Here is a 51415-nt window from a genome sequence, read left to right on the forward strand (position 1 = left end):
TAGAAGGAGGTTATAACTCACTACTGACACCGCTCGTCTTCCTCATCCTGCCGCTGTCCATCCTCATCGCCGTGTTCCCCGGCGTCTTCGTGCTCCAAACCGGCTTCTGACGAAAGGAATCACCATGCCCATTGCTGTGCTGCTGCTCCGAGGACTCTCCCGCCACGCCTCTCAGATGCGTATGCGGGCCGTCGAACGACTTCGAGACGAGCGGGGCGATGTGCCCGGCTGGGTCCTCATCACCTTGATGACGGCCGCCCTCGTCCTCGTCATCTGGGGACTCGCCGGTCCGGCGCTCACGAACGTCTTCGAGCAGGCGATCAACAAGGTCAGCGGTATCTGAAATGACGTCATCGGTTCCGCTCGAGCCCGTCGCTCAGCCGCCCTCGACCGCCCGTGCGACGTCGACGCGGCGTCGTCTGGCAGACGACACGGGTTCCGCCGTCGCGGAGTTCGTCTTCGTGGGCGTCCTGCTGACGGGGTTGACGCTCGCGGTACTGCAACTGGCGCTCGCGTTGCACATCCGGAACACCCTCATCGATGCTGCCGCAGAAGGAGCGCGGTTCGCGGCGCTCGCCGACAACGGCCTGTCGGACGGAGAGGAACGAACCCGTCAGCTCGTCACATCGGCAATCGGCGATTCCTTCGCCGGGGGAGTGCGGGCCGTGGAAACGGAGGTGTCCGGCCATCCGACGATCACCGTGACGGTCGTCGCACCATTGCCGCTCGTCGGGCTGCTCGGCGCGCCGAGGGCGCTGGAGGTGAGCGGTCGTGCGGCCGTGGAACGCGTGGGGTGAGCCGTCGTCCGAGATGCGGGACGGGATGCTGAGAGGGGTGTCGCGGTCGTGCTGCCACCTCTGGTCTCCACGTCCGCGCGTGTGGCGAGAGGAGAAAGGGTCCGCGTCGCTCGAATTCGTGAGCGTCGGCATGCTCCTGCTGGTGCCGCTCGTCTACCTCATCCTCGTGGCGTCGTCGTTGCAGGGCGCCTCGCTCGCGGCGGAGGGCGCTGCGAGACAGGGTGCTCGTTTGTTCGCGCAGGCGCCGGACGAGGCGACCGGTCAGGCACGACTCCACCGCGCGGTCGTCCTCGGCCTGGACGACTTCGGCTTCACCGAGGACGACGGACGGGTCGAGGTCCGGTGCGCACCGCAGCCCACGAGCTGTCTGCATCGGGGCGGCACCGTCACTGTGGAGATCCGCATCGCGGTGTCGCTGCCGTTCGTGCCGCGCGTGATCCGGTCGGTCGGCGTCGGAATGATCCCCGTCGTCGCGTCGGCGACCTCTCCGGTCTCGCGACTGTGGGTGGGCGAATGAGACTCCGGCGGCAGAGTGAGCGGGAGGGCCGTTGTCCGCCCTGCGGGCGACGACGCCCGCGGTCGTGGTGCGCGGACGACAGCGGATCGACACTCGTCCTCACGATCGGCTACGCGGCGCTCGCGTTGGCCGTTGTCCTCATCGTCGCGGCGGCGACGTCCCTCTATCTGGAACGTAAACGGCTGTTGTCGCTCGCCGACACGCTGTCCCTCGTCGCCGCCGAATCGTTCACGCTCGATGAGGTCGTCCACGACGAGGAGGGCACACGTCCTGTCCTGACCGATGCCGGCGTCGAACGGGCCGTGAGGGATCATCTCCGCGAATTCGGCGCGGCCCCGCTTCGCGCAGTCCGGCTCGACGAGGCGGCGTCGATCGACGGTCGGAGCGCGAGGGTCACGCTGTCCGCTGATTGGCATCCGCCGCTGCTCGCGGTCTTCGTGCCGGCCGGTTTACGGATCGACGCGACGAGCACTGCCCGCAGCGTCTTCTGGTGAGGCCGGGCCGGCCCCAGTCCTGGTCCCGATCACGGGAACGGGCGTGTGCCCTTGTCGACGAAGCGGGGGATGTAGCGGAAGAGGAGCCAGGCGCCGATGAGTCCGACGCCGCCGATCGTGCCTGCCGCGATCGAGATCGAGGCGACGGCCGTCAGGCCCGACATCGCGAGCGGCGCCGCCGCCGTTCCCGCATCACCGAGGAATCGGTACGCGCCGAGGAATGCTGCCGGGCTCTGCTGGGGAGCGAGGTCCGCACCGAGGGTCATGAGGATGCCGCTCCCGACGCCGTTCGCGAGCGAGAGGAACATCGTGACCGCGATGAACCAGGCGACGGAGCCGCCGACATCGTGTGTGAAGGCGAGCACGATGAACCCGAGGCCGAGCCCGATCATCGACGGGACCGCGCTCCAGATGCGTCCGAAGCGATCCATGATCTGGCCGCTCGCGTAGAACAGGGCGAAGTCCACGGCCCCGCCGATGCCGATGATGAGGGCCGTGTTCGCCTCCGAGACGCCGATGCTCACCGCCCACAACGGCAGGAGGACGGAACGACAGGAACGGAGCGCGCCGACGAGGGCGCCGCTCGTGCCCATGCGGGCGAGGACCGCCCGGTAGTTCCAGATCGTGCGGAAGAGCCCCTCCGACTCGTCGGCCGCGAGTTCTTCGCCCTCGCTGCGGTTCTTCCCGTCGCGGCCGCGGACGGACGGCGCCTCGCCGAACATCGCCGCGGGATCGGGGAGCACGAGGAGCGTCACGGCCGATGCCGCGCAGCACAGGACCATCACCCAGAGCGCGGACTGCGAGGTCCCTGTCAGATGGATGATCCCGGCCGCGAGGAATGGGCCGATGAACCACCCGCAGCGGAACACGCCACCGAGCGTCGAGAGCGCGCGTGCGCGATAGTGGCGCGGCACGTAGGTGGTCATGAACGCGTGCCTGGCGAGCCCGAACACGGCCGTCGCGAGGCCGATACAGAAGATGCCGAGACCCAGCATGAATGGATTTGGGGCGACGGCAGAGGTCACGACGCCGAGGACCGCGAGCAACGACGCCCACATCATCGCGAACCGTTCACCGATGCGACTGACCACCCACCCCGCCGGGATGTCGCCGACGAGCTCGCCGAGCATGATCATCGAGGAGATGACACCAGCGACGGCGAGTGTCGCGCCGAGGTTGCCGGCGACCGCGGGGATGATCGGGATGATCGCACCCTCGCCCACGGAGAAGAGGAGTGTGGGGAGGAAGACCGCCACCGCGACCGCTCGGACATTGAAGGGGCGGTCTGGCGAGGTCATCCCCTCGATCGTACGCCCGCGCCCGCCCCAGCCGAGTCACGCACGGTCACGGTAGGCTGGGACCAAATGTTTGACTTGGACCTCTCCTCACAGATCTCGCACCTCCGCTCGACGTTCGACGACATCCGAAGCGTGGTCGGCGTCGACCGCCTCGAAGCCGAGATCGCCGACCTGAGCGAACAGGCTGGCGTGCCGGACCTCTGGGACGACACCGCTCGCGCTCAGAAGGTGACGAGTGCGCTCAGCCACCGGCAGTCGGAGCTCGCCCGCATCACGAGCATCGCGAACCGCCTCGACGACCTCGAGGTGCTCATCGAGCTCGCCGTGGGCGAGGAGGACGAGGAGTCCGCAGAGGAAGCCCGCGCAGAGCTCGTGAGCCTGCAGAAGACGCTCGGTGAACTCGAGGTCCAGACGCTCCTGAGCGGTGAGTACGACCCGCGTCCAGCCGTCGTCACCATCCGCGCCGGTGCCGGGGGAGTGGACGCCGCAGACTTCGCCGACATGCTCTTCCGCATGTACCTGCGTTGGGCGGAACAGCACAAGTACCCCGTCACCGTCATGGACGTGAGCTACGCGGAAGAGGCAGGCATCAAGTCGGCCACCTTCGAAGTCGACGCACCGTACGCGTTCGGCACGCTCAGCGTCGAAGCAGGGACGCACCGACTCGTCCGCATGAGCCCCTTCGGCGCGGCGGGCAAGCGTCAGACGAGCTTTGCCGCAGTCGAGGTCATCCCGCTCATGGAGGAGACCGAGATCGTGGAGATCCCGGAATCCGACATCCGCGTGGACGTCTTCCGATCGAGCGGCCCCGGCGGGCAGTCCGTCAACACGACCGACTCCGCCGTCCGCATCACCCACCTGCCGACGGGCACGGTCGTCTCGATGCAGAACGAGAAGAGCCAGATTCAGAACCGTGCAGCCGCCATGCGCGTGCTGCAGTCGCGCCTCCTCCTCATCCAGAAGGAGCAGGAAGCGGCCACCAAGAAGGAACTCGCCGGAACGATCACGGCCAGTTGGGGCGACCAGATGCGCTCCTACGTCCTCGCGCCGTACCAGATGGTCAAGGACCTCCGCACGGAGCACGAGCAGGGAAACCCGTCCGCCGTGTTCGACGGCGACCTCGACGGATTCATCGCCGCCGGCATCCGGTGGCGTTCGATGTCGAAGGCCGAGGCCGGGAGCTAGGCTCTCGGTTCGCGTTGCCTCGGCGTCGCTTCGGCGCACCGAACCCGGTCGAACACCCCGGTTTCGTGGGCGTCGTAGGATTCGTACAGCCCCCGTACAGGGTGCGAAACGTTGGCGTGTCCTGCCCGTATTCGGGTGTCGGCTGCCTAGGCTCAAGGAGCCATGATTCGGTTTGATCACATCTCCAAGAAGTACCCGGGAACCAGTCGTCCCGCGTTGAACGACGTCGACTTCGAGATCTTGCGCGGAGAGTTCATCTTCCTCGTCGGTGCCTCGGGGTCCGGCAAGTCGAGTTGCCTCCGCCTGATGCTCAAGGAGGACAAGCCGAGCAAGGGCAAGATCCACGTGCTCGGCCACGACCTCGGCTCCATCTCCAACCGCAAGGTCCCCTACTTCCGCCGCAGTCTCGGCGTGGTGTTCCAGGACTTCCGGCTCCTGCCGGGTAAAACGGTCTACCAGAACGTCGCGTTCACCCTGCAGGTGATCGGGAAGTCGCGCGGATTCGTCCAGGAAGCGGTTCCCGACGTCCTCGAGATGGTCGGTTTGGGCAGCAAGGCCCAGCGCCTGCCGCACGAGCTGTCCGGTGGTGAGCAGCAGCGTGTCGCCATCGCCCGCGCGATCGTGAACAAGCCGCAGATTCTCCTGGCCGACGAACCGACGGGTAACCTCGACCCCGCCACGAGCGCCGGCATCATGCAGCTCCTCGAGCGCATCAACGCCGGTGGCACCACCGTCGTGATGGCGACGCACGAGGCCGGCTTCGTCGACCAGATGCAGCGCCGCGTGATCGAGCTCCAGGACGGCCAGATCGTCCGTGACGAACGCCACGGCGGATACGGCACGACCGCTGCGATCCCGGGCCTCATCCGTGGTTCGAGCACCACGTCGACGGCGACCGCTTCTGCGGCCGCCGCCGGCGCCGTCGCCGCGGGAATCGATGCCGCTCCGGCGCCCACCACTGGCGACCTCCGAGTCACGAAGCGCCCCGCCACCGGGACCGCCCCCGTGCAGACGACCGCCACGGCCACGCCGTCCGTCCCGACCCCCGTCGTGCCCGCAGCAGCGGCGCCCGTCGAGACATCGGTCACGCGGACGCCCTCTGCGCCGATCGACCTCCCGGTCGAACCGCCCGTGACGACGCCCGTCGTTCCTGCAGCACAGGCGCCCGCTGCGCCAGCCACATCGGCCACGCCGACTCAGTCCAGCGCATCGACTCCCGCTTCCCAGTCGTCTACGCCGCAGCCGACCGTGCCAGCTGCTCCCGCAGCCGCGGAGGTCCCCGCGCCCGCCCCGAACGGCCAGTCGGCCACGGATGCCGCAGAGGCTCCCGAGGCGGAGCAGGCCGCTGAGGCCGTCACGCCTCCGGAACCGACGCCCCCGCAACGACTGACCAACGCCACCGGGCCGATCGGCCTGCCGGCACGCAACGAGATCGACCCGGCGGAAGCCGAGAACCTGTCGCTCGCGGAACGCCTCGGCCTCCGCGCGGCGGGTCGCACGCACGATGATGGAGAGCAGAACGTGGGGCCCACGAAGTGAGACTCGCATTGATCTGGTCCGAAGTCTGGAACGGACTCCGTCGCAACGTCTCGATGGTCGTCTCCGTCGTGCTCGTCACCTTCATCTCGCTCACCTTCGTGGGCGCGGCCGTCCTCATGCAGATGCAGATCGGCCAGATGAAGAACTTCTGGTACGACCGCGCTCAGGTCGCGATCTACCTCTGCACCGCCGACAGCGGCGGGGAGACGTGCGCCACGGGTGCTGCAACCGACGAGCAGCGCGCCGCCGTCGAAGAAGCGCTCAAGTCGCCCACCCTCGCCCCGTTCGTCGACAAGTACTACTTCGAGAACCAGGATCAGGCGTACAAGACGTTCCAGGAGCAATTCAAGGGCAACGACATCGCCCAGTTCGTGACTCCGGACCAGCTGCCGGAGACCTTCTGGGTGAACATGAAGGACGCCTCGCAGTCCGACGTGCTCGTCGAAGCGTTCTCCGGTGTCGCCGGCGTCGAGCAGGTGACCGACCAACGCCAATACCTGGACCAGATCTTCTCGGTCCTGAACATCGCCAGCTACACGGCCATCGGCATCGCCGCGCTCATGCTCGTGGCCGCAGCGCTCCTGATCGCGACGACGATTCGATTGTCGGCGTACTCGAGACGAAGGGAGCTCGGGATCATGCGCCTGGTGGGCGCATCCAACCGGTTCATCCAGACACCGTTCATCCTGGAGGGCGTGTTCGCAGCCCTCATCGGCTCGCTCCTCGCAGGCGGCGCCGTCGTGACGATCGTGCAGGTCTTCGTGCAGGGCTACCTCGCCGACAAGATGAAGTACATCAACTTCGTCGACCTCGGTGATGCGCTCGTGGTGCTCCCGGTGCTGCTCGTCGTCGGCGTGCTCCTGGCCGCCGTCTCGGCGAACTTCGCGATCTCGCGCTATCTGAAGGTCTGATCCAGAGCTCTGTCGTCTCGCCCACGTGATCGGATGCCGATCACGTGGGCTAGACTGATGGGCTGCCCCGATCGTGGGCACGCTGTTCACACCGAACAGATCGAGTTTCGAACATCAGGAGTACGACGTGCCCAGGGAACGTGGCGAGAAGGTCGTGGCCACCAATCGCAAGGCCCGCCACGACTACCTCATCGAAGACACCTATGAGGCCGGCATGGTCTTGTCTGGAACCGAAGTGAAGTCGTTGCGGGCAGGCCGCGCGTCACTCGTCGACGGCTACGCGTTCATCGACGGGCGCGAAGCGTGGCTGGATTCGGTCCACATCCCCGAGTACAACCAGGGGACGTGGACCAATCACCCGCCGCGTCGGAAGCGCAAGCTCCTGCTGCACCGTGAGCAGATCGACAAGATCGCCCACAAGATCGCGCCGGGCGGATTCACGCTCGTGCCCCTCAAGATCTACTTCAAGGACGGCCGGGCCAAGGTGGAGATCGCCGTGGCGAAGGGCAAGAAGGAGTACGACAAGCGTCACGCCCTGCGGGAGAAGCAGGACACCCGTGAGGCGGCTCGTGCGATGGCGACGCGGAATCGGCTGAACGAGTAGCGTTCGCTCCCGCTACCCTCGGGCGCGCCGGTCTCGCCGCTCAGCTCGCGGTGAACCTGGCCTGCACCTGCACCTCGAACACGAGGTCCTCCGGCTGCAGGCTCACGCCGCCGCCCGAGGTGGACATCGCGGCCTTCATCATGCGCGGGGATCCGCCGATGCCGTCGCTCGCGAACGCCAGCGGTCCCTGCTCACTCGGGAGGAGCCCGGGATCGCTGATCGCCACGGCGGTGACGGAGAGCAGCCCGAGCGATTCCGCGTAGACCTCGGCTTTGCGAACGGCATCGGCGATGGCCGACCGCAGCGACTCGGTCTCCGCATCGCGGGTGTGGTCGTCGCTGAGCGTCCATGTGACGCCCAGCACGGTGACCCCGTCCCAGGTGGACACGTCGTCGACCCACGCAGAGAGCCGTGCGAAGTCCGTGAAGGTCGCGGACACGCTCGCAGCGGAGTGGTAGACGATGTCGAGCTGCTCGCCTTGCGCGTTCCAGGGCCGCTGACCCCAGACCTGCACCTGACCGGCGGACCAGGACGTGATCCCCTCCGCGGGATCAGTTCGCCGTTCGTCGAGGACGGTGCTGATCGCGGCGTGGAGTGCGCCGGTGCGTTCGAGGACCTCGGTGCGTTCGACTCCTTCGAAGCCGAGGGAGAGGCTGACGGCGCCGAGTTCGGGCGCCCGATGGATCGACGCCGATCCTTGCACGGTGATCGTGAGAGCAGTCATAGGGCGAGGCTACCGCAGGCGCTTCCGAGCACGCTGGCCTGCTCGCCGGATCCGCGCTATACTAGAGGGCTGCACCGCAAGGTGTGGTCCGAGGATCTCGATCCTCGGTTGGCAACTCAACAGCGTGTGACAATGACCCTCTTCAGGCGGTGCTCCGGCATCGTTCCGTCGAGTCGCATGGGGATGATCGGTTTCGACATTGCCTGTGAAACTGCGAGAAGCGGGTCGAGGATGCAGGGTTATCTCGTTAACGATCTCTGCAAAACAATAAGTGCCAATTCAAAACGCACTGACTTCGCTCTCGCTGCGTAAGCGAGCCCGATAGTCCGTCAGACCGAGCGAGCTCCCGTCTCGGATCCTGGCGTCATTTAGGGAGCTAGCTGGATGATGGTGTCGAGACGTCATTCGGGACTTTTCCTCGGCTGGGCCCGTTGATCGAGCTGTTCGTGGCAACGATCAGGGCCGAGTAGAACGATTCACGAAATACACCCGTAGAAGGCGCAGAATCTCAGCAGTGGACGGGGGTTCAATTCCCCCCATCTCCACCACCGGTCGTTGTCACACGCTGTTGTCCCGCCACGCGAGCGAGGCCGCCCGAGAGGGTGGCCTCGTTTCGTTTCTGCGGTGTGCGATGCGGGAACAGCGGATTCTCGGATTCTGGAAGGGGGACAGCGGTGGCATAGCATCGAAGTCTCGACCCAGGAGTTCCATGCGCACCGAATCCACCCTGCCCGCCCAGCTGCCCCGCCCGGGATTCCTTCCCGGACTGCTCGGCGCGATCGTCCTCATGGCCGCGCTCGCGCTCATCGGGACGAGCTGGTTCACCGTTGTGCTCTACGTCGTCTGCATCCTCGCGCTCATCATGATCGTGCTCGCCGTCCAGGGGAAGCGCATCGCCTGGGCCGCTCCGCTCGCCGTGATCGCCGTCATCTGGAACCCCGTCGTGCCGATCTCGCTTCCGGGAACGGCTTGGATCTGGCTGCACCTCGTCGGTGCCGTCGTGTTCATCGCCGTCGGAGTCCTCATGCGCGTGCCAGTGCGCCAGGCTGAAGCGCGCAACGCCGACAAGCGGTGAGCCGAGGAGTCACGGCGCCTGGTTCGGTGAGCGTCTCCCAACCGGCAGGTAGGGCGGCGGAGGCGTCGACGAGTGGAGCAACAGCTCGAACCGGAACGGCCGTCAACGAGACCCGGACCCGCCTCATCGAGGAAGCCACGCGCCTCGTGCGACGTCGGGGATACGCCGACGTCAGCTACGCGGACCTCGAACGGATCGTCGGGATCCGCAAGGCGAGCATCCACCACCACTTCCCTGCGAAGGTCGACCTCGGCGTCGCGATCATCCAGGTGTACAGCGCAGGATTCCTCTCCCGACTGCGCTCGGTCGGCGTTCGCCGCGCCGGCATCGTTGGCCAACTGCGGTTCTACACGGAGCTGTACCGCGAGGGACTCGTCGACGGCGAAGCCTGCCTCTGTGGGACGCTCGCAGCGGAGGTCGTCCCCTCGGCGATGGCGACACGTGTAGCGGAGTTCTTCGCCGCGAACCTCGATTGGCTGACCCAGCGGATCACGGACGGCATCGCCTCCGGGGAACTGCTCGACGCGCTGGACGCACGCGCCGCCGCACAAGCCGTCCTCGGAGCTGTGCAGGGCGCACTCGTCGTGAGCCGGTCGCTCGACGACCCCGCGGTCTACGACGGAGCGGTCGATGCCGTCATCACCCGGCTGGTCCGCGAAGCCGTGGACGTCTGATCCGCCGACGTCAACCATCGATGCCGGCGCACCGATCCAGGTGTGAGACGGTTGAACCCGGAAACGACCGGGGGATGCAGTGGGCAAGCGAAGCAGGACGTGGTGGCGGGTCGGCATCGGCGGAGGTGCCGTCGTGGTCGCTCTGGGGACGGTCGCGATCCTCATCGCGACCGGAGTGATCTGGCCCAACCAACTCTGGGCACGCGGCTACGAGGTCCGCGGTGTCGACGTCTCGTCCTATCAGGGGACGATCGATTGGAACGAACTCGCGAGTCAGGACATCGACTTCGCCTACATCAAGTCGACGGAGGGCTCCGGCGACCAGGACGAGTACTTCGCCGAGAACTGGAAGGCGGCGCAACGAACCGGTCTCCTCGTCGGTGCGTACCACTTCTTCAGCTTCGAGAGCCCTGGTGAGACACAAGCCGAGAACATCATCAGCACGGTCCCGAAGGCCGCCGGGGCGTTGCCGATCGTGGTCGACGTCGAGTTCTACAAGAACTTCGCCAAGAACCCACCGAAACGTGAGCTCGTCCGCAGCATCCTCGACCCCCTCCTCCAGAAGCTCGAGGCCTACTACGGTGTGCCGCCCATCCTGTACGCGACGGAGACTCCATACGAGCTCTACCTGAGCGATGCGTATCCGGACAACCCGATCTGGATCCGGAACGTCGCGACGCCTCCGACGCTCTCCGACGGCCGCGCCTGGACGATCTGGCAGTTCTCGAACCGGGACAGGCTCACGGGCTACAGCGGGAAGGAGGAGTACATCGACATGAACGTCTTCGACGGCTCCCTCGACGAGCTGAAGCGCCTGACGACGCGCTGATCGGGCCCGGCAGCCACTCGTGCGGGTGCTGGACGGAGTCGGGCGCGAGCCCTGCGATCGTCAGTAGTCCGTGCGCTCGTCCGAGGCGAGCCACGTGGCGAAGGGACGGAACTGCGTGGCGGCGTCCCGCTGTTCGACCCGGACGTCCCACTCGCCCCGGGGCGTGGAGAACAATTCGTAGAACGCGAGATCGTCGAATCCGCCGGCCGCGGCATCGTGCCGGTCCGCGGCGTAGACGATGCGGTCCACGCGCGCCCAGAGGGCGGTCGCCATGCACATGGGACACGGCTCGCACGAGCTGTAGAGCGTCGCGCCGGTGAGCGAGAAGTCGGCGATGGCGCGGCCGGCCTCGCGGATGGCGACGACCTCTGCATGAGCGCTCGGATCGAAGTCGCGGGTCACCCGGTTCTGTCCGCGGGCGATGATCTCGCCGTCCTTCACGATCACGGCTCCGAACGGGCCTCCGCCCTCCGTGATGTTGACCGTGGCGAGATCGATGGCGAGCGCGAGGTACACGGCATCGTCGGCATCGTGTTCGAGTGGGGTGCGGGCGTCGGTGAACGATGGTTCGAGCGAACTGATGGTGGATCCTTCCGGCTGCGGGCAAAGGGTGTTTCGAGCCTATGGAAGCGGCCGCGCCGAGTCGTCGGTCGGAAGGATGATTGTCCTCGTCCCGCGGTCCGACGGCGATAGGCTCGAACGAGGGCACACGATGGACGGGTGCGGGCGGGGATCGAGTGACGGACAGCGGCATCGGGGCAGGCAACGACGGTTTCAGCGCCGAGCGACGACGCGTCGAGGCGGTCGCCAGTCTCGAACTCTTCGACACGCCCGCCGAAGAGCGATTCGACCGCATCACGCGCGTCGCCCGCGAACTCTTCAACGTGCCGATCGCCGAGATCAACCTGATCGACGACGAGGAGCAGTACACCAAGTCGCCGCAGCCGGGTGGAACCCCGTCGAAGCGACCGCGTGAGACGTCATTCTGCGACATCACCATCCAACGCCCCGGCCTGTTGGTCGTTCCGGACGCGACCCAGGACGACCGCTTCTCCTGGCGTGATGTGGTGACGAGCGATCAGCACATCAGGTTCTACGCGGGACGACCGCTCTCGCTCGGGGACGATCTCCGGGTCGGAACCCTCTGCATCGTCGACACCGAACCCCACCAGCTCGACGAAGCCGGACTGCAACTCTTCGAGGAGATGGGGCAGTGGGCTGAGAGAGAGCTCCGGGCGAACGTCGACATCGACCGAGCCGCGGACGTCCAGCGAGGCTTCCTGCCGGGAGGACAGCCCTGCCCGCCCGAGTTCGCGGTCGCCGGCGTGAGCCTGCCGCACGGCGGCGTGGGCGGGGACTTCCACGCGTGGACCGCGACCGACGACGGCTTCGAATTCACCGTCGCCGACGTCATGGGCAAAGGGACCGCCGGCGCCCTCCTCGCGACCGATGTGCGCGCGGCGTTCCTCGCGCGGGTCGGCGGAGACGTCGGGGAGACGGTGACCGAAGTGAATGCGCAGGTCGTGCACGACCTCGCCGCCACAGGGAGCTTCGCGACACTCGTCCACGCGAGGATCGATCGCGCCGGTCGGCTGGACTACGCGGACGCCGGGCACGGCCTCACGATCGTGGTGCGGGCCGATGGCCGCGTCGACCGCTTGGACTCGACCGGTCTCCCGATCGGCATCCTCGAGGACGGCGTCTGGGGGACCCAACGCGCCGAGATCGCGCCGGGGGAGACGCTCGTCGTCTGCACCGACGGCGTGCTCGACCTGTACGACGGCACCCTCGAGTCGCTCGACCGTCTGGCCGAGCTCGTGCGCGCCGGTGGCGGCCCGACCGAGATCGTCGAGCGCATCGTGGTGCTCTCCCGTGCCGAAGCGCGCTCGGACGATCTCACGGCGGTCGTGATCACCCGCTCCGCCTGATCGGCAGCGCAGCGAGACGGGGCAGCGAGACGGGGCGGCGAGCCCCAGTTGCCGAGGTTCAGTTGCCGCGGTTCAGCTGCTGAAATTCAGCTGCTGCGTGTCAGCCTGCGATGCTCCGCCCGCGACTGATCGTCCAACGGTTGACGCCGTCGACCCGGTCGTACGCGAGATCGTCCACGAGCGCCTGGATGAGGGCGATGCCGCGACCCTCCTCGGCGAGCGCATCGGGCATCTCGAACGTGCGCAGGGAGAATCCGCCCGCTTCCGCCGTGTCCTTGAGGGTCGCGCGCAGGCCGCCGTCGTCGATGTCGACCGTGAGCACGCAGGTGACGCCGGATCCGGAGTCTGCGTGCTGGATCACGTTGGCGGCGAGTTCGGCGATGGCCGTCTCGAAGGCCATCCGGTCGAGCGGAGCGACGTCGTCGTGATCGGCCCACAGCGCTTCGAGGAAGTCTTGGACGGTGTCGACGTCGTCTGCCGGAGTGTTGAAGCGGAGGACGCGCTCAGTCACGATACGCGGCTTCCGCCGACTCGAAGGGGGTGAGGATCTGGTCGACGTTGGAGAGACTGAGGACCATGGCGACCTGCTCCGAGGGTGCCGAGATGCGGACGTCGCCGCCGGCCTGGCGCGCGGTCTTCAGGCAGGCGATGAGGACGCCCAGCCCCGCAGAGTCCATGAAGGTGACGGCCGAGAGGTCGATGACGATCTTCGGACGGTCGCCTGCCAGCGCGCGGTTCACTGCGCTCCGGAGGTCCGGGGCGGAAACCATGTTGAGACGTCCGTCGATGCGGAACGCGACGACGTCGTCGCCGATCGGTTCGGTGGTGACTGCCATTGCCTGTTCGGCCCCTTCTCCCGGACGGTCCCCGATGTCTGGGACCAGTGACGATGCTAGTCGGGCGGCGGGCACTCCGCGTGCTCCACGCCGCCCGAAGAGGGGCCAACAGATGCCGGTTTCGCCCTAAACTTGTGGAGGACGGCTCACAGGGCGCCGTCGGAGCGGAGATCGACATGGCGGACGCGAATCCTGCGATCGTCGGCATCGTGAACCGATGGCCGAGCGTCAATGTCGTCCTGAGCGACGCGATCCAGAACGACTCCTACTTCCATCTGGAGGGACCGGACGGCGGGACGCTGTACCTGAACGCCGAGACGATCGCCTTCGTCGCCTCGCTCGACACCTGGAAGGGTCGTGTCGTGACGAGCGAAGGGCTCCCCGAGCTCTAGGCGTCCTCGAAGTTGCAGCTTGTGCAGCTATCTCGCGCGTGTGAGAGTTGTCGCGTGTCAACGACCCGGCCCCACAGCATCGGTTCCGCCGCCTGGAACCCGTCCCCTCGCATCGCATGAGCGAGACCACGACCACAGGATCATTCGCCACAGCGACCGTGGCCCCGCGCCGAGCATGGCAAGCACTCGTCGTGCTGCTCATCGGCATGTTCATGGCGCTGCTCGACACGACGATCGTCAACGTCGCGCTGCCGACCATCCGGACGACCCTCGACGCGTCCGAGTCGACGCTGTCGTGGATCATCTCCGGTTACGCGCTCGCCTACGGCCTCGCACTCATCCCGTCGGGTCGGCTCGGTGACAGGTTCGGCCACAAGTGGATCTTCTTCACCGGTCTCGCGCTCTTCACCGTCGCCAGCCTCGCCTGCGGACTCGCGCAGGACAGCACGCAGCTGATCGTCGCCCGCGTGGTGCAGGGACTCGCCGGCGGCATCTTCTTCCCGGCCGTGACCGCATTCATCCAGTTGTTGTTCCCGCCACGCGTCCGGGGCAAGGCATTCGCGATCATGGGCGCCGTCATCGGCGTCTCCACAGCCCTCGGCCCGATCGTGGGCGGCCTCCTCATCCAGGCGTTCGGTGAGGAGAACGGCTGGCGCCTCGTCTTCTGGGTGAACCTGCCGTTCGGCGTCATCGCCCTCGTCGCCGCGATCTTCCTGCTTCCGCGCGGAGCCGAGGGGCGCGTCGCATCGGGCGGGGTCGACTGGTTGGGCCTCCTCCTCATCTCCGCCGGCCTCGTCGCGATCCTCGTGCCGCTCATCGAAGGCCAGGACCAGGGCTGGCCGCTCTGGACGTACCTCACGCTCGCTGCCGGTGTGCTGTTCATCGTGCTGTTCGCGTTCTGGGAGATCGCGGTCACGAAGCGCGGCTCGAGTCCGCTCGTGCCGCCGCACCTGTTCTCGCACCCGGCGTTCACCGGCGGGACGATCCTCGCCCTCGTGTACTTCGCCGCATTCACGAGCATCTTCTTCACGATCTCGATCTTCTGGCAGTCCGGCCTCGGCCACACCGCGCTCGAATCAGGCCTCGTCTCGATCCCGTTCGCGCTCGGCAGCATCGTCGGCGCCTCGCAGAGCGACCGGCTCGCGTCGAGGCTCGGCCGCACGGTGCTCGTCGCCGGTGTCGGCATGGTCACGATCGGCCTCGTCGCCCTCTGGATCGTGCTCAGCACCGTTCCGGTCGCCGACCTCACCAACTGGGCGCTCCTCGGCCCCCTGCTCGTCGCCGGTATCGGCAGCGGGCTCTTCATCGCCCCGAACGCCCAGTTCATCGTCGCGACCGTTGATCGCCAGGAAGCGGGCGCGGCGAGCGGCGTCATCGGTACGATGCAGCGACTCGGCAGCGCGATCGGCATCGCGGTCATCGGCAGCGTGTTCTTCGGGACGCTCGACATCGCGAAACCGACGGCGGCGCAGATCGCGAAAGCGGCACAGGAGCATGGCGCAGCCGGGCAGCAGGCGGTCAAGGACGCGATCCAGCAGATCGCGGAGCACAACGTCGCCCTCGGGTTCGGACACAGCGCGGCGGCGGCCCTCGCCGTCAGCGCCGCGTTCGCCCTCGTCGCGTTCTTCCTCGTCTTCGCGCTCCCGAAACAGGTCAATCGGGGCTGGTAGGGCGGCGTCGTCCAGGCGGCGGTGTCAGGATGGCAGCATGGTCGAGATATCGGACGAGGACTTCGAGCGGATGGTCACCGAGGAGTACGACGCCATCCCCGATTCGATGGTGGGCGAGCTGCAGAACGTCGCGATCCTCGTTGCGAACCAGCCCGCGGGGGAGCGGCCGAGGCTCTACGGGCTCTACAGCGGACATCCGCTGACCTCACGCGGCGTCTACGGATTCGGTGAGCTGCCGGACCGCATCACCCTGTTCAAGAACAACCTGCAGGAGCACAGCGCCGATCTCACCGAATTGCGGGCTCGGGTACGTGTGACGCTCGTCCACGAGATCGGCCACTACTTCGGGCTCGACGACGCGAAGCTTCACGAACTCGGTTGGGCCTGAGCTCGATCGCCCCCGGCCCGACGCATCGTCACGCAGACGCAGGATCGTTCGGCGCCGACCAGCCCTCCGCCTGCAGGGATTCCAGTTCCTGACGGAGCGCGTCACGGCCCGAGACGCCGAGCTTGCGATAGATGTTCGCGAGGTGGTTGTCGACGGTGCGCGCGGACACCCCGAGCCTCGCCGCGATCTCCTTGCTGCGCTCGCGCCCGGCGGCAGCGGTGGCGACCGTCCACTCGCGTGCCGAGAGGGTGAATGCGCTGTCGTCGTGGCGGGCAGGATCGCGGCCGCTCAGGTTGCGTGACCACTCCGACGTCAAGAGCGAGGCTCGTCTGGCGAGGCGATGCCTGCCCGCGGCTCGCGCGAGTCCGGCGGCTTGGCGCGCCGCAGCGGCCGCCCCGGCTGGAAGACCGGCGGTCGCGAGCCGTTCCGCGGCTTCGATGAGCGCGTCGGCGTCCTCGGCGACTGCGGCCTCCGCGTGGGCGAGGAGGATGCCCATGAGCGCGCTGCTCGTCGACGCGGTGATCGTCCGCAGCTGTTCGACGACCGCTTCCGGGTGGCCGAAGAGCACGGCGACGGCCGCCGTGAGCCCGGAGAAGGAGAAGTACTTCGCCTCGATGCCGCGGTCCACGGCGAGGCGGATGTGGTCGACGGCGCCAGCTTCGTCGCCCTCGTGAAGAAGCCTCCACGCCTGCACTTCCGCGATCTGCAGTCGAGTGGCCGCGAAATCACGGGCTTCGGGGTTGAGCCTCGCGAGGATCGCATCCGCTTCGTCGTTGCGTCCCAGCCGGGCCGCCGCCGTCGCGTGCACGGCCACCGCCGCACCGGCCGCGCCGAGGAAGTCCCGCCAGGTGAGCTGCTCGACGGCCTGTCCCGCGAGTTCGAACGCTTCCTGGGTCCGTCCGGCGTGCAGCGTCACGAGCGAGATCCCGTAGTTCCACATGCCGACCGCTTCCGCGAAGCCGTCGCCGCGTTGCCGCTGCGCGAACGCAATGCTCTCGCGGATGTGGCCATCGAGTGATTCGACGAGGAACGTGCCGAAATCGAGGATCGGCCCGCTGTTCCGCTTCATGATGCCGACCGTGGCGGTCTTCGTCCGCGCCGCGGCGATCGCACTCCGCGCCGAAATGAGGTCGCCCGCGAAGATCGCCGCCGTCAGCCGGTACAGCTCGGCGTCCAGGACCGCTGCTGCATCGGCGTCATCGACGATGTGCTGGCGGCTGTGCACGGCGGGGTCGCCGGCCATGAGCCGCCAGTTGGTGATGTTCGAGGCGAGCAGCACCTGCCCGCGTGACGGCGGCAGCGTGTCGAGGACGCGCATGCCGAGCGCGACGGCTTCGACCGGACGTTGCCGGCGCATCGCGATGTGATAGCAGCGGCGGACGGTGACCGCCGCAAGGACGTCCTCGGATTCGGCGGCGTCTGCGGCATCGGCGAAGGCCTCGTCCGCCTCATCCAGCCGCCCGACGGCCGAGAGGGCATCCGCCCGCACGAGGAGGGCGTCGGACGGCACCACCTCGTCATCGTGGGCGGCCCGTTCGACGGCGGCGGTGGAGAGGCGGATGGCGAGGAGATGATCCGCGAGTCCGTGCGCGTACCTGGCCGCCCATGCGAGTTCTGCGGCACTCGGCGGCGTCGGGGTCTCCGCCAGGAGGCAGATGGACGTGAAGCGATGGTCCGTGCGGGTGCCGTTCCGCAACAGCTCGGCGCCTTCGATTCGTCTGGCGTCCCGTTCGACCTCGGACAGCACGCTCAGCAGCGTCTCGGCGAAGAGCGGGTGGGCGAGATAGACCTCCCCGTCGGCGGCACGCGCGATCAGTCCCGCAGCGTCGAGCGTTCCGAGGAGGTCCGGGCGTGGGAGAAGCGCTTCCGGCCACGGCTCGGCGACGGCGATGAGTTCCGCGAGGGCGCGGGCGTCTGGATCGAGTGCTCGGAATCGTCCGGCGATCGAATCCCGGAGGCGTTCGGGCAGGGAGGCTGAGTCGATGACGATGCCGCCGCGCCCTTCGTGGATCACCCCGCTCCGTTTCGCGGCGAGTAGGAGCTCTCGGAGGAAGAGCGGATTCCCGCCAGCGCGTTCGACGAGCGTTCGGAGACTCGAGGGTTCGATGCGCGCTCCGAGGGCGCGCCGGACGAGCGCGCCGGCGGCCTTCGCGGAGAGCCCGGCCTGATCGACGACGTCGATCAGGCCCTCGTCCTGCAAGCGCAGGAGCGGCCCACTGAGCTCGTGCTCTGTCCGGACCGTCATGATGCACGGGATGCGGTACACGCGGATGAGCTGGTACACGGTCGACGCGGAGATGTCGTCGAGCATCGGACCGTCGTCGACCACGAGGACATGCTTGCCCCTCGTCGCGGAGACGAGCGAGAAGAGTCGTTGCAGTCGCTTGTCGGTCGGCTCGTCGACGGGTGCGCCGGTTGCGGCGAGGAGCGGGGCCATGGCACCGAGGGGCACGTCGCGGAGCTCTGGCATCGCAACGATCGAGAGGATCGTGTGGCCGGCCCGCTCCATGCGTGCGGCCACCGCGGCAGCCTGCGTCGACTTGCCGATGCCGCTCGGTCCGCGCAGCAGTTGCACACGCCCACGGCGGGATCCGAGGTGGGCGACGAGCGCGCCGATGCTCGCGTCGTCGAGGACGATCGGCCAGTCCATCCGGGTCTCCATCGCGAGCTGCGGGGCATGGACCACGGAGGGGCCGATGCAGCGGCAGCCGCTCTCACTGCACGCTGGAAAAGTGTACAGGCGGCCCGGAGACCCTCCTCCCCGGCCGATGCGGGATGTTCGGAACGGGGCCGATGGGACGGGCCTCCGACGGACGGATTGAGCCGCCGCTCCGATCGCGGAAGCGGATCGTCCGGGCGCCCTGAACCGTCGTCACCGATGCGCTAACGTCGGCGAAATGAGTTCAGTACTGCCGGCAGATCGCCCCTCCGTCTCCTCCGAGGCCTCTGCCTCGGAACCCCTGCACGCGGAGGTCCTGGCGCTCTTCGATCGGATGTACGGCGGCTATCTCGAAGGCGACTCCGGCCGCATCGATTCGCTGCTCGCCCCCGAGTTCACGATGTTCGACTCTGCAGCTCGTGAGCTCGTCGTCGGCTTCGAGGAACTCGCTTCCCTGCGTGCGGCGCGCGGCCCCCGGAACCCGGACATCGTCGAATCGGCGCTCATCGTCGACGAGCTGCGCGTGTTCGAGCGCGACCAAGACGTCCTCGCGTGCTTCATGCTCGAAGTCCGCATGAGTGATGCCATCGGCACTCCCCTGGAGTCGGAGCGTTCGCGGACGACGGCCTGGTTGGCCAGACGAGGCGGCGCCCTCGTGATCCGCCACCTGCACGAGGACGTCTACCAGGTGGGCGGCGCCCCGATCAGCTGATCGCGGTGATGAACGTGTCGATGTCGGTCACCTGCGCTTGACGTGGGAAGACCTTCTCGGTGAGGACGCGGTGCACTTCGGCGTCGCCGTCGGCGACGCCGTCGTGGAGGACGACGACACGGAAGTCGCGGTCCGCGGCATCGCGCACCGTCGAGAGGACGACGCCGCTCGTCGAGATGCCCGTGAGGATGAGCGTGTCGATTCCCTTCGCCTGGAGCTGTTCGCGGAGGTCGGTGGTGCTGAACGCGCCGACTCGCGACTTGCGCACCACGATCTCACCGTCCGCGGGACTGATGCCCGAGTGGATCGCCGTCCCAGGGTCGCCGTCGGCCAACTGACCCGAAGCGGCGGCGACGCTGAACGCGGGGTTCCTCGACGGGACCCCCGCAACGTCGTCCTCGCTCAGGGCGACGCGGACGTAGGCGACGGTGAGGCCCGCGGACCGTGCGGCGTCGCGCGCTCTGCGGACTTCGGCGACGAAGGCGTCTCCGTCGGGGAGGCGACCCGTGATGGACGGCTGGAGGTCCATGACGAGGAGGGCGGAGGTGGACGGAGTGATGGGGGAGAGCTCGGTCACGGTAGCGGCTTTCTGTCGGGGATCCTGCCCGGCCGGCACACGCTAGCACCCCTCGCTGTCACCGCTTGTCAGGAAATTCCGCACGTCGAGCGCGCTGCGCGGCCGACGGCCAGTATTTCCTGAAAACGGATGATCGATGCCTCACGGGGCATGTGTTTCCGCACCAGGGCGCTCCAGGAGCGGCGGCAGGACGTCCCGAACGGGGGTCGCTGCCGACATCGGGGGAGTTATCCGCCACTCGTCCCTGATAGTCTGGAACTCCAAAGGCCACCGTCCTCCCGGGAGACCTGCATGGCGACAATCCTCATCGTTTTCGCTGCGATCTCCGTCGTCACGCCCTTGCTCACGCGCTGGCTGTCAACGCGAGTTTTCGTCCTCGTAGCACTCATTCCCGCAGCGGCATTCATCTGGACGCTGCTCCAGACCGGCGCCGTGCAGAACGGCGGTGTCGTCGCGGAGACCTTCGAATGGATCCCGCAACTCGGCATCTCGCTGTCGTTCCGCATGGACTCCCTCGCATGGCTCCTGTCACTCGTCGTGACGGGCGTCGGCGCTCTCGTCCTGCTCTACTGCGCACGGTACTTCTCGAAGGACGAGCCGGGGCTCGGCAGATTCGCCTCCTTGCTCCTCGCTTTCGCAGGGACGATGTTCGGTCTCGTGACGGCAGACGACCTCGTCGTCATGTTCATGTTCTGGGAGATCACGAGCGTCCTCTCCTACCTCCTCATCGGTCACTACACGGGCCGCAAGGAGAGCCGAGGCGCCGCGCTCCAAGCGCTCCTGGTCACGACCTTCGGCGGTCTCGTGATGCTCGTGGGCGTCGTGATGATCTCCGTGCAGGCCGGAACGACGTCGATCGCGTCCATCGTCGACCAGGGGTTGACCGGCCCGATGGCGACCACCGCGATCCTCCTCATCCTCGTCGGCGCGATCTCGAAGTCCGCGCTCGTCCCGTTCCACTTCTGGCTGCCGGCCGCGATGGCGGCGCCCACTCCGGTGAGCGCGTACCTCCACGCTGCGGCGATGGTGAAGGCCGGCATCTACCTCGTCGCCCGGTTCGCGCCCGGCTACGCTGACACGCCCGGCTGGACGCCCATGCTCGTGGGACTCGGCGTGCTCACGATGCTCGTGGGCGCGTGGCGATCGCTTCGGCAATACGACCTGAAGCTCATCCTCGCCTACGGCACGGTGAGTCAACTCGGCTTCCTCATGATCATCTCCGGCTACGGGACGCGCGACTCCGCGTTGGCGGCGGTCGCGTTGCTCCTGGCCCACGCCGTCTACAAGGCGACGCTGTTCCTCGTGGTCGGCATCATCGACCACAACGCGGGAACGCGCGACTGGCGGCACCTCTCCGGTGTCGGCAAGCAAGCGCCGTTCCTGGCCGTCGTCGCGGGGATCGCCGTCGCCTCGATGGCAGGACTGCCTCCGCTCTTCGGCTTCGTCGCGAAGGAAGCGGTCTTCACGTCCCTCCTCCAAGATGCGATGCACGGAGCCGTGTGGGGCTGGGTCGCTCTCATCGGCACAGCCGTCGGATCGGTGCTCACGGTCGCGTACAGCGCACGCTTCTTCTGGGGCGCCTTCGCGTCGCGCCGCGGCGCAGAGCCGACGAAGCTCCACAACGATCACCCCGACATCATCGTCGCCCCGGCGATCCTCTCCGCCGTCACGGTCGTCCTCGGCTTCACCGCCGGTCCCGTCGACGCACTGCTCAGCCCCTACGCGGACACACTGGGGGAGGGCCACTACCATCTGGCGCTCTGGCACGGCTTCGAGCCGGCGCTCGGCATCTCCGCGGTCGTCGTCGCCCTCGGCCTCGTGCTGTTCTGGCGGCGCATCCCGGTCGCGCGGTTCCAGGACAGAGTTCCACCGCTCATCGACGCTTCGCGCGGCTACTGGTCGACGATGCAGTTCGTCGACAAGCTCTCGGCGAAGGTCACGCTCTTCGCCCAGCGCGGTGGTCTCGTGCAGTACCTCTCGACGATCCTCGTCGTCTTCGTGCTCACGCTCGGCGCCATCGCCCTCATCGGCCGCGCCTGGCCGACCGAGATCCGCCTGTGGGACTACCCGGCGCAGGTCGCGATCGCGTTCACCATGGCCGCCGCTTCCATCGCCGCGGCCCGCGCGAAGCAGCGGATGACCGCCGTGCTGCTCGTCGGCGTGACGGGCTTCGGCCTCGTGGCGCTCTTCGCCCTGCACGGCGCACCGGACCTCGCGCTGACCCAGGCGCTCGTGGAGACCATCACGGTCGTCGTCTTCGTCCTCGTGCTCCGTCGCCTCCCCACACGCATCGCGCAGCACAACAAGCCCGTCAGGCGCATGCGACGCGCGATCATCGGCGGATTGACCGGTGTCGTCATGGGCGCGATCGGCCTCATCGCATTCGGCGCCCGTCAGGCGGAGAGCATCGCGACCGAACTACCGCGTTTGGCCGTCGAAGAGGGCCACGGAAAGAACATCGTCAACGTCATGCTCGTCGACATCCGCGCCTGGGACACGATGGGGGAGGTCTCGGTACTCGTCGTCGTGGCGACCGGCATCGCGAGCCTCCTGTTCGTCTCGCAGCGCGGTTCCGCGGTTCCGCGACTGCTCGGCGCACGCGGCAGCCGCTCCGCGAAGGCCAGGTCGAAGGTCGTGGCCGACCCGCACATCGGTGAAGAGCGCGAGGCCGTTGGCCGGCACTCCTGGCTCATCGGCGGTCGCGCCATCGCGGAAGCGAACCGCTCGATCCTGCTCGAAGTGCTCGTCCGACTACTCTTCCACCCCGCGATCATCGTGTCGGTCTTCCTGCTCTTCGTCGGCCACAACGAGCCGGGCGGCGGGTTCGCCGGCGGCCTGCTCGCCGGTCTCGCGCTCGTCTTCCGCTATCTGGCCGGTGGACGGTACGAGCTCGGCGAAGCCGTGCCGATCGATGCGGGCAAGGTCCTCGGACTCGGCCTCCTGCTCTCCGTCGGAACCGCAGCTGGCGCGCTCATCTTCGGCGGTGAAGCGCTGCAATCGGCGTACTTCGCGACCGACGTGCCGATTCTCGGACACCTGTCCTTCGGCACCTCCACCATCTTCGACATCGGCGTGTACCTCGTGGTCGTCGGGCTCGCGCTCGACATCCTGCGCAGTCTCGGCGCCGAGGTCGACCGGCAACAGGACGAGGCGGACATCGACGATCAGAGCACCGACGAGTTCACCCCGAGCGAGGTGGAACGATGAGCGCATCCCTCACCCTCGTCCTGCTGATGGCCATCATGTACGGCACGGGCGTCTACGTCATGCTCGAGCGGAGCCTCACACGCTTCCTGATCGGCTTCATCCTCGTCGGCAACGCCACGAACCTCCTCATCCTCATCATGAGCGGGGCGAGCGGAACGGCGCCCATCGTGACGGGGACGGCGTCCGACGATCACATGGTCGACCCGGTGCCCCAGGTCCTCATGCTGACCGCCATCGTCATCAACTTCGGCATCACGGCCTTCATCCTCGCCCTGATCTATCGCACGTGGTGGCTCGCCCAGCTCGGCGATGAAGGCGACACACTCGGCGACGAACACGAGCACGACACCGAGGAGGCCACCGAAGAGGTGTTCCGTCAGGTGGACGTGGACGACGAAGCCATCCAACGCGTCCTCGACCAGAGCAACGAGCACAGTTCCGACGAACGGGACGGATCCACACCGAACGGCACCACCACGGGGAAGGGGAAGGGCGCATGAACGCACTCGTCCCACTCGTCGTGATGATCCCGCTGATCGGTTCAGCGGTCGCGCTCATCTTCGGTCACCGTCGTCGGCTGCAGGTCGCGATCAGCGTCGTGGCCCTCACCTCGGTCACCGTGATCAGCGCGATCCTGCTCGTGATGGTGGACCAGGTCGGCACGTTCGTGGTCCAGCTGGGCGGTTGGTCGCCGCCATGGGGCATCGTCCTCGTCGTGGACCGGCTGTCTGCGATCATGCTGCTCATCTCGGCGCTCATGCTCCTCGGTGTCCTCGTGTTCGCCATCGGTCAGGGCATCGTGGACGGCGACAGCGAGACGCCCGTCTCGATCTTCCACCCCGCGTACCTCGTGCTGGCGGCCGGTCTGTTCGACGCGTTCGTCGCGGGCGACCTGTTCAACATGTACGTCGGCTTCGAGATGCTGCTCGCGGCGAGCTACGTGCTGCTGACCCTCGGCGGCACGGGTGCCCGCATCCGGGCAGGCGTCACATACATCGTCATCAGCCTCATGTCCTCGCTGCTGTTCGTGGCGTCGATCGCGCTCATCTACGGCGCCACGGGCACCGTGACGATCGCGCTCGTGGCCGAACGGGTCAAGGACCTGCCGATGGACGTCCAGGCGATCCTCTGTGCTGCGCTCCTCCTCGGCTTCGCCGTGAAAGCCGCTGTCTTCCCGCTGTCCTTCTGGCTGCCGGACTCCTACCCGACGGCGCCCGCCCCGGTCACGGCCGTGTTCGCCGGCTTGCTCACGAAGGTCGGCGTCTACGCCATCATCCGCACGAACACGCTGCTGTTCGAGGACGCGCCGCTGACGGTCCCCTTAATGGTGATCGCGTTCTTCACCCTGGTGATCGGTATCTTCGGCGCGGTCGCCCAGGCTGACATCAAACGATTGTTGTCCTTCACCCTGGTCAGCCACATTGGCTACATGATCTTCGGCATCGCGATCGGCGGTGTGGCGGGCACCGCAGCGACGGTGTACTACATCGTGCACCACATCGTCGTGCAGACGACCCTGTTCCTCACGACCGGCCTCGTCGAGCGGGTGGGCGGGACCACCTCGATCTCGCGCCTCGGCGGCATCCTGAAGGCTTCGCCGATCGTGGGCGTGCTGTTCTTCATCGGCGCCATGAACCTCGGCGGCATCCCGCCGTTCTCAGGCTTCCTCGGCAAGGTCGCGTTGTTCCAGGCCGGCGTGCAGGAGGGCGACCCGCTCACCTACGTGCTCATCGCAGCCGGTGCCGCGACCTCGCTCCTCACCCTGTACGCACTCGCTCGCGTGTGGAACATGGGCTTCTGGCGCCGCAAGGGCGAGGTGGAGGGCTACGAGTCCCCGCTCCTCGACCAGCTCGCCGAGAGCCCCGAGGACGCCGGAACGGTCGCCACCAAGACGATCTCGCGTCCGATGGTCGGTGCGACGACAGGCATGGTCGTCCTCACCGTCGCACTGACCGTGTTCGCCGGGCCGCTCTTCGCTCTCTCGACCCGTGCGGCGGAAGACATCGTGCATCCGTCCGTCTACATCGACGCCGTGTTCCCCGACGGAACGGAGCACCTCCGATGATGCAACCCACCCGTCGTCGCGCCCTCGTCAGCCAGACGCTGCTGATCGCGGGGCTCGTCCTGCTGTGGTGCCTCCTCTGGGGCACCTTCGACGTCCTGACGTTGCTCACGGGCGTCGTCCTCGCGATCGTCGTCTCGGCGTTCTTCTACCTGCCGGCCGTGGAGCTCAGCGGGCGGATCAACCTCTGGAGGACGCTCGTCTTCTTCGCGAAGCTGCTCCTCGACATCGTGCGGGCCTCGGCGGAGATCGCCTGGCTCGTGCTCAAGCCGAGCTACCGGGCCAGCAACGCGATCATCGGCGTGCGGCTCCGGACGCGTTCCGACCTCATCATGAGCTGGACCGCCGAAGCGGTCTCGATCGTGCCAGGCTCGATCGTCGTCGACATCGACCGCACGAACTCGACCCTCTACCTCCACGCGCTCGACGTGAGCGACGACGCGGACATCGACCGCGTCATCGCGGAGGTCCTCGGAACAGAGCGACGCCTGATCCTCGCGATCGGCTCGCGAGTGGAGGCGGATGCGCTCCGGTCGTCCGCAGACATCAGACGGGCTCCCGTCCAGCCGATCGAGCCGGACCAGACAGGAAAGGAGGCATGATGACGGTCGTCATCATCATCGCCGCGGCGCTCTTCACCGCCGCCGCCCTCGCCGCCGTGTACCGCATCGTGCGCGGGCCGAGTCTGCTGGACCGCGTCATCGCCTCCGACGTGCTCGTCGCCACCGTGATGTGCGCGATCGGCGCGGAGATGGCCATCAACCAGCACACGGACGGCCTGCCCATCCTGCTCGCCCTCGCGATGTTCGCGATCGTCGGTTCGGTGAGCGTCGCCCGGTTCATGTCGAAGCAGGACGACGCATGAACGGCGAGGTGGTCCGCGAGGTCGTGACCGCGATCCTCGTGCTCGTCGGTGCGGTCATGTGCTTCGCCGCGGGAATCGGTCTCCTGCGCTTCCCCGACGTGCTGTCCCGACTCCACGCCGCGACGAAGCCGCAGATCCTCGGCCTCATCGCGATCGTCGCCGACGTTGCGATCTCGAATCTCTCGATCGGCACCGTGACCCTCGCCATCGCGATCATCGTGTTCCAGAGCCTCACGGCGCCCGTGTCCGCGCACATGGTCGCCCGGGCTGCGTACCGGAGCGGCAACCTTGATCCGACGATCCTGATCCGGGACGAGTTGCAGGGCCGAGAACGACAGTCCCGTGCCGATCATCCGGGGCACACGGCAGAATAATCCGTCCCAGTGGTTTACGCCCCGCCTGATCGGGGTACTGGAGGAGTGACGTCACGTCACACCCCGAGGAGACCACATGGGAACACTGAACTACGCCGGATCGATTTTCGAGTTCGATGATCGCGCGCTCGCGCACCTGAAGATCATCATCGCCCAGAAGCTGCGGCGCCGGGAGAGCTTCATGCTGTCGTGGCAGCACCACACGGAGAACGGCGGCGGTCGGAGCTCGATCTGGGTCACCGACGGCGCCCCGATCTACTTCAAGTTCCACGGCAGCAAGTCGGTCTCGCTCAACCGCGAGTGGCTCGATCGGATGATGGCGACGACGCACACGGTGTACGGACTGGTCCTCGACGATCAACCGGAACTCGTCCCGGAAACGCAGCGCCGCGCCGCGGACTGAGCGGTCGTCGGCCCTCGGGGTGGCCGACGAGCAGTACAGTGGCGGCAGGAACAGGACGCGGAACGGCCGATCGGCCCGTCTTTCGCGCGGAGAATGGACAGACGAAGCAATGAATGAAGCGGTAGCGACCTGGATCGCGGACATCGCGCTCGAGCTGCAGGCCGAGCCAGACGTGGATGCGACCGTGCAGGCGGTCGCCGAGTATGCGAAGTCGGCGCTCGAGTGCGACGACGTCGGCATCCTCATGATCACGTCCGGTGTCATCGAGACGGCCGCGGCGACCTCCGATCGAGTGCGGGAGGCCGATGATCTGCAGCGCGAACTGGGAGAGGGGCCGTGCCTCAGCTCGCTCGAATCGCACGAGACGTACATCATCGACGAGATCCTGACGGATCCACGGTGGCCGGTCTGGGGCCCGAAGGTCGCCGCCCTGGGATTCCGCAGCTGCCTGAGCGTGCAGCTGTTCACTCGCGACCGTGGATTCGGCTCGCTCAACCTGTTCTCCGACGAGCCCGCGTTCTTCACCGAGGACGACGAGTCGGTGGGGGAGATCTTCGCCAGGCACGCGTCGGTGGCACTCGCGGCGGCCAGGCAGGAGGACGGCCTCCTCAAGGCGATCGACGGGCGGAAGCTCATCGGGCAGGCTGAGGGCATCCTCATGGAGCGGTTCAACATCGACGCCGATCGTGCGTTCGCCGTGCTGAACCGCTACTCGCAGCACCACAACATGAAGCTGCGGGCCGTTGCCGAGCGCATCGTGACGAACGGTCAGCTGCCCGGCGTCGCCTCGGGGACGGCTGCCGGCTCGTAGCCGTCTGACGAGTCGGCCCCTTCGGACGCTCGGAGGCTGCTGATCGCACGACGCAGGATCCGTGACACGTGCATCTGCGAGATGCCGAGCTCCAGACCGATCTCGGCCTGGGTGTAGTCGAGTCCGTACCGGAGGACGAGCACTCGCCGATCGCGCAGCGGGAGTCCGCGGCTCGCGCGAGCGATCGTCGCGCGTGCCTCCGCGCGGGCGAACCCTGCTTCGATCGATGCGATCGTCTCGTGCAACGGCACCGGTTGTTCGGCTCCGACATCGGCGTCGAGCGAGAACGGATGGAACGCATTCGATGCGGCGACGGCCTCGCGCACATCGGCTGCAGAGCGACCGATGGCACCGGCCAAGTCTCGGGCGGACGGCTCGTGGCCGAGCGACTGCATGAGGGTCGGTCGGATGACGGTGACGGTGGAGTGCAGCTCCTGGACCGCGCGAGGTGGACGCACCATCCAGGCGTGGTCGCGGAGGGAGCGCTTGACGGCGCCGGAGATCGTGGGCGAAGCGTACGCCGCGAACTCGTGGCCGGCCGCCGGGTCGAAGCGGTGCGATGCGTTCACCAGGGCCAGGTAGGCGACCTGACGGAGATCCAGCCAGTCGGTCGATGCCCCGCTGAAGCGGTGGGCGACGGCCTCCGCGAGGCCCAGATGCGCGAGGACGAGACGGTGCCGATCGTCATCGGTGAGCTGCGCGAGCGTGCCCGTACGGGAGTCGTAGGGCGCGGCGGGGACGGCGTCGAGTGCGGGCATGGTGAAACCTCGTCCTGAGAAGGAAGAGGTGGCACACTGCTTGACCACCGATTGATCCCTTTAGGATTATCAGCCGGAGGGTCTTTGCACAAGTCGACACTGCGGAGTCACAGGGTCTCCAGGACGTGTGCGCAGATGATCCGGCCGCTACGATCCGTGCATGGACACTTCCAAGGCCTCGGCGGACATCGACGCCGTTCCGGGCGACGGGCGGGACGAAACCGCCAACGAGCGCCTCGACCGCAACTGGAACGAGCTCCTGCAGGAACTCCGCGTCACCCAGACCGGCACGCAGATCCTCACCGGGTTTCTGCTCGCCCTCGCCTTCCAGCCGGCGTTCGGTGATCTCGATGGCGTGCAGATCGGCGTCTACCTCACCCTCGTCGTCCTCGCCGCGCTCAGCACGGTCCTCGGCCTCGCCCCGGTGAGCCTCCACCGCCTGCTGTTCCACCGTGGGCTCAAGCGTCGCATCGTCCGGTTCGGCAGCATCGTGCTGCGCTTCACCCTCACGGTGATCTCGCTCCTCCTCATCGGCGTCGTCTTCTTCGTGTTCGACGTCGTCACGAATCGCACGGACGCGACCATCGCGGGAGCCGCCCTGGCCGTGGTCGTCGCCGTCGTGTGGCTCGTGATACCGCTCGTGATGCGCCGATCGATCGATCACGGCTCGGATCGCGCCTGATCCCACGCGGCGGGAGCGCTTGTCAAGCCCCTGGGTCGAACGCCTCGACCCCAATACGGTGGAGTCAGTTCTGCGAAAGGAGCTGTTATGAATATTCTTCTGCTCGTCGTCATCATCGTGGCGATCGTTCTGGCCATCACCGGTGGATTCGTCCAATCCCTGAACTTCTTGATCTGGGTGGGCCTCATCCTCGCAGCCATTGCGATCATCGCATTCCTGATCAGGACGATCACCGGGCGCAAAAGCGTCTGACGGTTGACCGTTGCACGAACGGCCGGGGCTCATCGCCCCGGCCGTTCGTGCGTTCACGGGCGGATCGCCGTCGCAGGATCAGTGGTCGCGCAGCATCGACACGAGGTCGCTCTTCTTCTTGTCGGAGTACCCGGACATGCCCAATTCCTTCGCCCGTTTGCGGAGGTCCGGGACGGTCCAGTCCTCGTACGATCCGGATTCACCGCCCGATCGGCCGACTGCGGACCGACCCTTCTTGGCGGCCGCGTTGGAGATGCGCGCCGACTTTTCCTTGGAATTTCCGTCCTTCCGGAGCTCCTCGTAGAGCTCCGGGTCCTTCAGCCGTGAGTTCTTCCCTGCTGGCATCGTGATCTCCTTTCACCGTCACCGTAGGAAGACGGTCGGAGCCCCTTCAAGGGATTGACCGTTTCGACGGGCTGTGCGTTCGTCGTCGCATCGCCCCGACTCGTGCGGGCGAAACGTGCGGATGAACCGTTCGGGAACCGGCATGATGGTGCCATGGGTTATCTCGTCTACGGCGCCGGCGCGGAATACGAAATCGAAGACCGTGCGCTCGCGCACCTCAAAGTGGTCATCGGATCGAAGCTGCGCCGTCAAGAGGGCTTCTTCATGAGCTGGGTCAACGAGCCCGATCAGGGGTCCGGGCGCGTGTCGATCTGGCTCTCGCCGAGCATTCCTCTGCAGTTCCGGTTCTTCGGCAGCCGCGCACCTGAGCTCAACCGCGCCTGGCTCGAAGTCCTCGCGGACACCTCGCACACGCCGCGCGGTCTGCAGCTCATCCCGGAGGCAGACATCGAGCAGTACCGGACCGAGTCCGACGCCAGGCGGGACGCGGGGACGCCTGCTCCAGAGTGAGCAACCCCGCGGGTGTCGTCGAGACGCCCCACGATCGTGCCGGGTGAGCCGCTCAGCCGGGTGAGTCGGTCAATCGGGTGAGTCAGTCAGTCGGGGGAGTCAGTCGAGATCGGGGTGTCCGGATCGACGCTGGCCGGGTCGGACGGATCGTCCTGCTTCGTCGAATCCCGCGAGGCGTCGGCATCCGGTCCCGTGGTCGGCATGGGGTCGTCCCCGTACTCGTCGAGGACCTCGGAACTGCGTTGCGCGCCGGTCGTCCCGTCCTCGTCGTGGTGAATCCGTCCGTCGTCGCCGGTCGTCGTCATCGTTGGCCTTCCGTCGTGCGAGTCGAGTGTGCGGGCCCAGGGGCCGCGCACCGGTCGTCATTCGTGTTCCACGGTAGGTCGATACGCGGATCCTCGTCAGGGGGTTGACGCCGGAGCCGGTGTCCTCGAAACGTGCGCGCGGAGGCGCGTCAGGCGAGCATGACCCGGAGCGCCGTCTCCGGTGATCCGCGCCCCTCGAGCAGAATCGTCTCTCCGGCACGGTAGCGGTCGACGACGCGAGGGTCCACATAGCTCTGCTTCGCGATCGTCGGGGTGTTCCCGAGCACCTCCGCGGCATCCCGCATCGCCTGCGCGAGCGCTTTCGTGCGCCCGGTCTCCGTCCGCTCCGGCCCGTGCTTCGCCAGGCTGACTGCGGCCGTCACGGTGCCGTGGAGTGTGCGGAAGTCCTTCGCCGTGAACGCACCGCCCGTCCGTTCACGCACGTACTCGTTGATCTGGGAGGCGGCGACGGGATGCCACGTCCCGTCATCGCTCCACGCGAGGAGCCTCGCGTTCGCGCCGCGTCGTTTGAGCGAGCGGATCACGCGCGCGAGATCGGGATCGGTGATGTCGGATTCCCACGGCTGTCCGCTCTTCGCCGGGAAGGCGAGCGAGACCGTGTCACCGTGCACCGTCGCGTGCGAACAGAGGAGCGTGGAGAGGCCGTGGCTCCCGTTCGATTCCGCGTACTGTTCGCCGCCGACCCGGAGCGACCCCGTGTCGAGCATGCGGAACCCTGCCGCCAGTGCGCGATCGAGGGTCGGGCCGTCATCGCGGAGGTCGCGTGTGACCCGTCCGCGAGCCGAAGGGAGCGCCTCGGCGAGGGCGAGTGCCCGATCGAACTTCGTCCGATCCTGTCGCTCCCGCCAGGACGGGTGGTAGAGGTACTGGCGACGGCCGGCCGCATCGACGCCCGTCGCCTGGATGTGACCGTTGGCGTGCGGGGTGATCCAGACGTCCGTCCACGCCGGAGGGATCACGAGTGCCTCGATGCGAGCGCGGATCTCCGGGTCCTTCAGGAGGGCACCGTCGGGCGTCCGGTAGCTGAAGCCTTTGCCGGAGCGCACCCGACGGAGTCCGCTCGTGTTCGGATCGCTGCGGCGGAGCCTCACCATGTCGGAGCCGATGCAGGGGAGTCGCTGGTGGGGTGCTGCTGGCGCTGATCGTTCACGGGATCAGCGTACGACCGCCGCCGTACGCGTTGCGGGGGCTTGTGCGGGTCGTGGGTGCGTGTCAGCCGCTCCGTGCTGGCTGTGTGCTCCGGGCAGGCAGTTCGCTCCGAGCTGACTGGTCCAGGTCAGACGGCCGGCACCTGTCCGGGGCCGCCGGCGACTCGTGCGAGGTACTGCGCGTGCAGGCGTCCGTTCGTCGCGAGCACGCTGCGGGTGGCGATCGAGTCGTCGCCGTCGATGTCCGTGATGCGACCGCCCGCCTCCTCGACGATCGGCACGTGGGCGCCCAGGTCGTACTCCTTGACGTCGAACTCCGCCACGGCGTCGATGGAGCCCTCGGCGAGCAGCATGTAGGACCACATGTCACCGTAGGCGCGATCGCGCCACACGGCCCGACTGAGGGCCAGCAGCTGGTCCAAACGGCCTGCGTCCTCCCACTGCTCGATGCTCTGGAAGCTGAACGACGAATCGGCGAGATCCTCGACCTGCGAGACGGCGAGTCTGCGCGGCGCGGTCTCATCGGCTCGCTGCCCCCATGCGCCGGACCCGGTCGCCGCCCACCAGCGTGAACGCATCGCCGGCGCGCTGACGACGCCGACGACGGGTTTGCCGTCGACCGCGAGGCTGATGAGGGTCGCCCAGTTGGCGACGCCGCGCAGGAAGTTTGCGGTCCCGTCGATCGGGTCGATGATCCACTGCCGCGTCGACGTGCCGCTCGTGCCGAACTCCTCGCCGAGGATGCCGTCCTCGGGGCGCTCCGCTTCGAGGAGGTCACGGATCGCCCGTTCGACGGCGAGGTCCGCGTCCGTCACGAAGCTGCGGTCGGGTTTGGTCGACACGTCGAGGTCGAGTGCGTCGAACCGGGCCGACGAGATGGTGTCGGCGAGGTCGGCGAGGCGGAGGGCGAGGGCGAGATCGTCCGCGTGTGCGGCAGGCTGAGTGGTCACGAGACCAGCCTAGATGGGGTCCGAATCCGACGCTCGGTGCGCTCGATTCGCACTCGACAGAAATCGCTGATAGAGTCTCATCTCGGTTCGGAACACTCCGAAACACGCACCTCTAGCTCAATCGGCAGAGCAACTGACTCTTAATCAGTGGGTTCCGGGTTCAAGTCCCGGGGGGTGCACCACAACAGGAACGGCCTCGTCTTCGGACGGGGCCGTTTTTGGTTTAACGCCTTCTGCGAGCCATTCGAGCGGAGCGCCGGTGACGCGCGACCATGCGACGAAAACACTGACCGTCGGCTCGTTCCGGCCGGTCTCGTAGTTGCTGATAGAAGTCCGCGAAGCGCCGATCCTCGCGGCAAGTTCGGCTTGCTCTAGGCCGGCCAGCAGACGTGCTTTCTTCAGCCTGTCTGAGAGCGTCCACGTTGGATTGTCAATCATCGTCATGCGATCAGAATACACATCCGGTGTCCAATATCGCGACACGCCGCACTCAATCCTGAATCATGGATAGCATGCGTCCATCGTGGTGCTCATGTCCAAAATCGACGCACGCGACGCGATCGTATGAGCCGACCCACGAACACGGGCGGCGTTCTAGTACGTCACCCTATGAGCTTCGAGACGCACTTCACGCAGATCCCGAACGCGTATCTGCGTACCCGTGACCTGAGCTACAAGGCTGCCGGCGTGCTCGCGCACCTGATGTCTCATGCCCCCGGCACCGAGGTGTCGCTGAAGACGCTTGCCGGCGACTCGTCAGACCCGAAGGATCAGCGCGAGGGTATCGCGGCCGTCCGCACAGCGGTCGAAGAGTTGGAGCGCCACGGCTACCTCGTGCGCCAGAACGAGCGCGGGGACAAGGGCACCTACGGGACCAAGTGGCACCTGACGGAGCCGGGGACGCCGCTGCCCGGCATGGACGATTTCACCGCGTTCGATAATCGCACGCGGTCGTCAACCGCATTCGATAATCGCACGAACACCGCATTCGATAATCGCACGCATAAAGAACACTACTTAAGAACACCTTCTAAGACTTCCCAAGGTAAGTCACGACCGCGCACGGAGGAATCGGAGCGGCAGAGCCGCACGACCTCTGGCGACGGCTTCGCCCTCGCGGCCTCGGTCGAGCGCATGAACGCTCCCGACGCGGCTGTCTGCCCGAACGCCAAGGGTCGACGTCCCCACACGCCTGAACCGTCCAACCCTCGCTACTGCCGCGATTGCGGAGCACGAACGCCCGACGACGTGCTGTTGCCGCCGCAGATCGTGAACACCACCACAGGAGAAGTGCTATGACCGCAAAGACCACCACTGACGTCATCCGCGACGCGCTCTATCGTCCGCGCTGGACCGTGCGCCGTGCCGGCTCGCACCGCATCGGCACGTTCGGACGCGGCTGGTACGCCGAGTACGGCAACGCCCACAGTGGCCCCGAGTTCGGCGCGTGGCTGCCGACCTGGCACGAGGCCATGCGCTTCGTGGCCGGCCAGATCGAGCAGCACCAGCGGCGGATGGACGAGGTGCACGCGTCTCGTGCCGTCCGACGTTCCGCCTCGATCACCGAAGAGCAGCGATGACGCCGGACCAGGTGCCGCCCTACCTGGCCGTGCCGCTCGCGCTGATCCTGTGGCTGACGTGGCTGCTAGTGTGCGTCCATGAACGTCGCACGCCTCGTCTCCGCCTCCGCTCTGGCTCTGCTGCTGCTCGTGTCCACGTCAGCGTGCGCCGCGCAGCACGCCACCGTCGAGGACTGCGTGACGACCTACGTCGCGAAGGGCAAGCCGGCGGACGTGTCGCTGACGGTGTGCGAGCGGCTCGTGGACTCTCAGACCACGGAGGACTTCGACAGGCTCTTCCTGCCGAAGTAGCTGGCACCTGCCGGCACCTCTCGCGCCTTGATCGGCTCGACGGCCTGACCTGCCCGTGGTGCCGCGCATGAGCGGTAACCACAGCCGGAAGGGCGTAGCTGGCAAGCTCGTCAAGTTCCGCAAGCAGATCGCGCCCACGCTGCCCGCCCCGTGCGTCCAGCTCGTGTGCCAGCTCGGCGGCACGGTCTACCCGGAGCAGTCGTGGGATGTCTGCCATCTGCCCGGCCGTGACGCCTACCTCGACCCTGACGCACCGCTGACCCGCAACGACGTTGGCCCCGGCCACTCGAAGTGCAACCGCAGCGACGGCGGCAAGGTCGGCGCTGCCCTGACGAACGGCAAGCGTCGCGCTCGGAAGCAGATGCGCGCATGGTGACGCCGAAGAAGAGCGATCGCATCCCGACGCAAACCGCGAGCCTTTTTGACATAGCAGAACAACCCCCGCTTGCCGTCTCGCAAACTTTCTTTCACAGTGGGGCACCGGCGAAGCCGGGACCCACCGTGATGCGAGTGAGCACCGACGCGGACGGCACTTTCCGCACGAAGCGCCGCGAGGGCGTGCCGGCCCTCCACATCTCAGCGTTCGATAACGCCGAGACGTGGGAGCACGAGTTCCTGGCCGGCTGTGAGCTGCTGGGATTCGAGCCGACGCCGCAGCAATGGAAGATCGCGGATGCGATCGACGCGTGCCGGCCCGGCGTCCTCGATGACGAGGGCAACGTCATCACTCCCGGCAAGCCGCTGAACAGCACGATCGGCGTGTGCGTCCCGAGGCGCGCCGGCAAGACGACGGCGCTGCTCGCGATCGCGTTGGGCCGCTGCAAGATGCGCTCAAACTACGTGGTCCTGTTCACCGCGCAGTCGGGCACGAAGGCCCGTGACCGGTTCCTCGCGATGGCGCGCAAGCTCGCGTCGCTCTGGCCGAACGAGTACGAGCGCGGGTTCAAGATCCTGAAGGGCGCAGGCCACCAGGTCATCGAATTCAACAACGGCAGCATGCTTCAAGTGGTGCCGCCGAAGGAAGAGAGCTTCCGAGGCGACGAGGGCGACCTCATCATTCTCGATGAGGCGCAGGAGCACGACGCCGAGGTGTCCGAAGCGCTCGAAGCCGGTGTGCTTCCCGTCATGGACACGCGCCCCGGCGCGCAGCTCATCGTCGCCGGCACCGCAGGTCAGCACCGATCCGGCCTGTTCTGGAACACGCTGGAAGCCGGCCGCCGGGGAGCCAAGCGCACCGGCATCGTGGAGTTCGCAGCGCCGGCCAACACCGAGGCCGTGGACCTCCTGGACGGACGAGGCGAGAAGTCTTGGACCCTCGCCCGTGCGATCGTTCTGGCGGCGCACCCTGGCATCGGCACGCTCACCGACGAAGAGACGATCGAAGAGCGATTCGAGAAGCTGGCCCTGCCGAAGTTCATGCGCGAGTACCTAGGCATCTGGCCCGAGGACTTCAGCCGAGGCGCGATCGACATGACGAAGTGGCGCGACGGCGCGATGCCCGACTGGCCCGTGAAGCCCGACGCATTCGCGTTCGGAATCGACGTGGACCCCGGCGGCGCAGCGGCCGCGATCGTCGCAGCATGGCGACAGGACGGCTTGACCTACGTCGAGCTGGTCGACCACCGACCCGGCACGGACTGGCTCGTGGGCCGCTGCGTCGAGCTGTCCGGCCGCTACCGGTCGCTGATCGGACACGACACCGTGGGCGCCGTGCTGGTCGAGGCCGAGGCAATGGCCAAGCGCCGGCCGGCCCCGCGCCGCAAGCCGATCCAGTACAAGGATGTTGCCGCCATGTGCGCCACGTTAATGAAGGAGCTGGACGGCGGACGGCTCCGCCACTCCGATCAGGCCGGCCTCAACGTCGCCGCCGAGGGCGTCGTGAAGCGCTCACTGGGCGACAACGGATGGGCGTGGGGACGCCGGCAATCCAGCGGCGTGGACATCACACCGCTCGTAGCCGCGACGATCGCGCTCCGCACCTTCGACACCACCGAACAACGCGGCTCCCGCCGCATCCGCTCGTCCGCGTCACTCGCCAGGAAGGCCAACGCATGACCATCAAACTCGACCCGTCGCCGTCGCAAACAGTCGTGATCTTGTGCACCGAATGTGACTTCTGGTCGGCCGTCCGCTTCGGCTACGAAGAGGCCCACCGGTGCGCCGCTGACCACGAACGGCAGCAGCATCCTGGGGTCACTCAAGCGCGCGATGCAGCGGCGAAGTATCGGTCACGCCACGCCGACGATTCGTCGATTGTCCGGGGGTAGTCCACATAGTTTCCCGTGTGGGAATCAGGGAAGCAATCAATCGCATCTGGGGCGCTCAGCCCGTCGCCGGCGACCGCTCACGGGGTCGCCGGCGAATGCGTTCTCAGTGGGCGCAAGGACAGCTCAACAGCATCCTGGCGGCCGAGTTCATGGGCCAGGGCGCGGCGCTGCTCACCCGCGCCGAGGCCATGACGATCCCGTCCGTTGCCAAGGCCCGCGCGATCCTCTGCGGACAGATCGCCCCGGCCCCGCTCGTCGCTCTGGACGAAGCCGGCAAGCTCGACACCCAGCCCGCCTGGCTGTACCGCACGAACGGGGCGATGACGCCCCACCACCGCATGATCTGGACCATTGACGACTGCCTCTTCGACGGCTGGTCGCTCTGGGGCACGCCGCGCAACAGCGCCGGCGACATCGAGTCGGCCGAACGTATCCCCACCGAGTGGTGGCATTTCGACGCTGACGGCAGCATCATCGTCAACGATGAGCCGGTGGAGAACCCGGATGAGGTCATCCTGTTCCCCGGCCCGTCGGAAGGCTTCCTCGAATACGCCACCCGCAGCCTTCGCGGCGCGATCGCCCTTGAAGAGGCGTTCGTGCGTCGCGCGTCCAACCCGATCCCCGTGACCGAGCTGCACGAGTCCTCCGAAGGCGCGTACACGGATGACGAGATTGACGAGCTGATCGCGGACTACATCGCCTCCCGCGAAGACCCCAAGGGCGTTGTGACGTTCACGCCGCACAACATCGAGTTGAAGATCCACGGTGACCGGGCCACTGACCTCGCGATCGATGCCCGCAACTTCGCCAAGATCGACACCGCCAACTTCACCAACCTCCCGGCGGCCGCGCTCGACGGCTCCCTGTCCACCGCGTCGCTCACGTACTCGACGCAAGAGGACAGCCGCAACGAGCTTGCCGACATCTCACTGTCCTACTGGGCCGACCCGATCGCCGCGCGCCTCTCGCAGGACGACGTAGTGCCCGAAGGTCAGCGCGTCCGCTTCGACTTCAGCGACCTCCGCAGCACCAAGCCAAGCCCAACCGGACCCGTCACGAAGGACTGACCATGACAGACGCACACATCTACGCCGGCACGCTGCTCGCGACCGCCGACGACCGCACCTACGACGCCCTGCTCGTGCCCTATGGCGAGCAGTGCAGCTCCAACCTGGGGCGCTTCGCTGTGGACACCGGCGCGTTTACGATCCCCACCGACCCGCGCGGCTCCGTCTTCAACACCGACCACGAGCGCGAGCACGTGAACGGCGAAGTGGTGTCCTACCGCGAGACGCCGCAGGGCGTCCGTGCGTCGGTGTACTTCGCCAAGACAGACCAGGGCGACACCGCGCTCCGGGACGTGCTGACGGGCAAGCGCCGCGCGATCAGCGCCGAGGTTGCCGACGTCGTGATCCGAGCCGGCCGTGCCGTGTCCGGACGCATCTTTGGTGCCGCTCTCGTCCGCGAGGGCGCGTTCCCGTCCGCCACGCTGCTCGCCGCAGCCGTGGACATCGGAGAAGAGCCGGCCGAGGACACCGCCGGCGACGCCGTGACCACGACCGAGCACAACGAAACGGAGTACGTGGACGAGCAGGGCGTCACCTGGCGTCGCGTCGAGGACACCGAGACGACCACCGAAGCCGACAAGACCACCACCACGACGACCGTCGTGGAGGAAACCGAAGACCCGGACGCTGAGCCGGACCCCGAAGAAGAGGAAGAGAACGTGACCGGAGCAACGGCACCCGCAACCCTGACCGCCCGCAAGACCAAGACCGCGCCGGCACGCGCTGCCGTCGCACCCAGCTTCCGCCAGATCATGCGTGACCTGAACGCGATCAAGCAGGGCACCGCAGACAGCACCCTGTTCGCTCGCATCGCGAAGAACGCCGGCCCGAGCCGGCACACGCTCTTCGCATCGCTCGACGCCGTGGCCTACAGCAACCCCGAGGGCACGGCCATCGGTGACGTCATCGCGCCCTTCCCGCAGTGGCTCGGCGAACTGTGGGACGGCCTCGCCTATGAGCGCGACGTCATCGACGTCATCACCACGGACTCGCTCACCGCCCGCACGATCGCCGGGTGGCGCTGGGAGACGAAGCCCAAGGGCGGCCCGTACGCGGGCAACAGCACGGCCGTGGCGTCCAACACGCCGAAGATGGTCCCGTACCAGATCGAGGCCGCCTACTGGGCCGGCGCGCACAAGCACGCCAACGAGTTCAAGCACTTCCCGTCGGCCGAGTACTGGGAGAGCTACTACAAGGCCATGCGTGAGGACTACGCCGAGTGGTCCAACGAGACGGCCTTCGGTGAGCTGAAGTCGCACGCCACGGCCGCGACCCCGGATGCTGTGCCGGCCGGCCTGGCCAAGGGGCTGTCCTACCTCGTGGACGCGGCCGCCGAGGTCACCTCTGCCCGCGCGATCCCGTCGTTCGCGTTCGTCGAGACGGCGCTGTACAAGGCGATCCTGAAGACGACGAACAACAACGTGCTGGGCTACCTGGACGCCGCACTCGGCTTCACCGAGGGCACGCTCGGCAACAACGGATTCCGTCTGAAGCCGCGCAGCAGCCACCTGGTCTACGACCCCGCGAACCCCGAGGCCGAACCGACCGAAGTCCCGTTCAAGGGCGTGCTGGCCGGCGCTGGCCAGGCGGCCACGTTCCACGAGCTGCCCGGCGTCCCGATCCGCGTCGAGGCCGAGGACGTCGCCCACGGCTCCACCGACACCGGCCTGTTCGGCTACGCCGGCACCGTGATCCACAAGGCCAAGGCGCTCGTGCACGTTCAGCCGGCCGCCGGCGGCTCCGGCAGCTAGTCCCGAGCTGGCCCGGCCTGCACACCCGGCCGGGCCAGCTCCCCACCCTCCACCGAAAGGCACCCCGTGGCAGTCTCACCCGTCGCTCAGGACGTCGGCCCCTACTGGGTCGGAGACGTCCCCATGCGCCCGATCCCTGTCGAGTTCGTGGACGAGTACAACGAACTGACCGACCCGCCCGCAGAGGCGCTCACGGCTGAGCTGAGAGACGCGCAGCGCGGCATCGTCGCACAGCTCATGGTCGAGCGCACGCCAGGCACCGACGGTGAGCCTGAAGAGGTCGTCATCAAGTGGACGGGCACGCCGGCCTTCGCGACGCCGGGAGTCTGGTCGATCCTCATGCGCGCCGGCGGCGACCGGCTCCGGCCGCTCCGGTTCGTCGTGGAGCACGAGGACGGGTGGGTGTCGATCGAGCAGGCCCGAGAGGACTGGACCGACGCCCCGTCGTCCGACGCGCAAGTGTTCGTGCTGCTCGAATCCGCGAAGCTCTCGTGCATCCCCTACGCGCCGGCCCTGCCGGCAGGCGCACCCGTGCCGGCGAACTACGTGCAAGCGCAGCTCATGCATGCCCGCAACATCTGGAACAGCACCCGCAGCGACCCCGGCGACCAGATCGGCACCGACGGGTTCGCCGTCCGCGTGTACGAGCTGGACCGGCCCGTGAAGGGGCTGCTCCGGCCGACCCGAGGAAAGCCGCGCATCCGATGAACAACCGCAAGCTGATCGCCGCCGAGCTGCACAAGGCCGGCCTGCCGAAGCGCTACAAGATCGTGGACAACCCCCGCAGCATCGACGCGCTCGAACGCGGCCGGCCGGTCGTGCAGCTCATCCAGACGACCGTGAGCCACGCCCCGAACGCGCAGGGAAGCTACCTGTGCAAGTTCGCAATCTGGGTGATCGAGCCAAAGCTGATCGACCCCGAAGACGACCTCGATGCCGCACTGGCCGAGGTCATCACCGCGCTCGATCAGCTCGCGTTCCTGAGCTGGGAAACCGCCGAGCGCTCCACCTACGGAGGCGGCCCGGAAACCACGGGCAACCCCGCCTACCGCATCGACGCCACCGTCATCGCAACGAAGGAGTAACACCATGCCACAGATCGCCGTCAAGCCCCGCGTCTTCAAGAACTACCTGTTGAAGATCGGCGCGGACAACTACGAGAAGCACGTCTCGTCCGTCAAGATCACGCCCTCGTCCTCGATCCAGACGTGGAAGGGAGGGACACCCGACGCCGTGTTCACCGACACGACCAACCCCACGTTCACGTGCGGACTTGAATACGCGCAGGACTGGGAGACGGCCAACAGCCTGAGCGTCTACCTGCTCAACAACGAGGGCAAGGAAGTCGCGGTCGAGTTCTCGCCGCTCGGCTCCGGCCCGAAGTTCGCGGTGACGGTCATCATCACCCAGGGCGACATCGGCGGTGCGATCGAGTCGTTCGGCACCGCGTCCGTGACGCTGCCGGTCCGAGGCAAGCCGGCCTACACGGCCGGCGCGGTCGTCTAGCCGTGGAGACGGCCTGATGCTCAGCGTCACCAAGAGCCGTGAGCTTCAGGCCGTCATCCTCGCGCTGAAGCAGATGCAGACCGGGCTACGCCGGTCCATCTTCAAAGCCACCCGCAGCGCGATCGTGCCCGAGTGGCAGCAGGAGCTTCGCGCGAACGCCACGACCTCACTCGAAGAACGGGTGATCGCCGGCGGCGCGCGAGCCGATGTGACGGCCGAGCGCGTGACCCTGAAGGCCGCACAGTCCACCCGCAAGCTCTCCGGCGGTGCCTCACCACGCGACCTGGGCCACGCGGTCGAGTTCGGCGCGAAGTGGCGGCGCGGGCAGGTCGAGGCCACCTCCAGCGCCGGCAAGCCCTACCGCTACAGCCGCGTGCTCAACAAGCAACTGAAGCCTCGCAGATCGGCCGGCTACTCCGCCTGGCCGGCCGCCACGCGGCTCGCCCCGAGGTTCGCCGCCCTCTGGGTCCAAACCACCGTCCGCATCCTCCACGAAGCCTTTGAAGGGAAGTCCAGCTAATGGCCGGCATCAGCATCGGGATCACGTCCGACGTACGCGACTTCCTCAAAGGCACGGGCGACATCGAGCAAGCCCTCGATGACGTGTCTGACGCCCTGGACGACGTGGCCGCTGACGCTAAGAAGGACTCAGCGAAGATCGGCCGCGAGCTGTCCAAGGAAACGAAGGACGCCTCGAAAGACGCCGGGAAGAGCCTGGAGCGGGTCGAGAGCAGCTTCAAAGAGTTGGCCGCCGGCGCAAAGCGCGAGACGAAACAGGCCAGCGAAGCGCTATCCCGCAACACGAAGGAAGGCACGTCGCAGGCCCGGCAGGACCTCGAAGAGCTGGGCAAGGAAGCCCGACAGAACGCGGCCGAAACCTTCAGCTCATTCGACGGCTCGGCGCAGTCGTTCGCGGACGGCATCCAAGGCACGCTCGGCGGCATCGTGTCCGAGCTGGGACCGGTCGGCGCAGCGGCCGGAGCAGCCGGCGCACTCGGAATCGGCCTCATCATGGCCGCGATGGAGAACGGGCAAGCCGAGTCCGAAGAGTTCAAGCAGTCCGTGGCCGACCTCGCAACCGAGTTCATCGAGACCGGCGACGTCGGAGAGACCTCAATCGGGTTCATCGTGGACCGGCTCAAGGAGCTGGCAACCGAAACCGACGGCAGCAAGGACAGCCTCGAAAAACTCCGCAAAGTCGCGGACGACTCAGGCACCTCATTCGCGGATCTCGCCCAGGCATACGCCGGCAACGGCGATGGGCTGAAAGAGCTAATCAAGAAGTACAAAGATCTTGAGCAGGCCACGCAGGATGCGAACGTGGCGGCGCAGCAGGCAGGCAAGCCGCTGGGAGACATTCAGCGCCGGGCCAACGGCCTCGCAGTCCTCAACGACTATCTGGATCAGACCAAGAAGAAGTACGACGAAGCTGCCGAGCAGGAGCGGCTATTCGTGGAGTCCGGCGGTGAAGCGCTCGCGACGAAGGCGGCCGCGATCGACTCCATCCAGGACTCTGTGGACGGCGCTGCCGGGTCGTGGGAGGACTACCAGAACAAGGAGACGGGCGCGATCGACCCGGCCGCGTTCCTCGCCGGCGTGCAGGCGCGCCTGCAGGCGTCCAACGACTACGCATCGAACCTCGAAGCGGCACAGGCCCGGCTCTCGCCCGAGGCCTACCAGTACCTCGTGGATCAGGGAATCGACTTCGCGCCGATGCTCGCCGCGATCCTCGCCGGCGGTGACGAGATGGTCAACAACTTCGACAGCACCTTCACCGCAGCGGCCGAGGCCGGCAAGAGCGCCGTGGAAGGCACGCTCCCGTCCGAGTTCGGTGTGACCGCGAAGGTGGACGCCGACACCTCCGAGGCCGAGAGCAAGACGAAGGCCACCGAAACCAAACCGCGCGAGACGACCGTGAAGGCCAAGGCCGACACGAAGGACGCCGAAGTGAAGCTCGACGGCCTGGCGTCGAAGGGCCGCACCGCGACCATCGGGACCAGCGCCGACACGAGCGGCGCAGCGTCCGACCTGAGCGCATTCCTCAACCGCAAACGCACGCTCACGATCACGGCCGACATCGTGACCCGCACCGGACAGAAGGTGGACTGATGCCGACCATCAGCTATGGCACCACGACCATCACCCCGGACCTGCTCACGATCCCCGATGAGCGCCACGACTCCCGGAACGTCATCCACGAGATTCTGGACAGGTCCGACCCGGACGTGACCTTGCACGCCGGCGCGACACGGGCCGGCGTGCTGGAACTGTTCTTCCGCTCCGAGGCCGACGCGGCCGCAGCGGTCACGCTCCACAACAAGCCCGGCGTGTTCGTGCTCGACTACCCCGGCCGGCCGACGTGGGCGATGCGCTACGTCACGACGAACGCGGTCGATCGAGCGATCGATGACAGCACCCGCAACCACTGGACCGTGAAGGTGCCCTTCCGGCAGGTGCTCGCATGACGATCAGCATGCACACCATTCGGGCATCGATCGGCGTAGCCGGCGGTAACAGCGTCTCCCTGAAGAGCGCCCGGCTGAGCCTTGATGAGAGCTGGTCGCCGTACGTCCAGGGCGAGCTGGTGCTACCGATCGGAGACAGCGACTTCCTCGCAGCGCTGGACCCTCGTGAGGACGTGCGAGCACAGATCACGCTCGTGCAGACGTTCGGCGACTCCGGGCCGCTGTCCGAGCTGACCGCGCGGTATGCCGGCAGCGTCAAGGCGATCACGGCCGCGTTCACCGGCAGCGTGACCGCACTGAGCGCTGACGGGTTCACGCCGTGGAACAGCTTTGGGCGCCGCAACTCCACCACCCGCAGCTTCGACCTAGGCGTGCGCCGCCGAGCGATCCGCTACGGCAGCGCCGATGTCGAGTTGCCGATCGCATCCGACGAAGCCCTGTTGCAGGATTACGCGCTCGTGGCCACGGAATCGCTCCGCACCGGCATCTTGTCCGTGCGCGAGCTCGTCGGATTCGTCCTGGCCAAGATCGGCCGGCACCTGGAACCGGGCACGGCGGATGCGGCGGTCGCGCCCGAGGCGTCCGTGTGGAACCCTGGCACCTTCGGGTGGGCGTTCCTCGCCCCGATCGTTCAAGCATCCGCGTTGCGCCTCTGGTGCGACGAGTTGCGCCGCTGGCACCTGACCGGCGACGAAGAGGCACCCGATCTTGGTGCGCTCGTCCTCAGCTCCGAGGGCACCATCACGGATGCGTCCAACGTCATCGATCGAGACGGCGACTGGTGCGACGCCGTGGTCATCACCTACCGGTGGAAGGACGCCCTGGGAATCGACCAGGTGGCATACGACACGGCCGAGACTGACGGCTTCAGCAAGGTCAAGACCATCGATTTCACGAACACGCCATACCCCGGACCCGGCGCAGCCTCCCGCGTCCTCGCACGTTCGCAAGGCCGGGGCCAAGTGTTCGAGGTCGAGGCCGTCTCCGACTACTCAGCGACGCCCGGACAGCCTGTGTCCGTCAACATCGCCGGCGCGCTCGCGCAAGCCGGCTACGTCGGTTCCGTCTCGTGGGCGTGGCCGGCGGACGAGATGCGCGTCACGACTCGTGGTCTGTTCGAGATCCCCAACGATGCCTGGCTCTACATGCCCGACTCGATCAGGTGGAACGACCTGCCCGCCGACACGACTTGGAACACGCTCGACCCGAAAGGAATGGTCTGATGGCCGCAGGAGACAAGGCCGCAGCCGCCGGCCTGAAAGTGTACGCCGGCACCGACAAAGCACGCGAAGGCTACCGATACCTGAACGAGCGCGGTGACGAGCTGGCCGTGCACATGATCGACGGTGGACACTCGTTCTCGAAGATCACCGGTCAAGCGACACCGGATCAAATTCCAGGACTCGACGCCGGCAAGATCACATCTGGCACCATCACCCGACCGGTGCAGACCACGGGTGGCGTGTCCTCGATTGGCCCGATGAACGCCGGCGGGGGACTCGGCATCGGCGGTACGGGCCGTGGGTTTGACGGCAACGGCAACCTGAACTGTGCGTACCTGACGATCGGCGGCGACGCATCGGCCGCCGGCAACCTCTCTGCCGGCGGCTTCGTGTACTCGGTTGCCGGCCGGTCCAGCCCCGTCACGTCGAACTGGGTCGCGGCCGCGCTCGACGGCTCTGGCAGGCTCGGCATCCAGCCGTCCGCTACCCGGTTCAAGAAGTTCATTCGGACCTGGAACGACCCGAGCAAGCTCCGGGCGTTCCTGAGCATCCGCCCCGTGCGCTACCAGTTGCGTCACGGCGACGGCAGTTGGGAACTCGGCTACCTGGCCGAAGAGGTTCTCGAGGCCGGCTTCCCCGAGTTCGTCCCCACGGACGTCAACCCCGAATCCGAGACGTTCGGGCAGCCGATCAGCGTGGACTACGCCCGCATGGTCGTGCCCCTGCTGGAGCTGGTCAAAGACCTCTACACACGCGTCGAGAAGCTTGAAGGGAGCGCCGGGTAATGGCCGCAGGTAGCAAAGACAGCAACGGCATTTGGCAGTACGGAGAGGACGACCTTCGGGCGCTGTTCTCCGATCTGCTTAACCTCGCCACAGCCAGCGTCTCGGTCGCCGTCGGGGCGATCAAGAGCCGGCTGACGACGCTCGAAACGAAGACCGCGCACATCACGGACTCCGACTTCAAGATCATCGGCGCGACGGGCAACCCGCCGTTCGCGTCCGGATGGTCGGGCGTGTTTATCGGCGGGTGGAACGGCCTTGCCTTCCGCAAACGCGACGGCATCCTCTACCTCAACGGTGCGTACAACAAGGCCAGCTGGGTCGCAGGGGAGTTGGTGATGACGCTTCCAGTCGGCTATCGCCCGAGTCGTCAAACGCGCGTGTTCGCGTACGGGTCAGCATTCCACTCCGTGGACATCTACGTGGACGGCAGTGTCCGCATGACCATCGCCGGCGGCGGCTCCGTCGTCGTCGCCGGCGTCATCCCGATCTAGGAGCACAGCACATGCAACTCATCAAGACCGCACGCGGCAACATCACCACGTTCCACGGTGAGGACGCCGGCCGCGCGCACGCACACGTCGGCATCGACATCGGCCACGGCGCGAGCACCGCCGCCGACCTCGCGCTGATCGCTCCTGAAGCCGGCATCGTCCGCGTCGCCGGCTGGGACGGCACCTACGGCAATCGGGTCATCATCGAGCACCCGGACGGCACCTGGTCGCTCATCGCCCACATGGCCGCGTTCTTCGTGCGCGCCGGCGATCAGGTCACCCGGGCACAGAGCATCGGCGTCATGGGCCGCACCGGTGGCCCGTGGGGCAGCGTCGCTGGCTGGTTCGTCCACGCCCACCAGGAGTACCACTTGGCCGACGGGACCGCCGTCGATCCCCTCGACTACATCGTCACCCTCACCGCAACCATCCTGAAAGGAATCACCATGCCGAAGATCGTCCGCGTCGATCGAGGGACCATTGCCCTCGTGTCCGATTTCGAGGGCAAGAAGTTCACCTCCACGGAAGGCGGTCAAGGGTTCTCGATCGGCGTCAACACGAAGGCGTACGGCGAAGTGACCGGGCTGACCGAGGACGAGGTGTCCACCCTCGTCAACGAGGCGAACATGAGGGGTGACCGATTCGCGGCCACCGTCGCGGCCCGTGTCAAGCGTTAGGCGCGCATGGCGGCGCTTCCTCTGCAACCTGGGGCACTGTCCGAGAGGCCGCGCAGGCTGGTACTGCGACGGCTCCGAAGGGCGGTGCGGGTGGCGTGAGTGACATCGTGATCGTCGCCCTCATCAGCGCCGCCGCACTCGTCCTTACCGCGCCGGCAAGCGTGCTGATGCTGCTCGTGAATCGCCGCGTCAAGGCACTCGGCCACCAGGTCGCCAACGACCACAGCGTGAACCTCCGGGACGACCTCGACGGCAAGCACAGCGAAACCGGCGACCTGCTCCGCGAGCTGGTCCGCGACCTCGGCGGCATGAAGCAGGACGTGCGCCTCATCCGACAGGACCAATCCACCCACGAATCGCGCATCCACGCGCTCGAACAGAAGGAGAACACATGGCCCGGATCAACCCCAAGGTAACCGCCAGTGCAGCCGCAGCGGCCGGCACGACCGTCCTGTGCTGGGCGGTCGGCCTCGCAGGCCTCGACGTGCCCGACTACGTGCAGGGAGCCGTCACCGTCCTGCTCGTGTTCGCAGCCGGGTACGCGACCAGCGACGGCAAGCACGCCGCCGACTAGAAGTTGACCGCTCGGCGTTTCGCGCCGTCCTCGATCGCTGTGTAAATCTGCGTCGTCGCAACCGACGCGTGACCTAGCAGTTCCTGGACGGCGCGAATGTCGTTTCCGCTTGCTCGATAGGCCTTGCCAGCGAACCAGTGGCGCAGCATATGCCCCGTGACGCCGGCGGGCAGTGCGCCGCTCACGAGCTTCGACACGTAGCCGGCCGAGAGGTGGCCGTCGATTTGGCCGGGGAAGAAGTAGCCGGCGGGAAGCTGACGCAGCATGTGCGCTAGCTCGTCGCGCAACTCGACCACTCGGTCTTTGCCGCCCTTTCCGTGCACGACGATTGACCAGCCTACGAAGTCCTCGAAGATGTCGGTGCTCGAGGCCTTCGCTATCTCGCCGCATCGCATGCCCGCGTATGCGGCCATTTGCACCATGAGACGGGTTCGGATGTCATGTGTGCGTTTCCCGGCCTCCACGGCGGCCTCTGGGGCCGGACGTGGCTTGCCTGCTTGGACGCGTATCTTCGGTAGTGAGGCGGCCGGGTTGTGCTCCATGCGCCCGGTGATGTGTGCCCACTGGTAGAACGCCCGGAGTGACGAGCGGATGGAGGATCGAGACGAGGGGGAGAGCTTGGCGTGTCCGCCGAGGTAGCCGGCGAGGAAGTCGAGGGTCATGGGAAACGGCGGCCGCTTCGTCTCCGAAGCGAACCGCCGCAAGTGGTACGACCGCAGATAGGCGGTGGTGTCTGGTGCGCCGGCGGCGCGCATCCATGACAGGTAGGACTCAAGTGCATCTCGCCAGGATTCGGGCGTCGGTATCTGGTGTTTCATCTTGGTTTCATCGAAACGCAAAGACGGACGCCCACCTGACAAAATGCCCCTCATTCGGGTGACGAATCGGTAACAGTACCGGAACCATCCGGTTTCGGGACGAACGTCCAGCGCACGCGTGGCCGTTTCCCACGTAGCTTGCGAAGCCGTCTGGCGCGGTTGCGCAGACGCGCCGCGTCGCGTCGTCTGCGGAGTTCGGGGTGCTCGCCGCGCACCCGGCTCATCTCAGTCATGGTCTCGTGGACTTGGAAGCTGGGCATCAGTTCGCCTCCGAATCTGTCGGTTCCGGGTCGGCCGGTGGCGTCCACTCGGTCGCCGGGACGACGAGCACGGCGAATACGTCGGCCCGGCCCTCCTGCGTCCACCACAGCGCATCGGCGTCGCTCGTGGTCGTCTGGATCACACTGCCCGTCGCGCGATCGCGCACCACGTAGACGTTCATGCGCGCACCGCCCGGAGGACTACGGCCATGAGCACCGCGAGGCCGGCCGTTGCCGAGTGCAGTGGAACCGGCGAAACCCTTAAACAGTGGGTTCCGGGTTCAAGTCCCGGGGGGTGCACCATCGGCCCGAGATCATCATGATCTCGGGCCTTTTGCGTACCTGCCGCCTCCTTGTCCATCGCCGTCCGCCTCGATCTGTTTGAGCACAATTCCGGAGTTCTCAGCCCGGAAAGCGTGTGCTCGGCACGGACAACGCTTGCTTCGTCACTCCTGTCACAGGACTTCCGGAATTGTGAAACATCAGGGGTGGGGCGAGGCGGCGAAGCGTGTGAGGGCGCGACGGTAGCGGTGCGGATCTGCACGGGTCTCATCGGTCACGAGGAGCGTACGCGGGCCGATGATGCGCGTGTGGTCGCCGCGGCACGGGATGGTTACGACCTTCGCCAAGCCGGAATTCCAGGCGGGAACGAGTGCGTCCAATGCGAGTCGTTCGGGGTGCTCCTCGAGCGAGAGCTGCGGCCGCCTTGAACGGCGCTCGAAGCCGGCGGTCGACCAGGCGCCATGCGCATCGGTGAACGCGGCATCGCCGAATTCCTCTCGCCAGGAAGGACCGAGCAATCGGCTCAGCACGATTGCGCGTTCGGCGGAGTCTTCCGAGGCCTCGGAGGCGGCGGCGAACAGCGTCGGATCACGGATATCGGCAGCGTGCACGACGGTGGCGGACCAGATCGCGGGCCAAGCAGCCGACCACTCCGCAGGACTGGCAGGCGGAGCAGCGGCGGGACCGAGCGTCGCCGGCGGCGTCTCGGTGAGGAGTGGTGGGAGATCGGCGCCGACTGGAGTCAAGCCCCACGCCTCGCGCACCCAGAGGAGGTCGAGGAGCGTCTGCAGGGAGTCCTGCACCTCGATCCGCATGTCGTGAGGCCATGGCTCACCCGGGATCGGTTCGCTCGTCTGCATCGCGTCCTCCACGTCCTCGTGATCGTCCCAGTTTCACACTCCGATCAGCGCGGGAGGAAGTAGAGGTGCTCGTGCAGGTGGCAGCGCTCGTTGAACGGCGCCGAGCACGCGGGACAGCTCGTCGCGTCGACGTAGTCGGCGATCGTCAGCTCCGTGGCGCACACGCCGCACAGGATCGCGAGCGCGGACCGCTCGTCGGCGGGCCACTGCGTCGCCGCGTGGTCGGCCGTCTCCTCGTGGCAGAGGTGGCAGGGGTAGTAGCGGTCGCAGCAGTGGAAGCGGATCGCGATGACGTCGACGGGCGTCCGGTAGTGCTCGCATCTCGTCTGGTCGTCGACCGGCTTCCCGTAGACGTCGAAGTCACCCGTGCGGCGCACCGGCAGAGCTGATCCCTCCGTCATTCGATGCCTCGCGCGACCATCGCATCGCCCAGGTCGTCGGCGTGCTTCATCGACATGACGAGCAACGGCACGACGAAGGTCTGCGGGCGCAGCGGAACCCCACGAGCACGCTGCGCTTCGAGGATCGTGGTGGCGAACGAGCCGATGACGGGGATGATCGTGATCGTCATCGCGAACAGGAGGCCGATGCGTGACGGGTCCACCCCGAATCGACGGAGCGGTCCGAGCGCGCGTTCCGTCGCGTCGAGGAGCGCGGACGTCCGGGTCGTGAGTGTGAGGAGCGCCGCCAGGAGGACGGCGATGAGCACCCTCGCGGTGTTCGTCGTCGCCTGGGGGATCGTCAGGAACAACAGCTGTGCGCCGAGCGTGATGACGATGAGCCACCGAACCACGAGCACCTGCCGCAGGAGCGCCCCGATGCCGAGGCCGCCGAGGAGATAGCCGACGATGACCAGGCCGAACGCCGCGAGCAGCGTCCACAGCGTGTGCGGGACGATCGACACCAACAGGATGAGCGCGAGGACGACGAGCACCTTCGGCCCGGTCGGCATGCGGTGCAGCGGACTGGTCCCTGGCCGGTAGAGCGCGATCACGCGTGGTCCAGTTCGTACGCGTCGATGACGTCGCGGGGCTCACCGACGGAGTGCAGTCGGCCGCCCTCGAATCGGAGGACGATGTCGCATCGAGCCGCCAGACGCATGTCGTGCGTCACGAGGACGAGCTGCTGCGGCATGACGTCGAGCAGGTGATCGCTGATCAGCCGCCGATTGGAGGCGTCGAGGAGGGCCGTCGGTTCGTCGGCGATGACGAGGGCCGGCTCGCCGATCAGGACCGCGCTCATCGCGAGGAGTTGCTTCTGGCCGCCTGAGAGGTCGTGGGCCGGCGCGTCCGCGTGGGGTGTGAGCCCGAAGCGGTCGAGCCAGCCGTCGACCCGCACGGAGACCTCCGAGGCCGACAGCCCGCGACCGCGCAGCGAGAAGCCGATGTCCTCTCGGACCGTTGGCATGATGATCTGCGCGTCCGGGTTGGCGAAGATGAACCCGGCGGTCCGCCGCAGCTGCTTCGCCTCGCGCACGGGGTCGAGCCCGTGGATCCGCACGTCTCCGGAGCCTGCGGTGACGAGTCCGTTGAGCATGCGGGCGAAGGTGGACTTCCCGGAGCCGTTGGAACCGATGATGCCGATGCGACCTTGGTCGAGCGTGACAGAGACGCGCTCGAGGGCGATGCGCTCGCCGAAGACGACCGAGACGTCCGTGAACACGAGGTCGCGCCTGAGCGCGGCTTCCGGTGCGCCGGTCATCGGACGACCTCCACGAGTGCAGCGATGCCCAAGCCGCCGCCGACGGCCACTGTGGCGATGCCACGGGCGCCTGCCGGGGCATCGGCCCGGACGAGACGGGAGAAGAGGCGCACGAGGCCCACAGCGCCGCTGGCGCCCCAGGGATGGCCGAGCGCGAGTGCGCCGCCGTCGGCGCAGACGCGGGGGTCCACGCCGTCCTCGTCCGCGAGGCCGAGTTCCTGCCAGACGGCGAGGCTCTGGGACGCGAACGCCTCCACGAGTTCGAAGGCGGCCATGTCGTCGAGCGTCAGGCCCGTCCGATCGAGCAGGTCCCGC

The 51415-nt window shown here is 67.2% G+C and carries 68 protein-coding genes, 2 tRNA genes and 1 other RNA gene (2 of these 71 cut by a window edge); 50 read left to right on the forward strand and 21 right to left on the reverse strand.

Going from position 1 to position 51415, the window contains the following annotated elements; all coding sequences use genetic code 11:
- Window position 1: a 1-nt sliver of a recombinase family protein gene (locus tag ACQ3HB_RS12455; RefSeq protein WP_430920379.1), read on the reverse strand. The gene continues 1421 nt to the left of window position 1, outside the view; only 1 of the gene's 1422 nt is visible here; the start codon is cut by the window's left edge — 1 of its three bases falls inside, at window position 1; the stop codon falls past the left edge of the window.
- 123 nt (window positions 2-124) lie between these two features.
- Between ACQ3HB_RS12455 and ACQ3HB_RS12460 the strand changes: the two genes are divergently transcribed.
- The 4 genes from ACQ3HB_RS12460 (at window position 125) to ACQ3HB_RS12475 (ending at window position 1808) form a co-directional block, all read left to right on the forward strand.
- Complete coding sequence (locus ACQ3HB_RS12460; protein WP_430920514.1) at window positions 125-343, forward strand: hypothetical protein; 219 nt, start codon at window positions 125-127, stop codon at window positions 341-343.
- 1 nt (window position 344) lies between these two features.
- Window positions 345-797 carry a TadE/TadG family type IV pilus assembly protein gene (locus ACQ3HB_RS12465; protein ID WP_430920380.1) on the forward strand — a complete coding sequence of 151 codons (453 nt, stop codon included), beginning with the start codon at window positions 345-347 and terminating at the stop codon, window positions 795-797.
- Window positions 798-915: 118 nt separating this feature from the next.
- Window positions 916-1314: a hypothetical protein gene (locus ACQ3HB_RS12470; RefSeq protein WP_430920381.1), complete on the forward strand. Its 399-nt coding sequence runs from the start codon at window positions 916-918 to the stop codon at window positions 1312-1314.
- Window positions 1311-1808: a hypothetical protein gene (locus ACQ3HB_RS12475; RefSeq protein WP_430920382.1), complete on the forward strand. Its 498-nt coding sequence runs from the start codon at window positions 1311-1313 to the stop codon at window positions 1806-1808. The genes ACQ3HB_RS12470 and ACQ3HB_RS12475 overlap by 4 nt, the downstream gene beginning before the upstream one ends.
- 29 nt (window positions 1809-1837) lie before the next feature.
- Here the strand turns inward: ACQ3HB_RS12475 and ACQ3HB_RS12480 are convergent, their stop codons facing one another.
- Window positions 1838-3106: an MFS transporter gene (locus tag ACQ3HB_RS12480; RefSeq protein ID WP_430920383.1), complete on the reverse strand. Its 1269-nt coding sequence runs from the start codon at window positions 3104-3106 to the stop codon at window positions 1838-1840.
- Window positions 3107-3172: 66 nt separating this feature from the next.
- On the opposite strand from ACQ3HB_RS12480, the gene prfB reads away from it, so the two are divergent.
- From prfB to smpB, 4 genes are all read left to right on the forward strand, one after another.
- Window positions 3173-4291: a peptide chain release factor 2 gene (gene prfB / locus ACQ3HB_RS12485; protein WP_430920384.1), complete on the forward strand. Its 1119-nt coding sequence runs from the start codon at window positions 3173-3175 to the stop codon at window positions 4289-4291.
- Window positions 4292-4453: 162 nt separating this feature from the next.
- On the forward strand, window positions 4454-5830 hold the full coding sequence (ftsE, locus tag ACQ3HB_RS12490) for a cell division ATP-binding protein FtsE (protein WP_430920385.1): 1377 nt from the start codon (window positions 4454-4456) through the stop codon (window positions 5828-5830).
- Complete coding sequence (gene ftsX / locus ACQ3HB_RS12495) at window positions 5827-6741, forward strand: permease-like cell division protein FtsX (protein WP_430920386.1); 915 nt, start codon at window positions 5827-5829, stop codon at window positions 6739-6741. Before ftsE ends, ftsX begins: the two co-directional genes overlap by 4 nt.
- A gap of 127 nt (window positions 6742-6868) precedes the next feature.
- Entirely contained in the window at window positions 6869-7345 is a 477-nt protein-coding gene (gene smpB, locus ACQ3HB_RS12500) for an SsrA-binding protein SmpB (RefSeq protein WP_430920387.1), read from the forward strand.
- A 40-nt stretch (window positions 7346-7385) separates the two neighbouring features.
- Here smpB and ACQ3HB_RS12505 read toward each other — a convergent pair whose 3' ends face one another.
- On the reverse strand, window positions 7386-8069 hold the full coding sequence (locus ACQ3HB_RS12505) for an SIMPL domain-containing protein (protein ID WP_430920388.1): 684 nt from the start codon (window positions 8067-8069) through the stop codon (window positions 7386-7388).
- Window positions 8070-8248: 179 nt separating this feature from the next.
- Between ACQ3HB_RS12505 and ssrA the strand changes: the two genes are divergently transcribed.
- The 4 genes from ssrA (at window position 8249) to ACQ3HB_RS12525 (ending at window position 10647) form a co-directional block, all read left to right on the forward strand.
- Window positions 8249-8617: a transfer-messenger RNA gene (gene ssrA, locus ACQ3HB_RS12510) on the forward strand.
- Window positions 8618-8778: 161 nt separating this feature from the next.
- Window positions 8779-9144: a DUF6804 family protein gene (locus ACQ3HB_RS12515; protein ID WP_430920389.1), complete on the forward strand. Its 366-nt coding sequence runs from the start codon at window positions 8779-8781 to the stop codon at window positions 9142-9144.
- A 26-nt stretch (window positions 9145-9170) separates the two neighbouring features.
- The gene (locus ACQ3HB_RS12520; protein ID WP_430920390.1) at window positions 9171-9818 is read left to right on the forward strand and encodes a TetR/AcrR family transcriptional regulator; all 648 of its coding nucleotides are present in this window, start codon (window positions 9171-9173) and stop codon (window positions 9816-9818) included.
- A gap of 133 nt (window positions 9819-9951) precedes the next feature.
- Complete coding sequence (locus ACQ3HB_RS12525; RefSeq protein WP_430920391.1) at window positions 9952-10647, forward strand: GH25 family lysozyme; 696 nt, start codon at window positions 9952-9954, stop codon at window positions 10645-10647.
- 60 nt (window positions 10648-10707) lie between these two features.
- Here ACQ3HB_RS12525 and ACQ3HB_RS12530 read toward each other — a convergent pair whose 3' ends face one another.
- Window positions 10708-11163 (reverse strand): nucleoside deaminase, encoded by a 456-nt coding sequence (locus tag ACQ3HB_RS12530; protein ID WP_430920392.1) that lies wholly within the window; start codon window positions 11161-11163, stop codon window positions 10708-10710.
- A 221-nt stretch (window positions 11164-11384) separates the two neighbouring features.
- On the opposite strand from ACQ3HB_RS12530, the gene ACQ3HB_RS12535 reads away from it, so the two are divergent.
- Window positions 11385-12575 (forward strand): PP2C family protein-serine/threonine phosphatase, encoded by a 1191-nt coding sequence (locus ACQ3HB_RS12535; RefSeq protein WP_430920393.1) that lies wholly within the window; start codon window positions 11385-11387, stop codon window positions 12573-12575.
- Between the two features lie 100 nt (window positions 12576-12675).
- Here the strand turns inward: ACQ3HB_RS12535 and ACQ3HB_RS12540 are convergent, their stop codons facing one another.
- The gene (locus ACQ3HB_RS12540; RefSeq protein ID WP_430920394.1) at window positions 12676-13086 is read right to left on the reverse strand and encodes an ATP-binding protein; all 411 of its coding nucleotides are present in this window, start codon (window positions 13084-13086) and stop codon (window positions 12676-12678) included.
- The gene (locus ACQ3HB_RS12545; protein WP_430920395.1) at window positions 13079-13411 is read right to left on the reverse strand and encodes an STAS domain-containing protein; all 333 of its coding nucleotides are present in this window, start codon (window positions 13409-13411) and stop codon (window positions 13079-13081) included. Before ACQ3HB_RS12545 ends, ACQ3HB_RS12540 begins: the two co-directional genes overlap by 8 nt.
- Window positions 13412-13587: 176 nt before the next feature.
- Between ACQ3HB_RS12545 and ACQ3HB_RS12550 the strand changes: the two genes are divergently transcribed.
- The 3 genes from ACQ3HB_RS12550 to ACQ3HB_RS12560 all read left to right on the forward strand — a co-directional run bounded on the left by ACQ3HB_RS12550 (window position 13588) and on the right by ACQ3HB_RS12560 (window position 15861).
- On the forward strand, window positions 13588-13803 hold the full coding sequence (locus ACQ3HB_RS12550) for a hypothetical protein (protein WP_430920396.1): 216 nt from the start codon (window positions 13588-13590) through the stop codon (window positions 13801-13803).
- A gap of 116 nt (window positions 13804-13919) precedes the next feature.
- Window positions 13920-15473 carry an MFS transporter gene (locus ACQ3HB_RS12555; RefSeq protein WP_430920397.1) on the forward strand — a complete coding sequence of 518 codons (1554 nt, stop codon included), beginning with the start codon at window positions 13920-13922 and terminating at the stop codon, window positions 15471-15473.
- Between the two features lie 37 nt (window positions 15474-15510).
- Window positions 15511-15861, forward strand: coding sequence for a metallopeptidase family protein (locus ACQ3HB_RS12560; RefSeq protein ID WP_430920398.1), 351 nt, complete (start codon window positions 15511-15513; stop codon window positions 15859-15861).
- A gap of 28 nt (window positions 15862-15889) precedes the next feature.
- On the opposite strand, the gene ACQ3HB_RS12565 is transcribed toward ACQ3HB_RS12560, so the two are convergent.
- Complete coding sequence (locus tag ACQ3HB_RS12565) at window positions 15890-18511, reverse strand: LuxR C-terminal-related transcriptional regulator (RefSeq protein WP_430920399.1); 2622 nt, start codon at window positions 18509-18511, stop codon at window positions 15890-15892.
- A gap of 247 nt (window positions 18512-18758) precedes the next feature.
- Between ACQ3HB_RS12565 and ACQ3HB_RS12570 the strand changes: the two genes are divergently transcribed.
- Window positions 18759-19232 (forward strand): nuclear transport factor 2 family protein, encoded by a 474-nt coding sequence (locus ACQ3HB_RS12570; RefSeq protein ID WP_430920400.1) that lies wholly within the window; start codon window positions 18759-18761, stop codon window positions 19230-19232.
- Here the strand turns inward: ACQ3HB_RS12570 and ACQ3HB_RS12575 are convergent.
- A complete protein-coding gene (locus ACQ3HB_RS12575; protein ID WP_430920401.1) occupies window positions 19225-19809 on the reverse strand; it encodes a cysteine hydrolase family protein in 585 nt (194 codons plus the stop codon). The genes ACQ3HB_RS12570 and ACQ3HB_RS12575 overlap by 8 nt on opposite strands.
- Window positions 19810-20100: 291 nt before the next feature.
- Between ACQ3HB_RS12575 and ACQ3HB_RS12580 the strand changes: the two genes are divergently transcribed.
- The 8 genes from ACQ3HB_RS12580 (at window position 20101) to ACQ3HB_RS12615 (ending at window position 27531) form a co-directional block, all read left to right on the forward strand.
- Window positions 20101-23016 carry a Na+/H+ antiporter subunit A gene (locus tag ACQ3HB_RS12580; protein ID WP_430920402.1) on the forward strand — a complete coding sequence of 972 codons (2916 nt, stop codon included), beginning with the start codon at window positions 20101-20103 and terminating at the stop codon, window positions 23014-23016.
- The gene (locus tag ACQ3HB_RS12585) at window positions 23013-23516 is read left to right on the forward strand and encodes a sodium:proton antiporter (RefSeq protein ID WP_430920403.1); all 504 of its coding nucleotides are present in this window, start codon (window positions 23013-23015) and stop codon (window positions 23514-23516) included. The genes ACQ3HB_RS12580 and ACQ3HB_RS12585 overlap by 4 nt, the downstream gene beginning before the upstream one ends.
- Complete coding sequence (locus ACQ3HB_RS12590) at window positions 23513-25081, forward strand: Na+/H+ antiporter subunit D (protein WP_430920404.1); 1569 nt, start codon at window positions 23513-23515, stop codon at window positions 25079-25081. The genes ACQ3HB_RS12585 and ACQ3HB_RS12590 overlap by 4 nt, the downstream gene beginning before the upstream one ends.
- Entirely contained in the window at window positions 25078-25680 is a 603-nt protein-coding gene (locus ACQ3HB_RS12595) for a Na+/H+ antiporter subunit E (protein ID WP_430920405.1), read from the forward strand. Before ACQ3HB_RS12590 ends, ACQ3HB_RS12595 begins: the two co-directional genes overlap by 4 nt.
- Window positions 25680-25943, forward strand: a complete 264-nt coding sequence (locus tag ACQ3HB_RS12600; protein ID WP_430920406.1) for an MrpF/PhaF family protein — start codon at window positions 25680-25682, stop codon at window positions 25941-25943. The genes ACQ3HB_RS12595 and ACQ3HB_RS12600 overlap by 1 nt, the downstream gene beginning before the upstream one ends.
- Window positions 25940-26317: a monovalent cation/H(+) antiporter subunit G gene (gene mnhG, locus ACQ3HB_RS12605; RefSeq protein WP_430920407.1), complete on the forward strand. Its 378-nt coding sequence runs from the start codon at window positions 25940-25942 to the stop codon at window positions 26315-26317. Before ACQ3HB_RS12600 ends, mnhG begins: the two co-directional genes overlap by 4 nt.
- Before the next feature lie 76 nt (window positions 26318-26393).
- Window positions 26394-26720, forward strand: a complete 327-nt coding sequence (locus ACQ3HB_RS12610) for a DUF7882 family protein (RefSeq protein WP_430920408.1) — start codon at window positions 26394-26396, stop codon at window positions 26718-26720.
- A gap of 109 nt (window positions 26721-26829) precedes the next feature.
- Window positions 26830-27531, forward strand: coding sequence for a GAF and ANTAR domain-containing protein (locus tag ACQ3HB_RS12615; protein ID WP_430920409.1), 702 nt, complete (start codon window positions 26830-26832; stop codon window positions 27529-27531).
- Here ACQ3HB_RS12615 and ACQ3HB_RS12620 read toward each other — a convergent pair.
- Window positions 27489-28289: a sigma-70 family RNA polymerase sigma factor gene (locus ACQ3HB_RS12620; protein WP_430920410.1), complete on the reverse strand. Its 801-nt coding sequence runs from the start codon at window positions 28287-28289 to the stop codon at window positions 27489-27491. The genes ACQ3HB_RS12615 and ACQ3HB_RS12620 overlap by 43 nt on opposite strands.
- A gap of 160 nt (window positions 28290-28449) precedes the next feature.
- Here ACQ3HB_RS12620 and ACQ3HB_RS12625 point away from each other — a divergent pair, with 160 nt between their 5' ends.
- Together ACQ3HB_RS12625 and ACQ3HB_RS12630 are read left to right on the forward strand one after the other, a co-directional pair.
- On the forward strand, window positions 28450-28971 hold the full coding sequence (locus tag ACQ3HB_RS12625; RefSeq protein ID WP_430920411.1) for a DUF6328 family protein: 522 nt from the start codon (window positions 28450-28452) through the stop codon (window positions 28969-28971).
- Window positions 28972-29058: 87 nt separating this feature from the next.
- On the forward strand, window positions 29059-29223 hold the full coding sequence (locus ACQ3HB_RS12630; RefSeq protein ID WP_430920412.1) for a hypothetical protein: 165 nt from the start codon (window positions 29059-29061) through the stop codon (window positions 29221-29223).
- 78 nt (window positions 29224-29301) lie between these two features.
- Here the strand turns inward: ACQ3HB_RS12630 and ACQ3HB_RS12635 are convergent, their stop codons facing one another.
- Window positions 29302-29568 carry a DUF7218 family protein gene (locus ACQ3HB_RS12635; RefSeq protein WP_430920413.1) on the reverse strand — a complete coding sequence of 89 codons (267 nt, stop codon included), beginning with the start codon at window positions 29566-29568 and terminating at the stop codon, window positions 29302-29304.
- A gap of 153 nt (window positions 29569-29721) precedes the next feature.
- Between ACQ3HB_RS12635 and ACQ3HB_RS12640 the strand changes: the two genes are divergently transcribed.
- Window positions 29722-30078, forward strand: a complete 357-nt coding sequence (locus tag ACQ3HB_RS12640; RefSeq protein WP_430920414.1) for a DUF7882 family protein — start codon at window positions 29722-29724, stop codon at window positions 30076-30078.
- A gap of 86 nt (window positions 30079-30164) precedes the next feature.
- Here the strand turns inward: ACQ3HB_RS12640 and ACQ3HB_RS12645 are convergent, their stop codons facing one another.
- The 3 genes from ACQ3HB_RS12645 to ACQ3HB_RS12655 form a co-directional block, all read right to left on the reverse strand.
- The gene (locus ACQ3HB_RS12645) at window positions 30165-30383 is read right to left on the reverse strand and encodes a hypothetical protein (protein WP_430920415.1); all 219 of its coding nucleotides are present in this window, start codon (window positions 30381-30383) and stop codon (window positions 30165-30167) included.
- Between the two features lie 149 nt (window positions 30384-30532).
- A complete protein-coding gene (locus ACQ3HB_RS12650; RefSeq protein WP_430920416.1) occupies window positions 30533-31498 on the reverse strand; it encodes a DNA topoisomerase IB in 966 nt (321 codons plus the stop codon).
- Between the two features lie 182 nt (window positions 31499-31680).
- Window positions 31681-32502 carry an inositol monophosphatase family protein gene (locus ACQ3HB_RS12655; protein WP_430920417.1) on the reverse strand — a complete coding sequence of 274 codons (822 nt, stop codon included), beginning with the start codon at window positions 32500-32502 and terminating at the stop codon, window positions 31681-31683.
- Window positions 32503-32608: 106 nt separating this feature from the next.
- Between ACQ3HB_RS12655 and ACQ3HB_RS12660 the strand changes: the two genes are divergently transcribed.
- A tRNA-Lys gene (locus tag ACQ3HB_RS12660) sits at window positions 32609-32684 on the forward strand.
- Here ACQ3HB_RS12660 and ACQ3HB_RS12665 read toward each other — a convergent pair.
- Window positions 32647-32946: a helix-turn-helix domain-containing protein gene (locus ACQ3HB_RS12665; RefSeq protein WP_430920510.1), complete on the reverse strand. Its 300-nt coding sequence runs from the start codon at window positions 32944-32946 to the stop codon at window positions 32647-32649. The genes ACQ3HB_RS12660 and ACQ3HB_RS12665 overlap by 38 nt on opposite strands.
- Window positions 32947-33111: 165 nt before the next feature.
- Between ACQ3HB_RS12665 and ACQ3HB_RS12670 the strand changes: the two genes are divergently transcribed.
- The 20 genes from ACQ3HB_RS12670 to ACQ3HB_RS12765 all read left to right on the forward strand — a co-directional run bounded on the left by ACQ3HB_RS12670 (window position 33112) and on the right by ACQ3HB_RS12765 (window position 47179).
- Window positions 33112-33801, forward strand: a complete 690-nt coding sequence (locus ACQ3HB_RS12670; RefSeq protein ID WP_430920418.1) for a hypothetical protein — start codon at window positions 33112-33114, stop codon at window positions 33799-33801.
- Entirely contained in the window at window positions 33798-34082 is a 285-nt protein-coding gene (locus tag ACQ3HB_RS12675; RefSeq protein WP_430920419.1) for a hypothetical protein, read from the forward strand. Before ACQ3HB_RS12670 ends, ACQ3HB_RS12675 begins: the two co-directional genes overlap by 4 nt.
- A gap of 78 nt (window positions 34083-34160) precedes the next feature.
- Window positions 34161-34373 (forward strand): hypothetical protein, encoded by a 213-nt coding sequence (locus ACQ3HB_RS12680; protein ID WP_430920420.1) that lies wholly within the window; start codon window positions 34161-34163, stop codon window positions 34371-34373.
- Between the two features lie 67 nt (window positions 34374-34440).
- On the forward strand, window positions 34441-34749 hold the full coding sequence (locus tag ACQ3HB_RS12685) for a hypothetical protein (protein WP_430920421.1): 309 nt from the start codon (window positions 34441-34443) through the stop codon (window positions 34747-34749).
- On the forward strand, window positions 34743-36428 hold the full coding sequence (locus ACQ3HB_RS12690; RefSeq protein WP_430920422.1) for a hypothetical protein: 1686 nt from the start codon (window positions 34743-34745) through the stop codon (window positions 36426-36428). Before ACQ3HB_RS12685 ends, ACQ3HB_RS12690 begins: the two co-directional genes overlap by 7 nt.
- On the forward strand, window positions 36425-36640 hold the full coding sequence (locus ACQ3HB_RS12695) for a hypothetical protein (protein ID WP_430920423.1): 216 nt from the start codon (window positions 36425-36427) through the stop codon (window positions 36638-36640). Before ACQ3HB_RS12690 ends, ACQ3HB_RS12695 begins: the two co-directional genes overlap by 4 nt.
- Before the next feature lie 95 nt (window positions 36641-36735).
- Window positions 36736-37707: a hypothetical protein gene (locus ACQ3HB_RS12700; RefSeq protein ID WP_430920424.1), complete on the forward strand. Its 972-nt coding sequence runs from the start codon at window positions 36736-36738 to the stop codon at window positions 37705-37707.
- A 2-nt stretch (window positions 37708-37709) separates the two neighbouring features.
- Entirely contained in the window at window positions 37710-39458 is a 1749-nt protein-coding gene (locus ACQ3HB_RS12705; protein ID WP_430920425.1) for a hypothetical protein, read from the forward strand.
- Between the two features lie 66 nt (window positions 39459-39524).
- Window positions 39525-40166, forward strand: a complete 642-nt coding sequence (locus ACQ3HB_RS12710) for a hypothetical protein (protein WP_430920426.1) — start codon at window positions 39525-39527, stop codon at window positions 40164-40166.
- Complete coding sequence (locus tag ACQ3HB_RS12715) at window positions 40163-40543, forward strand: hypothetical protein (RefSeq protein WP_430920427.1); 381 nt, start codon at window positions 40163-40165, stop codon at window positions 40541-40543. The genes ACQ3HB_RS12710 and ACQ3HB_RS12715 overlap by 4 nt, the downstream gene beginning before the upstream one ends.
- A gap of 4 nt (window positions 40544-40547) precedes the next feature.
- Entirely contained in the window at window positions 40548-40964 is a 417-nt protein-coding gene (locus ACQ3HB_RS12720; RefSeq protein WP_430920428.1) for a hypothetical protein, read from the forward strand.
- Between the two features lie 16 nt (window positions 40965-40980).
- Window positions 40981-41484, forward strand: a complete 504-nt coding sequence (locus ACQ3HB_RS12725) for a hypothetical protein (RefSeq protein WP_430920429.1) — start codon at window positions 40981-40983, stop codon at window positions 41482-41484.
- On the forward strand, window positions 41484-43073 hold the full coding sequence (locus tag ACQ3HB_RS12730) for a hypothetical protein (protein WP_430920430.1): 1590 nt from the start codon (window positions 41484-41486) through the stop codon (window positions 43071-43073). The genes ACQ3HB_RS12725 and ACQ3HB_RS12730 overlap by 1 nt, the downstream gene beginning before the upstream one ends.
- A complete protein-coding gene (locus ACQ3HB_RS12735; RefSeq protein WP_430920431.1) occupies window positions 43073-43429 on the forward strand; it encodes a hypothetical protein in 357 nt (118 codons plus the stop codon). The genes ACQ3HB_RS12730 and ACQ3HB_RS12735 overlap by 1 nt, the downstream gene beginning before the upstream one ends.
- Window positions 43426-44652 (forward strand): hypothetical protein, encoded by a 1227-nt coding sequence (locus ACQ3HB_RS12740; RefSeq protein WP_430920432.1) that lies wholly within the window; start codon window positions 43426-43428, stop codon window positions 44650-44652. Before ACQ3HB_RS12735 ends, ACQ3HB_RS12740 begins: the two co-directional genes overlap by 4 nt.
- On the forward strand, window positions 44652-45437 hold the full coding sequence (locus tag ACQ3HB_RS12745; RefSeq protein WP_430920433.1) for a tail fiber domain-containing protein: 786 nt from the start codon (window positions 44652-44654) through the stop codon (window positions 45435-45437). Before ACQ3HB_RS12740 ends, ACQ3HB_RS12745 begins: the two co-directional genes overlap by 1 nt.
- Window positions 45437-45928 carry a hypothetical protein gene (locus tag ACQ3HB_RS12750; protein WP_430920434.1) on the forward strand — a complete coding sequence of 164 codons (492 nt, stop codon included), beginning with the start codon at window positions 45437-45439 and terminating at the stop codon, window positions 45926-45928. The genes ACQ3HB_RS12745 and ACQ3HB_RS12750 overlap by 1 nt, the downstream gene beginning before the upstream one ends.
- An 11-nt stretch (window positions 45929-45939) precedes the next feature.
- Window positions 45940-46605, forward strand: a complete 666-nt coding sequence (locus ACQ3HB_RS12755; protein ID WP_430920435.1) for a murein hydrolase activator EnvC family protein — start codon at window positions 45940-45942, stop codon at window positions 46603-46605.
- A gap of 95 nt (window positions 46606-46700) precedes the next feature.
- A complete protein-coding gene (locus tag ACQ3HB_RS12760; protein ID WP_430920436.1) occupies window positions 46701-47021 on the forward strand; it encodes a hypothetical protein in 321 nt (106 codons plus the stop codon).
- Window positions 46997-47179, forward strand: coding sequence for a hypothetical protein (locus ACQ3HB_RS12765; RefSeq protein WP_430920437.1), 183 nt, complete (start codon window positions 46997-46999; stop codon window positions 47177-47179). The genes ACQ3HB_RS12760 and ACQ3HB_RS12765 overlap by 25 nt, the downstream gene beginning before the upstream one ends.
- Here ACQ3HB_RS12765 and ACQ3HB_RS12770 read toward each other — a convergent pair.
- Window positions 47176-47997 (reverse strand): tyrosine-type recombinase/integrase, encoded by an 822-nt coding sequence (locus ACQ3HB_RS12770; RefSeq protein ID WP_430920438.1) that lies wholly within the window; start codon window positions 47995-47997, stop codon window positions 47176-47178. The genes ACQ3HB_RS12765 and ACQ3HB_RS12770 overlap by 4 nt on opposite strands.
- A gap of 259 nt (window positions 47998-48256) precedes the next feature.
- Window positions 48257-48439: a hypothetical protein gene (locus ACQ3HB_RS12775; RefSeq protein ID WP_430920439.1), complete on the reverse strand. Its 183-nt coding sequence runs from the start codon at window positions 48437-48439 to the stop codon at window positions 48257-48259.
- A 58-nt stretch (window positions 48440-48497) separates the two neighbouring features.
- Between ACQ3HB_RS12775 and ACQ3HB_RS12780 the strand changes: the two genes are divergently transcribed.
- Window positions 48498-48560: transfer RNA gene (locus ACQ3HB_RS12780), tRNA-Leu, on the forward strand.
- 179 nt (window positions 48561-48739) lie between these two features.
- On the opposite strand, the gene ACQ3HB_RS12785 is transcribed toward ACQ3HB_RS12780, so the two are convergent.
- The 5 genes in view from ACQ3HB_RS12785 to ACQ3HB_RS12805 are tightly spaced (at most 44 nt apart) and all read right to left on the reverse strand, a layout consistent with a single transcriptional unit that may run on beyond the window.
- Complete coding sequence (locus tag ACQ3HB_RS12785; RefSeq protein ID WP_430920440.1) at window positions 48740-49399, reverse strand: hypothetical protein; 660 nt, start codon at window positions 49397-49399, stop codon at window positions 48740-48742.
- A 44-nt stretch (window positions 49400-49443) separates the two neighbouring features.
- Window positions 49444-49800 carry a CHY zinc finger protein gene (locus ACQ3HB_RS12790; protein WP_430920441.1) on the reverse strand — a complete coding sequence of 119 codons (357 nt, stop codon included), beginning with the start codon at window positions 49798-49800 and terminating at the stop codon, window positions 49444-49446.
- Complete coding sequence (locus ACQ3HB_RS12795; protein WP_430920442.1) at window positions 49797-50393, reverse strand: CbiQ family ECF transporter T component; 597 nt, start codon at window positions 50391-50393, stop codon at window positions 49797-49799. Before ACQ3HB_RS12795 ends, ACQ3HB_RS12790 begins: the two co-directional genes overlap by 4 nt.
- Entirely contained in the window at window positions 50390-51100 is a 711-nt protein-coding gene (locus ACQ3HB_RS12800) for an energy-coupling factor ABC transporter ATP-binding protein (RefSeq protein WP_430920443.1), read from the reverse strand. Before ACQ3HB_RS12800 ends, ACQ3HB_RS12795 begins: the two co-directional genes overlap by 4 nt.
- Window positions 51097-51415: the 3' end of a thiolase family protein gene (locus ACQ3HB_RS12805; RefSeq protein WP_430920444.1), read on the reverse strand. The gene runs 887 nt beyond the window's last position; 319 of the gene's 1206 nt are visible here — the last part of the coding sequence; the start codon falls outside the window, past its right edge — the gene reads right to left on this strand; the stop codon is at window positions 51097-51099. The genes ACQ3HB_RS12800 and ACQ3HB_RS12805 overlap by 4 nt, the downstream gene beginning before the upstream one ends.

It is taken from the genome of Plantibacter lichenum, assembly GCF_050587525.1.
Lineage (GTDB): Bacteria > Actinomycetota > Actinomycetes > Actinomycetales > Microbacteriaceae > Plantibacter.

Excerpts from the sequence above, each read along its gene's own strand:
- ACQ3HB_RS12460 (WP_430920514.1), top strand. The coding sequence starts at position 125 with ATGCCCATTGCTGTGCTGCTGCTCCGAGGACTCTCCCGCCACGCCTCT.
- ACQ3HB_RS12465 (WP_430920380.1), top strand. The coding sequence starts at position 345 with ATGACGTCATCGGTTCCGCTCGAGCCCGTCGCTCAGCCGCCCTCGACC.
- ACQ3HB_RS12475 (WP_430920382.1), top strand. The coding sequence starts at position 1,311 with ATGAGACTCCGGCGGCAGAGTGAGCGGGAGGGCCGTTGTCCGCCCTGC.
- ACQ3HB_RS12480 (WP_430920383.1), bottom strand. The coding sequence starts at position 3,106 with ATGACCTCGCCAGACCGCCCCTTCAATGTCCGAGCGGTCGCGGTGGCG.
- prfB (WP_430920384.1), top strand. The coding sequence starts at position 3,173 with ATGTTTGACTTGGACCTCTCCTCACAGATCTCGCACCTCCGCTCGACG.
- ftsE (WP_430920385.1), top strand. The coding sequence starts at position 4,454 with ATGATTCGGTTTGATCACATCTCCAAGAAGTACCCGGGAACCAGTCGT.
- ACQ3HB_RS12505 (WP_430920388.1), bottom strand. The coding sequence starts at position 8,069 with ATGACTGCTCTCACGATCACCGTGCAAGGATCGGCGTCGATCCATCGG.
- ACQ3HB_RS12515 (WP_430920389.1), top strand. The coding sequence starts at position 8,779 with ATGCGCACCGAATCCACCCTGCCCGCCCAGCTGCCCCGCCCGGGATTC.
- ACQ3HB_RS12545 (WP_430920395.1), bottom strand. The coding sequence starts at position 13,411 with ATGGCAGTCACCACCGAACCGATCGGCGACGACGTCGTCGCGTTCCGC.
- ACQ3HB_RS12550 (WP_430920396.1), top strand. The coding sequence starts at position 13,588 with ATGGCGGACGCGAATCCTGCGATCGTCGGCATCGTGAACCGATGGCCG.
- ACQ3HB_RS12555 (WP_430920397.1), top strand. The coding sequence starts at position 13,920 with ATGAGCGAGACCACGACCACAGGATCATTCGCCACAGCGACCGTGGCC.
- ACQ3HB_RS12560 (WP_430920398.1), top strand. The coding sequence starts at position 15,511 with ATGGTCGAGATATCGGACGAGGACTTCGAGCGGATGGTCACCGAGGAG.
- ACQ3HB_RS12565 (WP_430920399.1), bottom strand. The coding sequence starts at position 18,511 with ATGGACTGGCCGATCGTCCTCGACGACGCGAGCATCGGCGCGCTCGTC.
- ACQ3HB_RS12570 (WP_430920400.1), top strand. The coding sequence starts at position 18,759 with ATGAGTTCAGTACTGCCGGCAGATCGCCCCTCCGTCTCCTCCGAGGCC.
- ACQ3HB_RS12580 (WP_430920402.1), top strand. The coding sequence starts at position 20,101 with ATGGCGACAATCCTCATCGTTTTCGCTGCGATCTCCGTCGTCACGCCC.
- ACQ3HB_RS12585 (WP_430920403.1), top strand. The coding sequence starts at position 23,013 with ATGAGCGCATCCCTCACCCTCGTCCTGCTGATGGCCATCATGTACGGC.
- ACQ3HB_RS12590 (WP_430920404.1), top strand. The coding sequence starts at position 23,513 with ATGAACGCACTCGTCCCACTCGTCGTGATGATCCCGCTGATCGGTTCA.
- ACQ3HB_RS12595 (WP_430920405.1), top strand. The coding sequence starts at position 25,078 with ATGATGCAACCCACCCGTCGTCGCGCCCTCGTCAGCCAGACGCTGCTG.
- ACQ3HB_RS12600 (WP_430920406.1), top strand. The coding sequence starts at position 25,680 with ATGACGGTCGTCATCATCATCGCCGCGGCGCTCTTCACCGCCGCCGCC.
- mnhG (WP_430920407.1), top strand. The coding sequence starts at position 25,940 with ATGAACGGCGAGGTGGTCCGCGAGGTCGTGACCGCGATCCTCGTGCTC.
- ACQ3HB_RS12610 (WP_430920408.1), top strand. The coding sequence starts at position 26,394 with ATGGGAACACTGAACTACGCCGGATCGATTTTCGAGTTCGATGATCGC.
- ACQ3HB_RS12615 (WP_430920409.1), top strand. The coding sequence starts at position 26,830 with ATGAATGAAGCGGTAGCGACCTGGATCGCGGACATCGCGCTCGAGCTG.
- ACQ3HB_RS12620 (WP_430920410.1), bottom strand. The coding sequence starts at position 28,289 with ATGCCCGCACTCGACGCCGTCCCCGCCGCGCCCTACGACTCCCGTACG.
- ACQ3HB_RS12625 (WP_430920411.1), top strand. The coding sequence starts at position 28,450 with ATGGACACTTCCAAGGCCTCGGCGGACATCGACGCCGTTCCGGGCGAC.
- ACQ3HB_RS12630 (WP_430920412.1), top strand. The coding sequence starts at position 29,059 with ATGAATATTCTTCTGCTCGTCGTCATCATCGTGGCGATCGTTCTGGCC.
- ACQ3HB_RS12635 (WP_430920413.1), bottom strand. The coding sequence starts at position 29,568 with ATGCCAGCAGGGAAGAACTCACGGCTGAAGGACCCGGAGCTCTACGAG.
- ACQ3HB_RS12640 (WP_430920414.1), top strand. The coding sequence starts at position 29,722 with ATGGGTTATCTCGTCTACGGCGCCGGCGCGGAATACGAAATCGAAGAC.
- ACQ3HB_RS12645 (WP_430920415.1), bottom strand. The coding sequence starts at position 30,383 with ATGACGACGACCGGCGACGACGGACGGATTCACCACGACGAGGACGGG.
- ACQ3HB_RS12650 (WP_430920416.1), bottom strand. The coding sequence starts at position 31,498 with ATGGTGAGGCTCCGCCGCAGCGATCCGAACACGAGCGGACTCCGTCGG.
- ACQ3HB_RS12665 (WP_430920510.1), bottom strand. The coding sequence starts at position 32,946 with ATGACGATGATTGACAATCCAACGTGGACGCTCTCAGACAGGCTGAAG.
- ACQ3HB_RS12670 (WP_430920418.1), top strand. The coding sequence starts at position 33,112 with ATGAGCTTCGAGACGCACTTCACGCAGATCCCGAACGCGTATCTGCGT.
- ACQ3HB_RS12675 (WP_430920419.1), top strand. The coding sequence starts at position 33,798 with ATGACCGCAAAGACCACCACTGACGTCATCCGCGACGCGCTCTATCGT.
- ACQ3HB_RS12680 (WP_430920420.1), top strand. The coding sequence starts at position 34,161 with ATGAACGTCGCACGCCTCGTCTCCGCCTCCGCTCTGGCTCTGCTGCTG.
- ACQ3HB_RS12685 (WP_430920421.1), top strand. The coding sequence starts at position 34,441 with ATGAGCGGTAACCACAGCCGGAAGGGCGTAGCTGGCAAGCTCGTCAAG.
- ACQ3HB_RS12690 (WP_430920422.1), top strand. The coding sequence starts at position 34,743 with ATGGTGACGCCGAAGAAGAGCGATCGCATCCCGACGCAAACCGCGAGC.
- ACQ3HB_RS12695 (WP_430920423.1), top strand. The coding sequence starts at position 36,425 with ATGACCATCAAACTCGACCCGTCGCCGTCGCAAACAGTCGTGATCTTG.
- ACQ3HB_RS12700 (WP_430920424.1), top strand. The coding sequence starts at position 36,736 with ATGCGTTCTCAGTGGGCGCAAGGACAGCTCAACAGCATCCTGGCGGCC.
- ACQ3HB_RS12705 (WP_430920425.1), top strand. The coding sequence starts at position 37,710 with ATGACAGACGCACACATCTACGCCGGCACGCTGCTCGCGACCGCCGAC.
- ACQ3HB_RS12715 (WP_430920427.1), top strand. The coding sequence starts at position 40,163 with ATGAACAACCGCAAGCTGATCGCCGCCGAGCTGCACAAGGCCGGCCTG.
- ACQ3HB_RS12720 (WP_430920428.1), top strand. The coding sequence starts at position 40,548 with ATGCCACAGATCGCCGTCAAGCCCCGCGTCTTCAAGAACTACCTGTTG.
- ACQ3HB_RS12725 (WP_430920429.1), top strand. The coding sequence starts at position 40,981 with ATGCTCAGCGTCACCAAGAGCCGTGAGCTTCAGGCCGTCATCCTCGCG.
- ACQ3HB_RS12730 (WP_430920430.1), top strand. The coding sequence starts at position 41,484 with ATGGCCGGCATCAGCATCGGGATCACGTCCGACGTACGCGACTTCCTC.
- ACQ3HB_RS12735 (WP_430920431.1), top strand. The coding sequence starts at position 43,073 with ATGCCGACCATCAGCTATGGCACCACGACCATCACCCCGGACCTGCTC.
- ACQ3HB_RS12740 (WP_430920432.1), top strand. The coding sequence starts at position 43,426 with ATGACGATCAGCATGCACACCATTCGGGCATCGATCGGCGTAGCCGGC.
- ACQ3HB_RS12745 (WP_430920433.1), top strand. The coding sequence starts at position 44,652 with ATGGCCGCAGGAGACAAGGCCGCAGCCGCCGGCCTGAAAGTGTACGCC.
- ACQ3HB_RS12750 (WP_430920434.1), top strand. The coding sequence starts at position 45,437 with ATGGCCGCAGGTAGCAAAGACAGCAACGGCATTTGGCAGTACGGAGAG.
- ACQ3HB_RS12755 (WP_430920435.1), top strand. The coding sequence starts at position 45,940 with ATGCAACTCATCAAGACCGCACGCGGCAACATCACCACGTTCCACGGT.
- ACQ3HB_RS12765 (WP_430920437.1), top strand. The coding sequence starts at position 46,997 with ATGGCCCGGATCAACCCCAAGGTAACCGCCAGTGCAGCCGCAGCGGCC.
- ACQ3HB_RS12770 (WP_430920438.1), bottom strand. The coding sequence starts at position 47,997 with ATGAAACACCAGATACCGACGCCCGAATCCTGGCGAGATGCACTTGAG.
- ACQ3HB_RS12775 (WP_430920439.1), bottom strand. The coding sequence starts at position 48,439 with ATGAACGTCTACGTGGTGCGCGATCGCGCGACGGGCAGTGTGATCCAG.
- ACQ3HB_RS12785 (WP_430920440.1), bottom strand. The coding sequence starts at position 49,399 with ATGCAGACGAGCGAACCGATCCCGGGTGAGCCATGGCCTCACGACATG.
- ACQ3HB_RS12790 (WP_430920441.1), bottom strand. The coding sequence starts at position 49,800 with ATGACGGAGGGATCAGCTCTGCCGGTGCGCCGCACGGGTGACTTCGAC.
- ACQ3HB_RS12800 (WP_430920443.1), bottom strand. The coding sequence starts at position 51,100 with ATGACCGGCGCACCGGAAGCCGCGCTCAGGCGCGACCTCGTGTTCACG.